Annotated in this window: 52 protein-coding genes (2 of these 52 running past the window's edge); 37 read left to right on the top strand and 15 right to left on the bottom strand. The window is 57.2% G+C overall.

Translation table 11 applies throughout. The features are described 5' to 3' along the window. Nucleotides 1–27, top strand: the 3' portion of a protein-coding gene (acpS, locus tag ABLU80_RS23755; RefSeq protein WP_015370293.1) for a holo-ACP synthase. 354 nt of this gene lie to the left of the window's left edge; only the last 27 of its 381 coding nucleotides appear in the window; its start codon lies off the left edge, out of view; the stop codon is at nt 25–27. 8 nt (nt 28–35) lie between these two features. Here the strand turns inward: acpS and ABLU80_RS23750 are convergent, their stop codons facing one another. Together ABLU80_RS23750 and ABLU80_RS23745 are read right to left on the bottom strand one after the other, a co-directional pair. Continuing rightward, complete coding sequence (locus ABLU80_RS23750; RefSeq protein WP_015370294.1) at nt 36–296, bottom strand: YfhL family 4Fe-4S dicluster ferredoxin; 261 nt, start codon at nt 294–296, stop codon at nt 36–38. Between the two features lie 56 nt (nt 297–352). After that, nucleotides 353–1,201, bottom strand: coding sequence for a MurR/RpiR family transcriptional regulator (locus tag ABLU80_RS23745; RefSeq protein ID WP_015370295.1), 849 nt, complete (start codon nt 1,199–1,201; stop codon nt 353–355). Between the two features lie 214 nt (nt 1,202–1,415). Here ABLU80_RS23745 and yfhb point away from each other — a divergent pair, with 214 nt between their 5' ends. Both yfhb and tadA read left to right on the top strand, forming a co-directional pair. After that, on the top strand, nt 1,416–2,051 hold the full coding sequence (yfhb, locus tag ABLU80_RS23740) for a phosphatidylglycerophosphatase C (RefSeq protein WP_015370297.1): 636 nt from the start codon (nt 1,416–1,418) through the stop codon (nt 2,049–2,051). 79 nt (nt 2,052–2,130) lie between these two features. After that, nucleotides 2,131–2,634 carry a tRNA adenosine(34) deaminase TadA gene (gene tadA / locus ABLU80_RS23735; protein WP_015370298.1) on the top strand — a complete coding sequence of 168 codons (504 nt, stop codon included), beginning with the start codon at nt 2,131–2,133 and terminating at the stop codon, nt 2,632–2,634. On the opposite strand, the gene mltF is transcribed toward tadA, so the two are convergent. After that, nucleotides 2,631–4,250, bottom strand: a complete 1,620-nt coding sequence (gene mltF, locus ABLU80_RS23730) for a membrane-bound lytic murein transglycosylase MltF (RefSeq protein WP_348850541.1) — start codon at nt 4,248–4,250, stop codon at nt 2,631–2,633. The two genes, tadA and mltF, sit on opposite strands and share 4 nt — an antisense overlap. Before the next feature lie 173 nt (nt 4,251–4,423). On the opposite strand from mltF, the gene purL reads away from it, so the two are divergent. The 5 genes from purL (at nt 4,424) to glnB (ending at nt 12,748) form a co-directional block, all read left to right on the top strand. Further along, complete coding sequence (gene purL / locus ABLU80_RS23725; protein WP_042893097.1) at nt 4,424–8,311, top strand: phosphoribosylformylglycinamidine synthase; 3,888 nt, start codon at nt 4,424–4,426, stop codon at nt 8,309–8,311. Between the two features lie 562 nt (nt 8,312–8,873). Next, nucleotides 8,874–10,310 (top strand): HAMP domain-containing sensor histidine kinase, encoded by a 1,437-nt coding sequence (locus ABLU80_RS23720; RefSeq protein ID WP_026612243.1) that lies wholly within the window; start codon nt 8,874–8,876, stop codon nt 10,308–10,310. Nucleotides 10,311–10,327: 17 nt separating this feature from the next. Further along, nucleotides 10,328–11,020 carry a two-component system QseEF-associated lipoprotein QseG gene (gene qseG, locus ABLU80_RS23715; RefSeq protein WP_026612244.1) on the top strand — a complete coding sequence of 231 codons (693 nt, stop codon included), beginning with the start codon at nt 10,328–10,330 and terminating at the stop codon, nt 11,018–11,020. Further along, nucleotides 11,007–12,344, top strand: a complete 1,338-nt coding sequence (glrR, locus tag ABLU80_RS23710) for a two-component system response regulator GlrR (RefSeq protein ID WP_015703177.1) — start codon at nt 11,007–11,009, stop codon at nt 12,342–12,344. Before qseG ends, glrR begins: the two co-directional genes overlap by 14 nt. A gap of 65 nt (nt 12,345–12,409) precedes the next feature. Further along, nucleotides 12,410–12,748, top strand: a complete 339-nt coding sequence (gene glnB / locus ABLU80_RS23705) for a nitrogen regulatory protein P-II (protein WP_002914032.1) — start codon at nt 12,410–12,412, stop codon at nt 12,746–12,748. A 62-nt stretch (nt 12,749–12,810) separates the two neighbouring features. Here glnB and hmpA read toward each other — a convergent pair whose 3' ends face one another. Further along, nucleotides 12,811–14,001 (bottom strand): NO-inducible flavohemoprotein, encoded by a 1,191-nt coding sequence (hmpA, locus tag ABLU80_RS23700; RefSeq protein WP_348850538.1) that lies wholly within the window; start codon nt 13,999–14,001, stop codon nt 12,811–12,813. 324 nt (nt 14,002–14,325) lie between these two features. Here hmpA and glyA point away from each other — a divergent pair, with 324 nt between their 5' ends. Continuing rightward, the gene (gene glyA / locus ABLU80_RS23695; RefSeq protein WP_032708895.1) at nt 14,326–15,579 is read left to right on the top strand and encodes a serine hydroxymethyltransferase; all 1,254 of its coding nucleotides are present in this window, start codon (nt 14,326–14,328) and stop codon (nt 15,577–15,579) included. A 56-nt stretch (nt 15,580–15,635) separates the two neighbouring features. On the opposite strand, the gene ABLU80_RS23690 is transcribed toward glyA, so the two are convergent. Then, nucleotides 15,636–16,058 carry a DoxX family protein gene (locus ABLU80_RS23690; protein WP_015370306.1) on the bottom strand — a complete coding sequence of 141 codons (423 nt, stop codon included), beginning with the start codon at nt 16,056–16,058 and terminating at the stop codon, nt 15,636–15,638. 299 nt (nt 16,059–16,357) lie between these two features. Here ABLU80_RS23690 and ABLU80_RS23685 point away from each other — a divergent pair, with 299 nt between their 5' ends. Then, nucleotides 16,358–17,494: a 3-phenylpropionate MFS transporter gene (locus ABLU80_RS23685; RefSeq protein ID WP_348850537.1), complete on the top strand. Its 1,137-nt coding sequence runs from the start codon at nt 16,358–16,360 to the stop codon at nt 17,492–17,494. Here ABLU80_RS23685 and csiE read toward each other — a convergent pair. Further along, nucleotides 17,491–18,768: a stationary phase inducible protein CsiE gene (gene csiE, locus ABLU80_RS23680; RefSeq protein WP_015703176.1), complete on the bottom strand. Its 1,278-nt coding sequence runs from the start codon at nt 18,766–18,768 to the stop codon at nt 17,491–17,493. The two genes, ABLU80_RS23685 and csiE, sit on opposite strands and share 4 nt — an antisense overlap. A gap of 124 nt (nt 18,769–18,892) precedes the next feature. Between csiE and ABLU80_RS23675 the strand changes: the two genes are divergently transcribed. Together ABLU80_RS23675 and ABLU80_RS23670 are read left to right on the top strand one after the other, a co-directional pair. Beyond that, complete coding sequence (locus ABLU80_RS23675; protein WP_032708890.1) at nt 18,893–19,531, top strand: DUF1007 family protein; 639 nt, start codon at nt 18,893–18,895, stop codon at nt 19,529–19,531. After that, a complete protein-coding gene (locus ABLU80_RS23670) occupies nt 19,522–20,502 on the top strand; it encodes a nickel/cobalt transporter (protein ID WP_047053901.1) in 981 nt (326 codons plus the stop codon). The genes ABLU80_RS23675 and ABLU80_RS23670 overlap by 10 nt, the downstream gene beginning before the upstream one ends. A gap of 48 nt (nt 20,503–20,550) precedes the next feature. On the opposite strand, the gene suhB is transcribed toward ABLU80_RS23670, so the two are convergent. Beyond that, the gene (gene suhB, locus ABLU80_RS23665) at nt 20,551–21,354 is read right to left on the bottom strand and encodes an inositol-1-monophosphatase (protein WP_015370312.1); all 804 of its coding nucleotides are present in this window, start codon (nt 21,352–21,354) and stop codon (nt 20,551–20,553) included. Between the two features lie 120 nt (nt 21,355–21,474). On the opposite strand from suhB, the gene trmJ reads away from it, so the two are divergent. The 11 genes from trmJ to sseB all read left to right on the top strand — a co-directional run bounded on the left by trmJ (nt 21,475) and on the right by sseB (nt 30,307). Beyond that, nucleotides 21,475–22,209 (top strand): tRNA (cytosine(32)/uridine(32)-2'-O)-methyltransferase TrmJ, encoded by a 735-nt coding sequence (gene trmJ, locus ABLU80_RS23660; protein WP_337087418.1) that lies wholly within the window; start codon nt 21,475–21,477, stop codon nt 22,207–22,209. Between the two features lie 244 nt (nt 22,210–22,453). Beyond that, complete coding sequence (gene iscR / locus ABLU80_RS23655) at nt 22,454–22,945, top strand: Fe-S cluster assembly transcriptional regulator IscR (protein ID WP_015370314.1); 492 nt, start codon at nt 22,454–22,456, stop codon at nt 22,943–22,945. A 177-nt stretch (nt 22,946–23,122) separates the two neighbouring features. Continuing rightward, entirely contained in the window at nt 23,123–24,337 is a 1,215-nt protein-coding gene (gene iscS, locus ABLU80_RS23650; RefSeq protein WP_015370315.1) for a cysteine desulfurase, read from the top strand. Nucleotides 24,338–24,363: 26 nt separating this feature from the next. Next, nucleotides 24,364–24,750 (top strand): Fe-S cluster assembly scaffold IscU, encoded by a 387-nt coding sequence (gene iscU, locus ABLU80_RS23645; RefSeq protein WP_004866383.1) that lies wholly within the window; start codon nt 24,364–24,366, stop codon nt 24,748–24,750. Between the two features lie 19 nt (nt 24,751–24,769). Next, nucleotides 24,770–25,093 carry an iron-sulfur cluster assembly protein IscA gene (gene iscA / locus ABLU80_RS23640; protein ID WP_012540868.1) on the top strand — a complete coding sequence of 108 codons (324 nt, stop codon included), beginning with the start codon at nt 24,770–24,772 and terminating at the stop codon, nt 25,091–25,093. 74 nt (nt 25,094–25,167) lie between these two features. Continuing rightward, nucleotides 25,168–25,683 (top strand): co-chaperone HscB, encoded by a 516-nt coding sequence (hscB, locus tag ABLU80_RS23635; protein WP_348850536.1) that lies wholly within the window; start codon nt 25,168–25,170, stop codon nt 25,681–25,683. 15 nt (nt 25,684–25,698) lie between these two features. Beyond that, nucleotides 25,699–27,549 (top strand): Fe-S protein assembly chaperone HscA, encoded by a 1,851-nt coding sequence (hscA, locus tag ABLU80_RS23630; protein WP_275516370.1) that lies wholly within the window; start codon nt 25,699–25,701, stop codon nt 27,547–27,549. A 1-nt stretch (nt 27,550) separates the two neighbouring features. Further along, a complete protein-coding gene (gene fdx, locus ABLU80_RS23625; protein WP_012540871.1) occupies nt 27,551–27,886 on the top strand; it encodes an ISC system 2Fe-2S type ferredoxin in 336 nt (111 codons plus the stop codon). 1 nt (nt 27,887) lies between these two features. After that, nucleotides 27,888–28,088: a Fe-S cluster assembly protein IscX gene (iscX, locus tag ABLU80_RS23620; RefSeq protein WP_002913954.1), complete on the top strand. Its 201-nt coding sequence runs from the start codon at nt 27,888–27,890 to the stop codon at nt 28,086–28,088. A gap of 71 nt (nt 28,089–28,159) precedes the next feature. Then, complete coding sequence (gene pepB / locus ABLU80_RS23615) at nt 28,160–29,446, top strand: aminopeptidase PepB (protein WP_015370317.1); 1,287 nt, start codon at nt 28,160–28,162, stop codon at nt 29,444–29,446. A gap of 84 nt (nt 29,447–29,530) precedes the next feature. Beyond that, complete coding sequence (gene sseB, locus ABLU80_RS23610; RefSeq protein WP_015370318.1) at nt 29,531–30,307, top strand: enhanced serine sensitivity protein SseB; 777 nt, start codon at nt 29,531–29,533, stop codon at nt 30,305–30,307. 43 nt (nt 30,308–30,350) lie between these two features. Here the strand turns inward: sseB and sseA are convergent, their stop codons facing one another. Then, entirely contained in the window at nt 30,351–31,199 is an 849-nt protein-coding gene (sseA, locus tag ABLU80_RS23605) for a 3-mercaptopyruvate sulfurtransferase (RefSeq protein ID WP_015370319.1), read from the bottom strand. Between the two features lie 204 nt (nt 31,200–31,403). Here sseA and ABLU80_RS23600 point away from each other — a divergent pair, with 204 nt between their 5' ends. The 11 genes from ABLU80_RS23600 (at nt 31,404) to ABLU80_RS23550 (ending at nt 48,334) form a co-directional block, all read left to right on the top strand. After that, a complete protein-coding gene (locus ABLU80_RS23600) occupies nt 31,404–36,347 on the top strand; it encodes an alpha-2-macroglobulin (protein ID WP_348850535.1) in 4,944 nt (1,647 codons plus the stop codon). Next, nucleotides 36,348–38,672 carry a peptidoglycan glycosyltransferase PbpC gene (pbpC, locus tag ABLU80_RS23595; RefSeq protein WP_157195220.1) on the top strand — a complete coding sequence of 775 codons (2,325 nt, stop codon included), beginning with the start codon at nt 36,348–36,350 and terminating at the stop codon, nt 38,670–38,672. A gap of 160 nt (nt 38,673–38,832) precedes the next feature. Further along, the gene (ndk, locus tag ABLU80_RS23590) at nt 38,833–39,264 is read left to right on the top strand and encodes a nucleoside-diphosphate kinase (RefSeq protein WP_004866348.1); all 432 of its coding nucleotides are present in this window, start codon (nt 38,833–38,835) and stop codon (nt 39,262–39,264) included. Between the two features lie 350 nt (nt 39,265–39,614). Further along, complete coding sequence (locus ABLU80_RS23585; RefSeq protein ID WP_015370322.1) at nt 39,615–40,781, top strand: bifunctional tRNA (adenosine(37)-C2)-methyltransferase TrmG/ribosomal RNA large subunit methyltransferase RlmN; 1,167 nt, start codon at nt 39,615–39,617, stop codon at nt 40,779–40,781. Nucleotides 40,782–41,055: 274 nt separating this feature from the next. After that, nucleotides 41,056–42,054, top strand: coding sequence for a cytoskeleton protein RodZ (gene rodZ / locus ABLU80_RS23580; RefSeq protein ID WP_032715152.1), 999 nt, complete (start codon nt 41,056–41,058; stop codon nt 42,052–42,054). A gap of 26 nt (nt 42,055–42,080) precedes the next feature. Further along, entirely contained in the window at nt 42,081–43,202 is a 1,122-nt protein-coding gene (ispG, locus tag ABLU80_RS23575) for a flavodoxin-dependent (E)-4-hydroxy-3-methylbut-2-enyl-diphosphate synthase (protein ID WP_015370324.1), read from the top strand. 89 nt (nt 43,203–43,291) lie between these two features. Further along, nucleotides 43,292–44,566 (top strand): histidine--tRNA ligase, encoded by a 1,275-nt coding sequence (gene hisS / locus ABLU80_RS23570; protein ID WP_015703166.1) that lies wholly within the window; start codon nt 43,292–43,294, stop codon nt 44,564–44,566. Nucleotides 44,567–44,600: 34 nt separating this feature from the next. Then, nucleotides 44,601–45,221, top strand: coding sequence for a YfgM family protein (locus ABLU80_RS23565; protein WP_348850534.1), 621 nt, complete (start codon nt 44,601–44,603; stop codon nt 45,219–45,221). 10 nt (nt 45,222–45,231) lie between these two features. Then, on the top strand, nt 45,232–46,410 hold the full coding sequence (gene bamB / locus ABLU80_RS23560) for an outer membrane protein assembly factor BamB (RefSeq protein ID WP_015370327.1): 1,179 nt from the start codon (nt 45,232–45,234) through the stop codon (nt 46,408–46,410). A gap of 113 nt (nt 46,411–46,523) precedes the next feature. Next, nucleotides 46,524–48,002, top strand: a complete 1,479-nt coding sequence (gene der / locus ABLU80_RS23555) for a ribosome biogenesis GTPase Der (protein ID WP_015370328.1) — start codon at nt 46,524–46,526, stop codon at nt 48,000–48,002. Nucleotides 48,003–48,118: 116 nt separating this feature from the next. Next, a complete protein-coding gene (locus tag ABLU80_RS23550; RefSeq protein ID WP_015703165.1) occupies nt 48,119–48,334 on the top strand; it encodes a zinc ribbon domain-containing protein in 216 nt (71 codons plus the stop codon). On the opposite strand, the gene ABLU80_RS23545 is transcribed toward ABLU80_RS23550, so the two are convergent. The 3 genes from ABLU80_RS23545 to xseA all read right to left on the bottom strand — a co-directional run bounded on the left by ABLU80_RS23545 (nt 48,331) and on the right by xseA (nt 51,148). Beyond that, complete coding sequence (locus ABLU80_RS23545; protein ID WP_045386960.1) at nt 48,331–48,669, bottom strand: protealysin inhibitor emfourin; 339 nt, start codon at nt 48,667–48,669, stop codon at nt 48,331–48,333. The genes ABLU80_RS23550 and ABLU80_RS23545 overlap by 4 nt on opposite strands. After that, the gene (locus ABLU80_RS23540) at nt 48,666–49,694 is read right to left on the bottom strand and encodes a M4 family metallopeptidase (protein ID WP_348850533.1); all 1,029 of its coding nucleotides are present in this window, start codon (nt 49,692–49,694) and stop codon (nt 48,666–48,668) included. The genes ABLU80_RS23545 and ABLU80_RS23540 overlap by 4 nt, the downstream gene beginning before the upstream one ends. An 80-nt stretch (nt 49,695–49,774) precedes the next feature. Beyond that, complete coding sequence (gene xseA, locus ABLU80_RS23535) at nt 49,775–51,148, bottom strand: exodeoxyribonuclease VII large subunit (protein WP_260842066.1); 1,374 nt, start codon at nt 51,146–51,148, stop codon at nt 49,775–49,777. A 158-nt stretch (nt 51,149–51,306) separates the two neighbouring features. On the opposite strand from xseA, the gene guaB reads away from it, so the two are divergent. The 3 genes from guaB to ABLU80_RS23520 all read left to right on the top strand — a co-directional run bounded on the left by guaB (nt 51,307) and on the right by ABLU80_RS23520 (nt 55,863). After that, entirely contained in the window at nt 51,307–52,773 is a 1,467-nt protein-coding gene (gene guaB, locus ABLU80_RS23530; protein WP_015370334.1) for an IMP dehydrogenase, read from the top strand. A 69-nt stretch (nt 52,774–52,842) separates the two neighbouring features. Further along, nucleotides 52,843–54,420: a glutamine-hydrolyzing GMP synthase gene (gene guaA / locus ABLU80_RS23525; RefSeq protein ID WP_015703162.1), complete on the top strand. Its 1,578-nt coding sequence runs from the start codon at nt 52,843–52,845 to the stop codon at nt 54,418–54,420. A 192-nt stretch (nt 54,421–54,612) separates the two neighbouring features. Next, nucleotides 54,613–55,863 (top strand): tyrosine-type recombinase/integrase, encoded by a 1,251-nt coding sequence (locus tag ABLU80_RS23520; RefSeq protein WP_348850532.1) that lies wholly within the window; start codon nt 54,613–54,615, stop codon nt 55,861–55,863. Between the two features lie 16 nt (nt 55,864–55,879). On the opposite strand, the gene ABLU80_RS23515 is transcribed toward ABLU80_RS23520, so the two are convergent. The 4 genes in view from ABLU80_RS23515 to ABLU80_RS23500 are tightly spaced (each overlapping or abutting the next) and all read right to left on the bottom strand, a layout consistent with a single transcriptional unit that may run on beyond the window. After that, complete coding sequence (locus ABLU80_RS23515) at nt 55,880–56,188, bottom strand: hypothetical protein (RefSeq protein ID WP_348850531.1); 309 nt, start codon at nt 56,186–56,188, stop codon at nt 55,880–55,882. After that, nucleotides 56,188–56,490: a hypothetical protein gene (locus ABLU80_RS23510; RefSeq protein ID WP_063422380.1), complete on the bottom strand. Its 303-nt coding sequence runs from the start codon at nt 56,488–56,490 to the stop codon at nt 56,188–56,190. The genes ABLU80_RS23515 and ABLU80_RS23510 overlap by 1 nt, the downstream gene beginning before the upstream one ends. Beyond that, complete coding sequence (locus ABLU80_RS23505; RefSeq protein ID WP_015370339.1) at nt 56,487–57,077, bottom strand: MT-A70 family methyltransferase; 591 nt, start codon at nt 57,075–57,077, stop codon at nt 56,487–56,489. The genes ABLU80_RS23510 and ABLU80_RS23505 overlap by 4 nt, the downstream gene beginning before the upstream one ends. After that, on the bottom strand, nt 57,070–57,335 hold the 3' portion of the coding sequence (locus ABLU80_RS23500; protein WP_348850530.1) for a PerC family transcriptional regulator. Its footprint extends 31 nt past the window's final position; only the last 266 of its 297 coding nucleotides appear in the window; its start codon lies beyond the right edge, outside the window; its stop codon occupies nt 57,070–57,072. The genes ABLU80_RS23505 and ABLU80_RS23500 overlap by 8 nt, the downstream gene beginning before the upstream one ends.

Raw genomic sequence — 57,335 nt, 5'->3', positions numbered from 1 at the left:
TGCGCCACGGTGATCGTCGAAAGCTAAACCCGCGGTTAAAGCTTATCCGCGTGGTGCATGAGCACGAATTTATCCCACAACTGTTCTTCATTCTCGACGTGCGCCGGATCTTTGAGAATAGTATTCGGGATCGGGCACACTTTCTGGCAGGTTGGCGTGTCGTAGTGGCCCACGCACTCGGTGCAGCGGTCGCTGTTAATCTCATAAATGCTCTCGCCCATCGAAATGGCCTCATTCGGGCACTCCGGTTCGCACATATCGCAATTGATGCATTTTTTGGTGATTAACAGCGCCATCAGGAAAATCTCAGAAACAACACAAACAGGGCGGGCATTATACGCCCATTTTCTACTCAGACCAGCTTTTTCACCAGTGCTTCGCTATGGCGTATGCGTTCCGGCGCGTGTTCGAGATCTTGCTGCACCAGCGCCATAAAGAGGAGATCGGTGAGCATCATTTGCGCGCTGGTGGAGGAGATCGCTGCGCTGCGCGTCGCCTGCTCTTCAGCAATGGTGTATAGACACTGTGAAGCCTGCTGCTGCAACGCGTTGGGAGTGAAACCGGTGATCGCGAGGATCTTGCTGCCGACGCGGAGCGCTTCAGCGGCCGCCATATTGATCTCGCGGCGTTCTCCGGAATAGGAGATAGCCAACAGCAGATCGTCCGCCGACATCGCCTGCACCGTTGCCAGCAGCGCATGCATATCTTGCTCGGCGACGGCGTTGATGCCAATTTTCATTAACTTCCAGCTAAAATTGCGCGCCACCAGCCCGGAGGCGCCGATGCCGGTAATGATCACCCGGCGAGCATCGCGCAGCAGGGCCACTGCTTCCAGAAGTTTCTCTTCGCTGTTGACGTCCAGCGAGGCGTGCATCGCCGCGATGTTATCTTTGATCAGCTTTTCACCCACCAGACGCAGCGGATCGTCGCCGCGAATTTGGTTATGTACCGGCACAGAGTGCGGATCCGGACTGCTGGCCAGCGCTTCGCTGAGCGCCAGTTTTAATGCCGGAAAGCCTTTGAACCCCATTTTTTGCGCGAACTTCACCACGCTGGACTGGCTGACGCCCGCTTCGCCAGCCAGCTGCTGTGAGCTGAGATGGCGGGTTTGGTCCGGCTGAGCCAGAATAAAGTCGGCAAGTTTTTTGTCGCTCGCCGCCAGCGACGGGTAACGTTGGCGGATGCGGATTAAACAGTTCATGGCTTCTCCGAAGGAGGGCGTTAGCGGCTGAAAGAATTTTGTATTCGATTATAAGTGGAATAGTACGAATTAAAAATTCTGCTGTGAAGAATTATGCGAATGGGTCAGATTCTGAATCTTACCTCAACCGTGGCAGACAATTTCGCGCTCGTCGCGGCAAGCCTGTTAAGCTATCGGCATCGCCAGGAAAATCCGTACCAGAAAGGAGTTCGGTTTGAACAGTAACGCGCGACGAGTCGTGTTTTTCGATCTTGATGGCACATTGCACCAGCAGGATATGTTCGGCAGCTTTATTCGTTACCTCTTACGTCGTCAACCGCTCAACATACTGTCAGTGGCGGCCTTGTCGCCAATAGTACTGCTGGGCCTGTTGGTTAACGGACGCGCGGCGCGCTGGCCGATGAGCCTGCTGCTGTGGGCCGCCACCTGCGGCCGGCGTGAAAGCCATCTTAAGCGTCTGGAGGCGGAGTTCGTTAGCTGGTTTCGCCAGCACGTGACCGCCTTTCCGGTGGTACAGGGCCGGCTAAACGACTATTTAACCAGTACCGATGCCGACGTCTGGCTGATTACCGGCTCACCGCAGTCGCTGGTGGAACAGGTCTATGCCGATACGCTTTGGCTGCCGCGCGTAAAGCTTATCGCCAGTCGCATGAGCCGCCGTCGCGGCGGCTGGGTGCTGACGCTGCGTTGTCTGGGCCATGAGAAAGTAGCGCAGCTGGAACAGCGGATCGGCGCGCCGCTACGCTTATATAGCGGCTATAGCGATAGCGAGCAGGATAACCCGCTACTCTGTTTTTGCCAGCATCGCTGGCGGGTGACGCCGCAGGGCGATCTCCAGCAGCTCGAATAATTCCGCTGCAGGCGAATTATTTGGGCGATATATAGCGCCCATGTATAATGCGCCCCGCTTTTTCTGCAGGAGTGCCGCTGTGTCTGATCACGAATTTAACGATGAATACTGGATGCGCCATGCGCTGACGCTGGCGAAACGCGCCTGGGAAGAGGGCGAGGTGCCGGTGGGCGCCGTGCTGGTGCATAACAATCAGGTCATCGGCGAGGGCTGGAACCGGCCAATTGGTCGTCACGATCCTACCGCCCATGCCGAAATTATGGCGCTGCGTCAGGGAGGGCTGGTCCTGCAGAACTATCGTTTAATTGATGCCACGCTGTACGTCACGCTGGAGCCTTGTGTGATGTGCGCCGGGGCGATGGTGCATAGCCGCATCTCGCGGCTGGTGTTCGGCGCCCGCGATGCTAAAACCGGCGCGGCCGGGTCGTTAATCGATGTGCTGCATCATCCGGGGATGAACCACCGGGTTGAAATTACCGAGGGAATTCTGGCTGAATCTTGCTCCGCGATGCTGAGCGATTTCTTCCGCTGGCGGCGGGAAGAGAAAAAGGCATTGAAGAAAGCGCGTCAGGAAGAGGGCTAACGTCCCATTGTCGGCAACTTCAGCTTAACGTTGTCGACAAGCTTTTCGCCGCGGAATTTAAAGAAGGGCATCGCATACTCTTTATGCTCGCTATCGAGTTCTTCCGGCGCGACGGCCGGATAAGCTTCGGCAATCGCCATTTCTTGCGCCGCTTTCCTTTCCTGTTCAGACAAATATCCAACCAGGCTGATATGGTACTTACGAATATTTTCCACGTAGGCGTAAGCCTCATGGCCGCGGGCGTAGCCATATTTTAAGCGGCTGTAGTAGGGCTTCTGGCTCAGCAATGGCAGACGCTGCTTAACGTCGGACCAGCTGTTCGGGTTGCCTTTTTGTTTTTTAGTCAGCGCCATCGCGTCAAGCATATGCGCGTAGCCCATATTATAGGCCGCCAGCGCAAACCAGATCCGCTCCTCTTTCGGGATCGCCTCCGGCACTTTGGCCATCATATCCTGCAGATAGCGCACGCCGCCGTCGAGGCTCTGTTCGGCATCGGTACGATCCGTCAGACCTAAACTTTGGGCAGTGTTACGGGTTAGCATCATCATACCGCGCACGCCGGTCGGCGAGGTGGCCTGCGGATCCCAGTGCGACTCCTGCCAGGCAATCGCCGCCAGCAGTCGCCAGTCGATCTGTCGGGCGTATTTCTCAAACAGCGGCTTCAGATCCGGCAGCGTATTCTGTACCGCGCGCAGGAAGGTGCGGGTATCAACATAGTCGAAGTCGTTGCCGTGGCCGAGATACTTCTCTTCCAGGCGGGCGAGGGTGCCGTCTTCATTCATACTATTAAAGAAATCGAGCATGGCTGCCGATAGTGAATTGTCTTCGCTTTTTTCGCTAAACCAGGTGACCGGCTGTTCATCGCTGATGTCGAGAGCCACCGCCAGCTCCGGATGTACGCGCTGGAACAGGCTGACGGCGACGGAATCGGCGACGGTATATTCCAGCGTGCCGTCGATGACCGCCTGCATCAGGGCGGTGGTGCCGCGCTTTTCATCAACGCGCCAGTTGAGGTCCGGGTATTTGCTCTCCTTCAGCGCCTGCAAGTCGTTGAGGGCGACGTGGCCTGGGGCGATGGCGAGCTGTTCGGCATTGATCCCGGCCAGCGTACGCGGACGATTACCGCCAACGCGATAGACCAGCTGCTGCGAAACGGAATAATAGGTGGGGCCCGCCTGATAGTTCTTTACCCGCTCGGTGTTATAGACCAGCCCGGCGGCCAGCATATCGGTTTTACCGGCATCGAGATCGTCAAATAGCTGGCTAATATTCTGCCGCACGGTGACTTTCAGCTTCACCCCAAGGTAATCGGCGAAGCGTTTCGCCAGTTCGTAATCGAGACCGTAGTCTTTGTTGTTGATGGCGGCGTAGGTCAGCGGCGAGTTAATTGTACTCACGCGCAGTTCGCCGCGAGCAATGATCCCGGCAACGCGGTTCTCCGGTTTTCCCATCCACGGTAAAGACGGCCACAGCGCCGCCGCCAACAAAAGGGTGACGACGCCGATCAGCAGATAATTAATCTTTAATTTTTTCAAATAGTTAATTTTCTGCAGCGTGGAGTTCCTCAGCTGGGTATATCCGGAAAAAGTAAATGGTTGCCGTAAGTTGAGCGGCATTTTGCTTAAGAATGCGCCAGTTGGCAACATATTCGCGATTCATGTCACATTTATTGATAAAACTGATGAATCATTTTATTTCTACGCAAACGGTTTCGTCGGGGCTCAGGATTCTCTATAATGGCGCCCGTTTCCCCCTGGCTCACCTTGAAAGCTTCGAAGACGAGAGACTTATGATGGATATTTTGCGTGGTTCACCTGCACTGTCGGCATTCCGTATCAACAAACTGCTGGCACGTTTTCAGGCGGCCAACCTGCCGGTTAGCACCTTATACGCGGAGTATGTTCACTTTGCCGACCTGAGCGCCCCGCTAAGCGATGAGGAGCGCGAAAGACTGGTCAGACTGCTTAAATATGGCCCAAGCCTCAGCAGCCATACGCCAACCGGTAAATTACTGCTCGTCACCCCTCGCCCCGGCACTATCTCCCCCTGGTCCTCCAAAGCTACCGACATCGCCCATAACTGCGGTTTATCGCAGGTCGTGCGGCTGGAACGCGGCGTGGCGTACTACGTTGAAGCACAGGGTCTGAGCGATGCGCAGTGGGACGCCGTTGCGGCGGAGCTGCACGATCGCATGATGGAGAGCGTTTTCACTGAGCTGGAAGAGGGAGAGAAGCTGTTTGCTCACCATCAGCCGACACCGGTGGCCAGCGTGGACCTGTTGGGCCAGGGACGTCAGGCGCTGATTGACGCCAACCTCCGTCTGGGGCTGGCGCTGGCCGATGACGAAATCGACTACCTGCAGGACGCATTCGTTAAGCTTGGCCGCAATCCGAACGACATTGAACTGTATATGTTCGCGCAGGCCAACTCGGAACATTGCCGCCACAAAATTTTTAACGCCGACTGGATTATCGACGGCCAACAACAGCCGAAGTCGCTGTTTAAAATGATTAAAAATACCTTCGAGAAAAACCCGGAATATGTGCTGTCTGCCTATAAAGACAACGCCGCGGTAATGGAAGGTTCCGAAGTCGGACGCTATTTCGCCGACTACCAGACCGGGCGCTATGACTTCCATCAGGAGCCGGCGCACATTCTGATGAAAGTTGAAACTCACAACCACCCGACGGCGATTTCGCCGTGGCCGGGCGCCGCAACCGGCTCCGGCGGCGAGATCCGCGACGAAGGCGCCACGGGGCGCGGCGCGAAGCCGAAAGCGGGTCTGGTCGGCTTCTCGGTTTCTAACCTGCGTATCCCGGGTTTTGAACAGCCGTGGGAAGAGGATTTCGGTAAACCTGAGCGTATCGTGACCGCGCTGGATATCATGACCGAAGGCCCGCTGGGCGGCGCGGCGTTTAACAACGAATTTGGTCGTCCGGCGCTGAATGGCTACTTCCGTACCTATGAAGAGAAAGTGACCAGCCACAATGGCGAAGAGCTGCGCGGCTATCACAAACCGATCATGCTGGCGGGCGGTATTGGCAACATCCGCGGCGAGCACGTCCAGAAGGGCGAAATCACCGTTGGCGCCAAGCTTATCGTGCTGGGCGGCCCGGCGATGAACATTGGTCTCGGCGGCGGCGCGGCGTCGTCCATGGCTTCCGGCCAGTCTGATGCCGATCTGGATTTCGCCTCTGTACAGCGCGACAACCCGGAAATGGAGCGCCGCTGTCAGGAAGTGATCGACCGCTGCTGGCAGCTGGGCGATGCGAACCCGATTCTGTTTATCCACGACGTTGGCGCGGGCGGTCTCTCTAACGCCATGCCGGAGCTGGTGAGCGATGGCGGCCGCGGCGGAAAATTCCAGCTGCGCGATATCCTCAGCGATGAGCCGGGCATGAGCCCGCTGGAGATCTGGTGTAACGAATCCCAGGAGCGTTACGTTCTGGCGGTCGCGCCGGAACAGCTGCCGCTGTTTGAAGAGCTGTGCCGCCGCGAGCGCGCGCCTTATGCGGTGATCGGCGAAGCCACGGCGGAGCAACACCTTAGCCTGAGCGACAGCCACTTTAACGATCGGCCGATCGACCTGCCGCTGGACGTCCTGCTCGGCAAAACGCCGAAAATGACGCGTGACGTGCAAACGCTGAAAGCGCAGGGCAGCGAGCTGGATCGTCAACCAATGACGATTGCCGATGCGGTTAACCGCGTGCTGCATCTGCCGACGGTGGCTGAGAAAACCTTCCTTGTGACCATCGGCGATCGCACCGTGACCGGTATGGTGGCGCGTGACCAGATGGTGGGGCCGTGGCAGATCCCGGTCGCCAACTGCGCGGTGACCACCGCCAGCCTCGATAGCTACTACGGCGAAGCGATGGCGATGGGTGAACGCGCGCCGGTTGCGCTGCTCGACTTTGCCGCCTCTGCCCGCCTGGCGGTCGGCGAAGCGTTGACAAACATCGCCGCTACGCAGATTGGCGAACTCAACCGCGTCAAACTGTCGGCAAACTGGATGGCGGCAGCCGGTCACCCGGGTGAAGACGCCGGTCTGTATGAGGCGGTAAAAGCAGTCGGTGAAGAACTGTGTCCGGCGCTGGGCCTGACTATCCCGGTGGGTAAAGACTCAATGTCGATGAAAACCCGCTGGCAGGAAGGAAGCGAGCAGCGCGAAATGACCTCGCCGCTGTCGCTGGTGATCTCCGCGTTTGCCCGCGTTGAAGACGTGCGCGGCACCGTGACCCCGCAACTCTCTACGGAAGATAACGCCCTGCTGCTGATCGATCTCGGCCAAGGGCGTAACGCGCTGGGCGCCACCGCGCTGGCGCAGGTCTATCGCCAGCTAGGCGACCAGCCGGCCGACGTGCGTGATGTCGCGCAGCTGAAAGGCTTCTGGGACGCGATGCAGGCACTGGTGGCGCAGCGTAAACTGCTGGCCTACCACGACCGCTCCGATGGCGGACTGTTAGTGACGCTGGCGGAAATGGCGTTCGCCGGTCACTGCGGCGTAACTGCCGATATCGCCGCGCTGGGCGACGATCGTCTGGCGGCGCTGTTCAACGAAGAATTGGGCGCGGTGATTCAGGTTCGCGCCGCGGATCGCGAAGCGGTGGAAGCGCTGCTGGCGATGAATGGTCTGGCAGATTGCGTGCACTACTTAGGCCAGGCGACGGCAGGCGATCGTTTTGTTATCACCGCCGACGGTCAGCCGCTGTTCAGCGAAAGCCGCACCACGCTGCGTATGTGGTGGGCGGAGACCACCTGGCAGATGCAGCGCCTGCGCGATAACCCGGAATGCGCCGATCAGGAGCACCAGGCGAAGTCTAACGATAGCGACCCGGGTCTTAACGTTAAGCTGTCGTTTGATATCAATGAAGATGTTGCCGCGCCGTATATTGCGACCGGCGCGCGCCCGAAAGTGGCCGTGCTGCGCGAGCAGGGGGTTAACTCTCACGTTGAAATGGCGGCCGCTTTCCATCGCGCCGGCTTCGATGCCATCGACGTGCATATGAGCGATCTGCTGGCGGGTCGTACCGGTCTTGGCGACTTCCATACGCTGGTGGCCTGCGGCGGTTTCTCCTACGGTGACGTACTGGGGGCAGGCGAAGGTTGGGCGAAATCGATTCTGTTCAACGAACGCGTACGCGATGAGTTCGCCACTTTCTTCCATCGCCCGCAGACGCTGGCGCTGGGCGTATGTAACGGTTGTCAGATGATGTCCAACCTGCGTGAGCTGATCCCTGGAAGCGACTTGTGGCCGCGCTTCGTACGCAACCATTCTGACCGCTTTGAAGCGCGTTTCAGCCTGGTTGAAGTCACCCAGAGCCCATCGCTGCTGCTGCAGGGCATGGCCGGTTCGATGATGCCGATTGCCGTTTCTCACGGCGAAGGGCAGGTGGAGGTGCGGGACAGCGCGCACCTGGCCGCGCTTGAAAGCAAAGGCCTGGTGGCGCTACGCTTCGTCGATAACTTCGGCAAAGTGACGCAAACCTATCCGGCGAACCCGAACGGATCGGTGAACGGCATTACCGCGGTGACCAGCGAAAACGGTCGCGCGACGATCATGATGCCGCACCCGGAACGCGTCTTCCGTACCGTCAGCAACTCCTGGCACCCGGAAAACTGGGGTGAAGACAGCCCATGGATGCGCATCTTCCGCAACGCGCGTAAGCAACTGGGTTAATACCGCTAAGTTGATGAAAACGGGCCCCCTGTTAATCCAGGGGGCTTTTTTATTTGTGATCGAGGCCGTATCAGAGTGTCGGGAATTACCGACAGACGCGGTTTAATGGTGTCTCTGAATGACGACACTTAAGCTATTGATTTTAAATATGTGTAATTGAGGGCTGATTTGTTGTTGCCAATTGGCGACACTATGGTCAAAGAATAGACAAATGAATTTTAGTGGGTTATTGCATGTAATTCGTTATATATCATACTGTTAATAATTTGTTTTGAAAGGTGGCATAGTTCGTGCATAATAATCAGCAGTGGCTCATTCACCTTCTTATGTCAGCCCCTTCGGGAAGCGCTACATAAACTTCGAATGACGCACAAACAGGTGCCTGCCGTCCAACTCCTGATAACAGCTCTGCTTTATCAGTCATCGGGCGAAACGTCGAGTAAGGCACCGCCTCATTCCTTAATAAAGGCAGGCTTTAGAGCCTGCCTTTATTGTTTCTGCCGTGGATGTTTCCGCCATCCTCAGTTAGCATCTTCAGGAGCTAATGGTTGAGGCTATATCTTTGAAGCGATTCTCTCTTTTCCCCCGTTCCTTGCGCCAACTGGTGACGCTGTCCTTTGTGCTGATCATGCTGCCGCTGTTGGTGCTGGCATGGCAGGCCTGGCAAAGCCTGAACGCGCTCAGCGCCCAGGCCGCGCATATTAACCGCACCACCTTGACTGATGCGCGGCGTAGCGAAGCGATGGTCAACGCCTCGCTGGAAATGGAGCGTAGCTATCTCCAGTATTGCGTGCTGGACGATCCTACTCTTGAGCGGGTCTATCAAAATCAACGTAAGCGTTATAGCGAAATGCTTGAGGCGCTCTCCGGCGTGTTGCCGGATGCTCACATTTGGCAGACCCTGCGGCAGAACCTCGCCGACCTGGCCCAATTGCGTTGCCATAATAGCGCGCCGGACGCCAAAGCCGCGGCGAGCCTCGAAGCCTTTGCCGATGCTAACAGTGAAATGGTGCAAGCGACCCGCACGGTAATCTTCTCCCGCGGCCAGCAGCTACAGCAGGAGATCGCCGAGCGCGGGCAGTTCTTCGGCTGGCAGGCGCTGGTTCTGTTTCTGCTGAGCCTGACGCTGGTTTTGCTGTTTACCCGCATGATCATCGGCCCGGTGAAGGGCATCGAGAAGATGATTAACCGCCTGGGAGAGGGAAAGTCGCTGGATGATGCGGCGCTGTTCACCGGCCCGCGCGAATTGCGATCGGTCGGTAAACGGATTATCTGGTTGAGTGAACGTCTGGCGTGGCTGGAGTCCCAACGCCACCAGTTTCTTCGTCATCTGTCACATGAACTGAAAACACCGCTCGCCAGCATGCGTGAAGGTACGGAGCTGCTGGCGGACCGGGTAGCGGGGCCGCTGACGACGGAACAGCAAGAAATCGTTGAGATCCTTGATAACAGCAGCCGCAATCTGCAAAAGCTGATCGAACAGTTGCTCGACTATAACCGCAAACTGGCCGATGGCCCGGTCGAGCGGCAGAAAGTGGATATTGCCGAACTGGCGCAGACCGTCGTTTCCGCGCATAGTTTACCGGCAAGAGCCAAGATGATGTCTACCGAGCTGGCGCTGGGTGAACGCTTCTGCCTGGCGGAGCCGACGTTGCTGACCAGCGTGCTTGATAATCTGTACTCCAATGCGGTGCACTATGGCGCTGAATCCGGTAACATTCGGATTCATAGTTACCGCCACGGCGAGCAGGTTCGTATCGATGTCGCCAATAGCGGCGAGCCGATCCCCGTCGCCGAAAGAAATATGATTTTCGAGCCTTTTTATCAGGGAAGCCACCTGCGTAAAGGGGCAGTAAAAGGCAGCGGTCTGGGGTTGAGTATCGCCCGCGACTGCGTACGGCAAATGCAGGGAGAGCTGAGCCTGGTCGATGATAATCCCGGGTTCATCTGTTTTCGCATCTCGCTCCCCGCCGCTGAGCCGGGAAAAACCAACACATGAATCAACATTGGGTGAATATGTCCCTCTTTTTCGCATTGCGCCGTCCTTTACGGGGATGGCTGCTGTCGGGCCTATGCTGCCTGACGCTGGCGGGTTGTTCCGCCGCTATGTCGCCGCGCGCCGCAGACGGCAATGCGCCGCCCGAGCTACCGGAACATCAGGTGGCGGATTTTCTCTCCGTAGATTGCGCCAATATCTGGTCACTGGAAAACGATGCCAGTGATAAGAACCCGCTGTATTGGCTGCGTGGTATTGACTGCGCGGATCGCCTGGCGCCGGTACAAGCCCGCGCCGAAGCCAAATTGCATAACGATGATAACTGGCAGGATGCGTTGAAACGCGGCATTCTGCTGGCTGACGCCAAAATCACCCCCGATGAGCGTCGCGAAATGGTTGCCCGCATCGACAGCTTTAGCCCGCAAATCGCCGCGCAGGTTCGCCCGCTGTACCGGCTGTGGCGCGACGGCCAAGCCCGCCAATTGCAGTTATTTGAGGAGCGATCCCGCTACGGCAAACTCCAGCAATCAAGCGATGCTGAACTGGAAACCTTGCGTCAGCAGGAGCAGCAGTTGCGTAGCCAACTGGAGCTGACCACCCGCAAGCTGGAAAACCTTACCGATATTGAGCGCCAGCTCTCCAGCCGTAAGCCCGGCGGCAATTTTAATAGCGGTAGCGACAAGGTACCGGAGGTGATCCATGACGATCCGTAAACCCGCCCACCTGTTGCTGGTGGACGACGATCCGGGGCTGTTAAAGCTGCTGGGGATGCGACTGGTCAGTGAGGGTTATAGCGTGGTCACGGCGGAAAGCGGGCCCGAGGCGCTACGCGTGCTGACGCGCGAGCGGGTGGACCTGGTGGTGAGCGATTTACGCATGGATGAAATGGACGGCCTGCAGCTGTTTGCTGAAATCCAGAAGGCGCAACCCGGCATGCCGGTCATCATCCTGACCGCCCACGGCTCTATTCCAGACGCCGTTGCCGCTACCCAGAAAGGGGTGTTTAGTTTTCTGACTAAACCGGTCGATAAAGACGCGCTATATAAAGCGATTGACGATGCTCTCGAGCAGAGCTCGCCGGCCACCGACGAGCGCTGGCGACAGGCGATTGTCACCCGTAGTCCACAGATGCTGCGGCTGCTGGAGCAGGCCGGTATGGTGGCGCAGTCTGACGTTAGCGTGTTGATTATCGGCCAGAGCGGTACCGGGAAAGAGATTGTCGCCCAGGCGATCCACAACGCCAGCCCGCGCCACGAAAAACCGTTTATCGCGATTAACTGCGGCGCGTTGCCGGAACAATTGCTGGAGTCCGAACTGTTCGGCCACGCGCGCGGCGCCTTTACCGGCGCGGTCAGCAACCGCGAAGGGCTTTTTCAGGCCGCCGAGGGCGGTACGCTGTTTCTTGATGAAATCGGCGATATGCCCGTCGCGCTGCAGGTAAAGCTGCTGCGCGTCCTGCAGGAGCGTAAGGTGCGCCCGCTGGGCAGCAACCGCGATATCGACATCGACGTGCGCATTGTTTCGGCGACCCACCGCGATCTACCGAAGGCGATGGCGCGCGGCGAATTCCGCGAAGATCTGTTCTATCGGCTCAATGTCGTTAACTTGAAGATCCCGCCGCTTTCCGAGCGCGCGGAGGATATCCCGCTACTGGCCAATCATCTATTGCGCCAGTCCGCCGACCGTCACAAACCTTTCGTGCGCGCCTTCTCCACCGATGCGATGAAGCGGCTAATGGCCGCCAAATGGCCGGGCAACGTGCGTCAGTTGGTTAACGTGATTGAACAATGTGTGGCGCTGACCTCATCGCCGGTGATCAGCGATGCGCTGGTGGAGCAGGCGCTGGAGGGGGAGAATACCGCGCTACCGACCTTCGTCGAGGCGCGTAATCAGTTTGAGCTCAACTACCTGCGTAAGCTTTTGCAGATAACCAAAGGTAACGTGACGCATGCCGCGCGGATGGCCGGGCGCAACCGCACCGAGTTTTACAAACTGCTGTCGCGCCACGAGCTCGACGCCAACGACTTTAAAGAGTAGCCCCGCGGCATAGCGCAAGCTATGATACGGTAAGCAACCGGTTACGCGACAAAGACAGGAAAACCATGAAAAAGATTGATGCGATTATTAAACCGTTCAAATTGGATGACGTGCGTGAAGCGCTGGCGGAAGTCGGTATCACCGGCATGACGGTCACCGAAGTCAAAGGGTTTGGTCGTCAGAAAGGGCATACCGAGCTGTACCGCGGCGCGGAATATATGGTGGATTTTCTGCCGAAGGTGAAAATTGAAATCGTGGTGACGGACGATATCGTCGATACCTGCGTCGATACCATCATTCGTACCGCCCAGACCGGTAAAATCGGCGACGGTAAAATCTTTGTCTTCGACGTGGCGCGGGTGATTCGTATCCGTACCGGTGAAGAAGACGACGCGGCGATTTAATCCTCGCGTATCGCCGGGTGGCGCTGTGCTTACCCGGCCTACAAATCCCCGCGTCGTTGGGCTTACAGAACCTTATGCGGGCCGAAGCATTCGTAATGAATGTTGTCTTTATTGACCCCTAATTCTACCAGCTGCTTCGCCGCAAACTGCATAAACGCTACCGGGCCGCAGAGATAGAATTGCATCTGCGGGTCGCGAATATTTTCCGCCAGCGGCGCTAAATCCATCAAACCTTCGCTATCAAAACGTCCTGCCTGACGGTCGGCCTCGCTCGGGCTGCGGTACCAGACGTGAGAGGTAAACTTCGGCAACGCCGCGCCAAGCGCCTTCACTTCGTCCGCAAAGGCGTGAACGTCACCGTTTTCCGCCGCGTGGAACCAGTTCACCTGGCCCTGATGATGGCTTTGCGCCAGCGTATCCAGCATCGCCAGCATTGGCGTTTGGCCGACGCCGCCGGAGAGCAGGGTCACCGGCGTCTGCGCTTCCACGTTGAGGAAGAAGTCGCCTGCCGGCGCGGCTAAGTAGACTACGTCGCCTTCGCTGGCGTGGTTATGCAGCCAGTTGGACACCTGGCCGCCATTCTCGCGTTTCACCGCGATGCGATAGCCTTTACCGTCCGCTCTGCGGGTCAGAGAGTATTGACGAATTTCCTGATATTCGAAGGCTTCCGGCTTCAGCCAGATAGCCAGATACTGTCCTGGCTGGTAATCGGCGACCGGCTGACCGTCGACAGGCTCCAGTTCAAAGCTGGTAATAAGCTGGCTGCGCTGGGTCTTCTTAACAATGCGGAACGCGCGGGTACCTTCCCAGCCGCCATTTTTACTGGCGTTATCCTGATAGATCTCCGCTTCGCGATTGATGAAGACGTTCGCCAGCACCCCGTAAGCTTTGCCCCAGGCGTCGAGTACTTCCTGGCCTGGGCTAAACATTTCGTCGAGGGTCGCCAGCAGATGGCTGCCGACAATATTGTACTGCTCCGGTTTAATCTGGAAGCTGGTATGTTTCTGGGCGATTTTTTCGACCGCCGGCAGCAGGGCCGGCAGGTTGTCGATATTACTGGCGTAGGCGGCGATAGCGTTGAACAGCGCTTCGCGCTGGTCGCCGTTGCGCTGGTTACTCATATTGAAGATCTCTTTGAGCTCCGGGTTATGAGTAAACATGCGGTCATAAAAATGCGCGGTTAGCTTTGGGCCGGTCTCTACAAGCAGGGGAATGGTGGCTTTGACCGTGGCGATGGTTTGAGCGTCGAGCATAGCAGCTTCCTTAAATGTTATCCTATTGATGCATTTCAAATGCATCTTATATAAATAACCCTGCTATGTAAATGGTTCTTTATCACTTTGCCGCAAAGCAGTTACAACATGAAGAATTTGCATCACAAACCTGAAAAGAAATCCGTTGATAAAGTTTGATGCGTTATTGCTCAAAGCCTTGTGTGCTGTGGAGCCAATCGTTTGCGTAAAATCCTTTGTCAAGACCTGTTATCACAGAATGATTCGGTTATACTGTGGGCCGTTGTCCATCAGGACCGCCTTTTTAGGCCAAAATTTTATCGTTAGCTGAGTCAGGAGATGCGGATGTTAAAGCGTGAAATGAACATTGCCGATTATGATGCCGAACTGTGGCAGGCTATGGAGCAGGAAAAAGTACGTCAGGAAGAGCACATCGAACTGATCGCCTCCGAGAACTACACCAGTCCGCGCGTGATGCAGGCTCAGGGTTCCCAGCTGACTAACAAATATGCCGAAGGTTATCCGGGCAAGCGCTACTACGGTGGCTGCGAGTACGTGGATATCGTTGAGCAACTGGCTATCGACCGCGCGAAAGAACTGTTCGGCGCCGACTACGCTAACGTGCAGCCGCACTCCGGCTCGCAGGCTAACTTTGCCGTCTACACCGCACTGCTGCAGCCAGGCGATACCGTGCTGGGTATGAACCTGGCGCAAGGCGGCCACCTGACCCACGGTTCCCCGGTTAACTTCTCCGGTAAACTGTACAACATCATTCCTTACGGTATCGATGAGTCCGGTAAAATCGACTACGACGACATGGCGAAGCAGGCCCAGGAGCACAAACCGAAGATGATCATCGGTGGCTTCTCCGCTTACTCCGGTATCGTTGACTGGGCGAAAATGCGTGAAATCGCTGACAGCATCGGCGCTTACCTGTTCGTCGATATGGCGCACGTAGCGGGCCTGATTGCCGCCGGCGTTTATCCGAACCCGGTTCCGCACGCCCACGTTGTTACTACTACCACCCACAAAACCCTGGCGGGTCCGCGCGGCGGCCTGATCCTGGCGAAAGGCGGTAGCGAAGAGCTGTACAAGAAACTGAACTCCGCCGTGTTCCCAAGCGCGCAGGGCGGCCCGCTGATGCACGTTATCGCCGCGAAAGCGGTGGCGCTGAAAGAAGCGATGGAGCCAGAGTTCAAAGTTTATCAGCAGCAGGTTGCCAAAAACGCCAAAGCGATGGTGGAAGTGTTCCTGAACCGCGGTTACAAAGTGGTTTCCGGCGGTACTGAAAACCACCTGTTCCTGCTGGATCTGGTAGATAAAAACCTGACCGGTAAAGAAGCTGACGCCGCCCTGGGCCGCGCCAACATCACCGTTAACAAAAACAGCGTACCGAACGATCCGAAGAGCCCGTTCGTGACTTCCGGTATCCGTATCGGTTCTCCGGCTGTGACTCGCCGCGGCTTTAAAGAAGCGGAAGTGAAAGAGCTGGCTGGCTGGATGTGCGACGTTCTCGACAATATCAACGACGAAGCTGTTATTGAGCGCGTCAAAGGTAAAGTGCTGGATATCTGCGCCCGTTTCCCGGTTTACGCGTAATCTTACCGCGTTAAGATAAAAAAGGCCGCGATTGCGGCCTTTTTTGTGTCTGCTGGTTATCGACGGTCCAGCGAAATCGAACCTGGTCCGGTTATCGCCAGCAGCAGGAAGGCCCCGGCGATACTGACGTTCTTATAGAAGTTAATCATATTCGGCAATACCGCATCGCCGGTCATATCCCAGTAATGATGGCCGATAACCGCGGTACCCAGGGTGTAAAAGATAAAGATCACCGCCAGCGGGCGGGTGAAGAAACCTAAAATAATCAGAATAGCGGCGGGTACCTCCATGATGACCGCGATGATCGCCGCCAGCGTCGGCATCGGCGCGCCGGAAGAAGCCATATATTGTACCGTTCCGCTAAACCCCATCAGTTTCGGATAGCCAAAAATAATGAACAGCAGCACGATCGCAATACGTGCGATTAACAGCAGGACAGGGCGGGAAGAGCCAAAGTCAAAATAGCGTAGCGTGTTCATAATCAGTCCTTTATCACAGGCGTGTGATCTAAACGTAATACACATTTTTACTCCCCGCCACGCTGGGAAAATAATATTGTTGCGCCTCGTTGAGCGGCGATTAAGCCGATACGAGGGAAGCGCTCTGATGCCCGGTTATCGGATTTTTTTTCATACTGCCCGCCATGTCGCACACTCATCGCGTGACAATGCTCACGATTTTAAGAGAAATGTACTTAACGACCATGAAGATAGTGAGACATGGGTTTGCTCAGTATGCGCTTTATCGCCAGACTAGAGCTTCCATTCGGGAGGGAATCATGGTCTTGCACTCCACGCGCTGGCTGGCGCTAAGTTACTTCACCTACTTTTTTAGCTACGGTATTTTTTTACCATTCTGGAGCGTCTGGCTGGCAGGCGTTGGCCTGACGCCCGAAACCATTGGCGTGCTGCTCGGCGCCGGGCTGGTGGCGCGTTTTCTGGGCAGCCTGCTAATTGCGCCGCGGGTCAGCGATCCTTCTCGTTTGATTAGCGCCTTGCGTATCCTGGCGTTGCTGACGCTGCTGTTTGCTCTCGCCTTCTGGGTCGGCGGGCTGGTGGCCTGGCTGATGGTGGTCATCGTCGGATTCAACCTCTTTTTCTCGCCGCTGGTACCCTTAACTGATGCGCTGGCCAACACCTGGCAAAAGCAGATCACCATGGATTACGGCCGGGTGCGGTTGTGGGGATCGATTGCTTTTGTCATCGGTTCTGCGCTGACCGGCAAGCTGGTGAGTCTGTTTGATTACCGGGCGATCCTGTTGTTGTTAAGCCTGGGCACCGCTTCGATGCTGTTGGGCATGCTGCTGAAACCTTCAGTGATGCCGCAGGGGGAGAGCCGCCATCAGGAGGCGGCCGGACTACCGGCGTGGCTTAGCCTGGTGCGGCAAAGCTGGCGTTTTCTAGCCTGCGTCTGTCTGTTGCAGGGAGCGCATGCCGCCTACTATGGCTTCAGCGCGCTATACTGGCAGCAGGCCGGTTATTCTGCCTCCGCCGTCGGTTATTTATGGTCGCTCGGCGTCGTCGCCGAAGTGGTGATTTTCGCCTTGAGTAAAAAAGTGTTCCGTCGGTTTAGCGCCCGCGACCTGCTGCTGCTCTCGGCGGTGTGCGGGGTGGCGCGCTGGACGATTATGGGCTGGACGACCGCGCTGCCATGGCTACTGGTCGCGCAGATCCTCCACTGCGGAACGTTTACCGTCTGTCATCTGGCGGCCATGCGCTATATCGCCGCGCGGCAGGGAAGTGAGGTTATCCGCCTGCAGGCCGTTTACTCGGCGGTGGCGATGGGCGGCAGCATCGCGGTGATGACGGTGTTTGCTGGTTTCCTCTACCAGCACCTGCATCAGGGCGTCTTCTGGGTGATGGCGCTGGTGGCGCTACCGGCGCTGATCGTGCGACCGAAGGCGGTGAGCGCCTAATCCTCAAGCATTTTGCAAATCTGCTGCCGCTGGTGATCGCTAAAATTCTCTTCAGCATGAAACAGCGGCGGCGAAAACAGCGGTAGCGCGGTGGTGTAAGGCGTGACCACTAAGGTCACATCCTTGGGCGCGCCTTGTTGCTGAAACTGAGTCACGCTTAAGTATTTAATATTCAGCGGCAGCAGAGTTAATTCCCGCAATTGCATTTCCAGCGCCTGTTCCAGTTCGCTATTTTCCCGCGTCAGCAGCACTACCTGCTTTTCATGCAGGTCGGCTTTTTGCATCAACCACGCGCCGAAAATCACCGCGATTAAGCTGACCTCTTCCTGATTAAATTGAATATGATAGGCCGTTTCGAAATCGCGTAATGCCTCCTGGGTGGTACGCATCAGGCGCGGATACAGGCGTCCGATCTCCTCCGGTAAAGCGTTATCAATACCGATGGCGAATACGCTGCGGTTCAACGCCTGCGAAAGATGGATATAGAGCTGGTCGCTCAACCCTTGTTCATCGCTGAATGGCCGTCCCGCCAGATCCTGGAAACGATGGATCAAGCGGGAGATCGCCAGATGCAGGCGTCTGTCCTGTTGATGACCGTCGTGAATGGGATCCGGGGTTTTCAGTAACATAAACAGCAGGGTCAGGAAAAGTTGTTCGCCGGCATGGGGCGTGGCGCTGACCCGGCGCTGCCAGTGGCGGACGATTTCGGCGGCGAGGTTAAATTCCGCCGCGGCCTGCGCCCAGTTGCGCTGCTCACGGGTGAAATCCGGCGACTGGCCCAGATGATGTTGTAGCAGGCAGTACTGAAGATACAGGCGCAGGAACTGACCGTCCCGGCAGTCGAACTGCCGATTGAGCGCGCGAGCGCAGCGATTCACCAGCGCCTGAAGATTGGTATCATCATATAAGGTTCGCGCGATACCCTGCTGTTTAAGCTGCGTTTTTAACGCCGGGGTAAAATGGTGATGAACGAAATGCGGGCACAGGCGTAGCCCACGCCGGAGAGCGTGCAGCAGGCACAGGCGTTGATCGAGCGCGGCGCCTTCAATCCGATAGCTGCCGTCCATCTGCGACGCGAGAGTCAGTCGATGATAACGCTGAATTTCGCGCCCCGTCTCCGCGATATCCTGTTGGGCCGTCGCCTCATCCACCTGGTTGAGCCTGACCAGCTGTTGCGGCGTGACGGATTGTCCCGGAAGATAGAACATCAGGAGCACCTGGCTACGGCGCTGTGGACTGGAAAGCGCAGATGGTGGTTCAATCACTGTCATCATCTGGTAAGTTCCAGTTAGGGTTTCAGCTAAGAATAGCCAAAGGATGCAGGGTGAGCAGGGCGGGCCGCGGCCTTTAGATCAGGATTGCTGGCGAAGTTCACAGAATTTTTCACGCGAGGAACAGATGAAGAAAGTGAAACACTGCGTCGGTGCGGCATTTTTCATGGTTTTATCATTGTCAGCCGTTGCGCATCCGCACAGCTTCATTAATTTGCAGAGTGAAGCCGTGGTGAAAGACGGTCTGTTGACCGGTTTTAAGATGCGCTGGACGATGGACGAAATAACTTCAGCGGATCTGCTCTATGATGCCGGCAATGCAAAGGCGGGCAGCGAAGTATGGAAAAAACTGGCGGCGGAGGTCATGGCCAACGTACTCGGCCAGCACTACTTCAGCGAACTGTGGCACAACGGCCAGCGGGTTAAGTTTGCTAACCGCCCGGATGGCTACGGCCTTGCGCGTAGCGGGCTGCAGGCGGTACTCACCTTCACCTTGCCGTTGGCGACACCGCAACCTGTTGCCGGACAAACCTTTACTTTATCCACCTTCGATCCGACCTACTACGTCGATATGTTTTATGAGCAGGATAGCGATTTTTCGTTGCCTGCCGCGCTGCGGGCCTCCTGCAAGGCCACGGTAATGACGCCGAAACCCAACGACAAAATGTTGTCTTATGCGCAGTCGCTCGATAAAGAGGACGCGCCGCCGGAAGATATGGAACTGGGTAACTACTTCGCCCAGAAGGTGACCTTGACATGTCAGTAGTCTTTACGCCGCGAGCGCGGGCGCCGCGCTGGAAATCACTCTGGCCGCTGGCGCTGTTTCTGACGCTGACCGTCGTGGGCGGTATCTGGTTGTGGCTCGCCTGGCCGCAGGTACTGTTGCAAAGCGCGGTCTGGCAGCGTTCACTGAATCTTGAGCTCAGCCAACTGCTGCAGGCGGTGGCGGATAATCCGTCAGCGGCGGGGCTGTCACTGCTCGGGTTCAGTTTTGTCTACGGCGTACTGCACGCGCTTGGCCCCGGTCACGGAAAAATCGTGATAACCACCTGGCTTGCCACCCATCCCTCAAAGTTGAAATCGAGTATTGCGCTGACGCTGGCGGCATCGCTGTTGCAGGGAATGGTGGCGATAGTGCTGGTGGTGGTGGTATTGACGCTGCTGCAGCTTCCGGCGCGTCAACTGCATCTCAGCAGCTTCTGGCTGGAGAAAGGGAGCTATCTGCTGGTCGGCGCATTGGGGCTTTTACTGTGCTGGCGGGCATTGAAAAAACTGCGAGTCTTGCTGCGGCGGCCAACGTTTACCGCTTTTACCCCGCATCATGTCCATGATGAACATTGCGGCTGCGGCCATCAGCACCTTCCGGCGCCGGATCAACTACAGAGTGGCGACGACTGGCGCGCCAGGCTGGCGATTGTACTGTCGATGGGCATGCGTCCCTGCTCGGGAGCGATTATGGTGCTGCTGTTCAGCAAGGTAATCGGCGTCTTTGGCTGGGGCATGGCTGCCGCGCTGGTGATGGCGGCGGGAACGTCGCTGACCATAAGCGGGCTGGCGCTGTTGGTGCATGGATTCCGCCAGTTGGCTATCCGCCTGAGTCGCCATCAGGCGCCGGCGATGTGGAAACAGGTTGGCTGGGCGACGCTGGCGCTGGCCGGCGGCGTGGCACTATTGACGGCGGCTGTCGTGATGTGGAGTAGCGCGATCCCGCCGGGCGGCGGCTTGCGGCCGTTTTAGGGTATAAAAAAAGGAAGCCGCGGCTTCCTTTTTACATTCAGTGAGAAATTAACGCTTCAGCGCTTCGCTCAGCTGCTCGCGCATGTTCGCCAGCATCGCTTTTACGACGCGCGGGTTACCGGCTACGATGTTGCCGGTCAGCATATAGTTATGACCACCGGTGAAGTCGCAAACGATGGCGCCTGCTTCACGAGCGATCAGTTCACCAGCGGCGAAATCCCACGGTTTGAGGGCGATTTCAAAGTAACCGTCAACGCGGCCAGCGGCAACGTAGGCCAGATCCAGCGCGGCGGAACCAGTGCGACGGAAGTCAGCGCACTCGGTGAACATGTTGCCGAGGATGTTCATGTAAGCGGTAGCGTGCTGCTTCGCTTTGAACGGGAAACCGGTGGCGATGATAGTACCGTCGAGATCGCGAGCGTTGCTGCCGCGCAGACGGTAGCCGTTCAGCTGCGCGCCCTGGCCGCGGGTGGCGGTGAACAGTTCATTACGCATTGGATCGTAAACCACGGCGACTTCAGTACGGCCTTTAATGCGTACGGCGATGGAAACAGAGAAGTGTGGCAGACGTTTAACGAAGTTGGTGGTGCCATCCAGTGGATCGATAACCCATTGAATATCCTGATCTTCACCAGCGTGCTCGCCGCTTTCTTCGGTGATGATGGTGTGCTGTGGGTAAGACTTGCGAATGGTTTCGATAATAATCGCTTCTGCGGCTTTATCGACGTTAGTCACAAAGTCATTGCTGCCTTTCTGGCTGGTTTCTACGGAATCTGGCGTTTCGTAGTGCTTGGCAATTAAATTACCCGCCTTGCGCGCTGCGCGCACGGCAATGTTCAGCATCGGATGCATCGGTATCTCTCACTGGATGTTAAAGAACGGGAAAAAACGGCGCATATAGTAACAGCGAATTCTGCTTATGTCTCCGTTTTATGTTAGCATGCACGAATAATCTTTAGCCGAAGAACCATAATGCTGCAAAATATTCGAATCGTACTGGTAGAAACCTCACACACCGGCAATATGGGCTCCGTTGCCCGCGCGATGAAAACCATGGGCTTAACTAACCTGTGGCTGGTCAACCCGCTGGTGAAACCTGATTCCCAGGCCATCGCGCTGGCCGCTGGCGCCAGCGATGTGATTGGTAACGCGCAGATCGTCGATACCCTTGATGAAGCGCTGGCGGGCTGTAGCCTGGTGGTTGGCACCAGCGCGCGCTCCCGCACGCTGCCGTGGCCGATGCTGGATCCGCGCGAATGCGGTCTGAAAAGTGTCGCCGAAGGTCAGCATGCGCCGGTCGCGCTGGTCTTTGGCCGCGAGCGCGTTGGCCTGACTAACGACGAACTGCAGAAGTGCCACTACCACGTGGCGATCGCCGCCAACCCCGAGTACAGCTCGCTGAACCTGGCAATGGCGGTGCAGGTTATCGCCTATGAAGTGCGAATGGCCTGGCTGGCGACTCAGGAGCAGGCGCAGCCGGCGGTTGAACATGAAGAAACGACATATCCGCTGGTCGATGATTTAGAACGTTTCTACGGCCACCTTGAGCAGACGCTGCTGGCGACCGGTTTTATCCGCCCGAATCATCCGGGGCAGGTGATGAACAAGTTGCGTCGTCTGTTCACCCGCGCGCGTCCGGAAAGCCAGGAGCTGAACATCCTGCGCGGGATGCTGGCGTCTATTGAGCAGCAGAATAAAGGTAAGTAAGCGCGTTAACGCCGGATGGCGCCTCGCTTATCCGGCCTACGAATCTGTTGTAGCCCGGGCGAGGCCTTTGGCCGACCCCGGGAGCGGCTCGAAATCAATAACGGCACGGAAAGCCAAATACCTGACTAAAACAGTCAAGTAAATAGTTGACCAATTTACTCGGGAATGTCAGACTTGGCCCTGCTATGCAATACCCATATTAATAAAAAGCCCGGGCAGGGGCGAGTTTGAGGTTAAGTAAGACATGAGACTGACATCTAAAGGGCGTTATGCCGTGACCGCAATGCTTGACGTTGCGCTCAACTCTGAAACGGGTCCGGTTCCGTTGGCAGATATTTCAGAGCGTCAGGGAATTTCGCTTTCCTATCTGGAACAGCTGTTCTCTCGCCTGCGTAAAAATGGTCTGGTATCCAGCGTTCGTGGACCAGGCGGCGGTTACCTGTTAGGTAAAGAAGCTGGCAGCATCGCCGTAGGCGAAGTGATCAGCGCCGTAGACGAATCCGTTGACGCCACCCGTTGTCAGGGTAAAGGCGGCTGCCAGGGTGGCGATAAGTGTCTGACCCACGCGCTGTGGCGCGATCTGAGCGAACGTTTGACCGGTTTCCTCAACAACATCACCCTGGGCGAACTGGTGAATAACCAGGAAATCCTCGATGTTTCTGGTCGTCAGCACAATCATGAATCTCAGCGTACTACGCGTTCTCAGGACGCCATTGACGTAAAACTGCGCGCCTAGCACGAGGCTTAGTTTCAGCTTGCGGCTTACGGGCTGCAAGGTGAAACGGCAGGGTAGATAGCAATAATAAAGATTTTCAGAATCAGGCCGGGATGTTGAGACATCTCGTGTACTCGGTCGTACATCAAGCCGGTTGCCTGGTTCCTTGCATTGAGTGATGTACGGAGTTTAAGAGCAATGAAATTACCGATTTACCTCGATTACTCCGCAACAACGCCGGTGGACCCGCGTGTTGCCGAGAAAATGATGCAGTTCCTGACCCTGGACGGGACCTTTGGTAACCCGGCCTCACGTTCTCACCGTTTCGGTTGGCAGGCTGAAGAGGCGGTAGATATCGCCCGTAATCAGATTGCCGAACTGGTCGGCGCCGATCCGCGCGAAATCGTCTTTACCTCCGGCGCAACGGAATCCGATAACCTGGCGATTAAAGGTGCAGCCAACTTTTATCAGAAAAAAGGCAAGCACATCATCACCAGCAAAACCGAGCATAAAGCGGTGCTGGATACCTGCCGTCAGCTCGAGCGCGAAGGTTTTGAAGTGACCTACCTTGCTCCGCAGAGCAACGGTATTATCGATCTGAAAGAACTGGAAGCGGCGATGCGTGACGACACCATCCTGGTTTCCATCATGCACGTGAACAACGAAATCGGCGTGGTGCAGGATATCGCTACCATCGGCGAAATGTGCCGCGCCCGCGGTATCATTTACCACGTTGACGCCACCCAGAGCGTGGGCAAACTGCCTATCGATCTGAGCCAGCTGAAAGTTGACCTGATGTCCTTCTCTGGTCACAAAATTTATGGCCCGAAAGGTATCGGCGCGCTGTACGTACGCCGTAAGCCGCGTATCCGCATCGAAGCGCAGATGCACGGCGGCGGTCACGAGCGCGGCATGCGTTCTGGCACCCTGCCTGTCCACCAGATCGTCGGTATGGGCGAAGCTTACCGTATCGCCAAAGAAGAGATGGAAAGCGAAATGGCGCGCCTGCGCGGCCTGCGTGACCGTCTGTGGAACGGCGTGAAAGATATGGAAGAAGTCTATCTGAATGGCGACCTTGAGCAGGGCGCGCCGAACATTCTTAACGTCAGCTTCAACTATGTTGAAGGCGAGTCGCTGATTATGGCGCTGAAAGACCTGGCGGTTTCCTCCGGTTCAGCCTGTACTTCTGCGAGCCTTGAGCCATCCTACGTGCTGCGCGCGTTAGGCATGACTGATGAACTGGCGCACAGTTCTATTCGTTTCTCTTTAGGTCGTTTCACTACCGAAGAAGAGATTGACTACACCATCAATCTGGTTCGTAACTCCATCGGCCGTCTGCGCGACCTTTCTCCACTGTGGGAAATGTTCAAACAGGGCGTGGATCTGAACAGCATTGAATGGTCACATCACTAATTCGGCACCGATAAGGAGAATTCAACATGGCATACAGCGAAAAAGTCATCGATCATTACGAAAACCCGCGCAACGTCGGCTCCTTCGACAACAGCGACGACAGCGTCGGTAGCGGTATGGTTGGCGCGCCGGCGTGCGGCGACGTCATGAAGTTGCAGATTAAAGTCAACAATGAAGGTATCATTGAAGACGCGCGCTTCAAGACCTATGGCTGCGGTTCCGCTATCGCTTCCAGCTCCCTGGTCACCGAGTGGGTGAAAGGTAAATCTCTGGACGAAGCGCAGGCTATCAAGAACACCGATATCGCCGATGAACTGGAACTGCCGCCGGTGAAAATTCACTGCTCTATCCTGGCGGAAGACGCGATTAAAGCCGCGATTGCGGATTACAAAAGCAAACGTGAAGCAAAATAATTAAGAGTTGAGGTTTGTTATGTCGATTACCTTAAGCGACAGTGCAGCAGCGCGAGTCAATTCCTTCCTGGCGAACCGCGGTAAAGGCTTTGGCCTGCGTCTGGGGGTAAGAACCTCCGGTTGTTCAGGTATGGCTTATGTACTGGAATTTGTTGACGAGCCGGCGGCAGAAGACACCGTGTTTGAAGACAAAGGCGTGAAAGTCGTGATCGACGGTAAGAGCCTGCAATTCCTCGACGGCACTCAACTGGACTTCGTCAAAGAAGGCCTTAACGAAGGGTTCAAATTTACCAACCCGAACGTGAAAGATGAGTGCGGTTGCGGCGAAAGCTTTAACGTATAATCGGTAATCCCCAACCCCACCGCGGTCACGCCGCGCGTGGGGTTTTCGTTTAGATGCATGACCCTGAGGTTACTATGGACTATTTCACCCTCTTCGGGTTACCAGCCAGCTATACCCTCTCGCTCGAACAACTGGCTGTCCGGTATCAGGATCTGCAGCGCCAGTACCATCCGGATAAATTCGCCAGCGCGCCCGCTGCGGAACAGCTGGCTGCGGTTCAGCACTCCGCCACCATTAACCAGGCCTGGCAGACTCTGCGTCATCCGCTGACCCGTGCGGAATATCTCCTTTCGCTGCACGGCTTTGACCTCGCCAGCGAGCAGCACACCGTCCGCGACACCGCGTTCCTGATGGAGCAGCTGGAACTGCGCGAAGAGCTCGATGAAATCGGCCAGGCGAAAGACGAAGCGCGGCTGGAAGCTTTTATCAAACGGGTAAAAGTGCTGTTTGATACCCGCCATCAACTGATGGTTGAACAATTGCAAAACGAGACCTGGGATGCGGCGGCTGATACTGTACGCAAGCTCCGTTTTCTCGATAAACTGCGCAGCAGTGCTGAAGAACTCGAAGAAAAACTGCTCGATTTTTAATTTTCGGAAGCAATTATGGCCCTATTACAAATTAGTGAGCCTGGTCTGAGCGCCGCGCCGCATCAGCGTCGATTGGCGGCAGGTATCGACCTTGGCACCACCAATTCTCTGGTTGCTACCGTGCGTAGCGGCCAAGCCGAAACTCTGCCCGATCATCAAGGCCGCTACCTGCTGCCGTCGGTCGTGAACTACCACGCCTCGGGGCTGACCGTCGGCTATGAAGCCCGGCTGAATGCCGCTCAGGATCCGGTGAACACCATCAGCTCGGTGAAGCGAATGATGGGGCGTTCCCTCGCCGATATTCAAACCCGCTATCCGCATCTGCCGTATCAGCTGCAGGCCAGCGAAAATGGACTGCCGATGCTCCAGACCGCCGGCGGCTTGCTGAACCCGGTGCGGGTCTCCGCCGATATCCTCAAAGCGCTGGCTGCCCGGGCGACCGAAGCGTTGGCGGGCGATCTCGACGGCGTGGTCATTACCGTTCCGGCCTATTTCGATGATGCTCAGCGTCAGGGAACCAAAGACGCGGCGCGTCTGGCGGGCCTGCACGTGCTGCGTCTGCTCAATGAGCCGACCGCGGCGGCTATCGCCTACGGCCTCGATTCCGGCCAGGAAGGGGTGATTGCGGTTTACGATCTCGGCGGCGGTACCTTTGATATCTCCATTCTGCGCTTAAGCCGCGGGGTGTTTGAAGTGCTGGCGACCGGCGGCGATTCCGCTCTCGGCGGCGATGATTTCGACCATCTGCTGGCCGACTATCTGCGCGAGCAGGCAGGTCTCCGCGACCGTAGCGATAACCGCCTGCAGCGTGAGCTGCTGGATGCCGTCATTGCGGCGAAAATCGCCTTGAGCGATGCCGACGTGGCGCACGTTGAGGTCGGCGGCTGGCAGGGCGATATCACCCGTAGCCAGTTTAACGATCTGATTGCCCCACTGGTAAAACGTACTCTGATGGCCTGCCGTCGCGCGCTGAAAGACGCCGGCGTTGAAGCGCAAGAAGTGCTGGAAGTGGTGATGGTTGGCGGCTCCACCCGCGTGCCGTTGGTGCGTGAGCGCGTTGGCGAATTCTTTGGCCGTACCCCGCTGACCTCTATCGACCCGGACAAAGTCGTCGCCATTGGCGCGGCGATTCAGGCGGATATTCTGGTCGGCAACAAACCGGACAGCGAACTGCTGCTGCTTGATGTTATCCCGCTGTCGCTTGGGCTGGAAACCATGGGCGGCCTGGTAGAGAAAGTGATCCCGCGTAATACCACCATTCCGGTGGCCCGGGCGCAGGAGTTTACCACTTTCAAAGATGGCCAAACGGCGATGTCTATTCACGTGATGCAGGGCGAGCGTGAGCTGGTGCAGGATTGCCGCTCGCTGGCGCGTTTTGCGCTGCGCGGTATCCCGGCGCTGCCGGCGGGCGGGGCGCATATTCGCGTGACCTTCCAGGTTGATGCCGACGGTCTGCTGAGCGTCACGGCGATGGAGAAATCGACCGGCGTGGAAGCCTCAATCCAGGTGAAACCGTCTTACGGCCTGACCGACGGCGAAATCGCCAACATGATTAAAGATTCGATGAGCTACGCCGAACAGGATATTCAGGCGCGTATGCTGGCTGAACAGAAAGTCGAAGCCGCTCGCGTACTGGAGAGCCTGGAAAGCGCGCTGGCCGCCGACGCCGCGCTGTTAAGCGCCGCAGAGCGTCAGGTTATCGATGCCGCCGCGGAGCAAGTTCGCACCGCCGCGGCAGGCGAAGATGCTGACGCGATTAAAGAAGCCATTAAAAATATCGACACACAAACCCAGGAATTCGCCGCACGCCGCATGGACCAGTCGGTCCGCGCTGCGCTGAAAGGCCAATCCGTGGACGAGGTTTAAAATGCCAAAAATTGTTTTTCTGCCCCACCAGGACCTGTGCCCGGATGGCGTAGTTGTGGAAGCTGAGAGCGGTGAAACCATTCTGGATGCGGCGCTGCGTAGCGGTATCGAGATTGAACACGCCTGTGAGAAATCCTGTGCCTGCACCACCTGCCACTGCATCGTGCGTGAAGGTTTTGACTCGCTGGCGGAAAGTAGCGAAGATGAAGACGACATGCTGGATAAAGCCTGGGGGCTGGAACCTGACAGCCGTCTGAGCTGCCAGGCGCGCGTCACCGACGAAGATCTGGTCGTTGAGATCCCGCGTTACACCATCAACCACGCACGCGAGCACTAATATGGCACTGAAATGGACCGACAGTCGCGAAATCGGCGAAGCCTTGTATGACGCTTACCCGGATCTCGACCCGAAAACCGTTCGCTTCACCGATATGCATCAGTGGATTTGCGACCTGGAAGAGTTCGATGACGACCCAAACGCATCCAATGAAAAAATTCTGGAGGCGATTCTGCTAGTCTGGTTAGACGAAGCCGAATAATTTTCGCCTCAAGCGGAAAAATTTTAACGGGCTGCCATAGGGTGGCCCGTTTGCTAATAAGGATAAAGATAATGACCGAAGCCATGAAGATTACGCTTTCTACTCTGCCTGCCGATGCGCGCTGGGGAGAAAAAGCGACCTGGAGTATCAATAACGACGGTATCGCCTTACATCTCAACGGTAAAGACGACCTGGGGTTAATCCAGCGCGCGGCGCGCAAAATTGACGGCATGGGGATCAAGCACGTCGCCCTGAGCGGCGAAGGCTGGAACACCGATCGCGCCTGGGCCTTTTGGGCCGGCTATAAAGGGCCGAAAGGTCAGCGCCAGGTCGAATGGCCAACCCTGGACGACGCGCAGCGCAGCGAGCTGGATAACCGCCTGACGATCATCGATTGGGTTCGCGACACCATCAACGCGCCGGCAGAAGAGCTGGGGCCAGAACAGCTGGCGCAGCGCGCCGTCGATCTGCTGTGCGGCGTGGCGGGCGAAAAGGTCAGCTATCGCATCACCAAAGGCGAAGATCTGCGCGAGCAGAACTATCTTGGCCTGCATACCGTTGGCCGCGGCTCCGAGCGCCCGCCGGTCCTGCTGGCGCTGGACTACAACCCGACCGGCGATAAAGACGCGCCGGTATACGCCTGTCTGGTCGGCAAAGGCATCACCTTCGACTCCGGCGGCTACAGCATCAAGCAAAGCGCCTTTATGGATTCGATGAAATCCGACATGGGCGGTGCGGCCACCGTGACGGGCGCGCTGGCTTTCGCCATTACCCGCGGTCTGAACAAACGTGTGAAGCTGTTCCTGTGCTGCGCGGATAACCTGATTAGCGGCAACGCTTTCAAGCTTGGCGATATCATTCATTACCGCAACGGTAAAACCGTTGAAATCATGAACACCGACGCCGAAGGTCGCCTGGTGCTGGCGGATGGCCTGATCGACGCCTCGGCGCAGAAGCCGCAGCTGATCATCGATGCCGCCACCCTGACCGGTGCGGCGAAAACGGCGTTGGGTAACGACTACCACGCGCTGTTTAGCTTTGACGACGCGCTGGCGAATCGTCTGCTGGCGAGCGCGCAGGCGGAAAATGAAGCCTTCTGGCGTCTGCCGCTGGCCGAATTCCACCGCAACCAGCTGCCGTCTAACTTCGCTGAACTGAACAACACCGGTAGCGCGGCGTATCCGGCCGGCGCCAGCACCGCGGCGGGCTTCCTGTCCCACTTCGTGGAAAACTACCATCAGGGCTGGCTGCATATCGACTGCTCCGCGACTTACCGTAAAGCTGCGGTTGAACAGTGGTCGGCGGGTGCGACTGGCCTTGGCGTGCGCACTATCGCTAATCTGCTGACGGCTGAGTAATGGCCTTGCCGGGTGGCGCTACGCTTACCCGGCCAGGAAAACCGTAGGCCCGCGCGGACGGGCGATTTTTGAAGTAGCGAATCTATGTCTGATACTAAAAATGAATTAGAAACTCTGCTGGAGAAGGCGGCGACCGAGCCTGCCCATCGTCCGGCATTTTTCACCGCACTGCTTGAGGCCACCGTGTGGGTGCCGGGTAGCGCGGCGGACGGCGAGCAGATTGTCGAAGATAGCGCCCTCGATCTACAGCATTGGGAAAAAGAAGACGGCACGTCGGTTATTCCGTTCTTTACCTCGCTGGAGGCGCTGCAGCAGGCGGTAGAAGACGAACAGGCTTTCGTGATGATGCCCGCCCGCACGCTGATGGCGATGACGCTGGGCGAATCGCTGTTCCTCAACCCGAAGCTGCCGAGCGGCAAAGAATTCACCCCGCGGGAAATCAGCCATCTGCTGGGTGAAGAGGGCAGTCCGCTCAGTACCCAGACGGTACTGGAAGGCGGTGAAGCGCTGCTGCTGTCTGAAGTCGCCGAACCGCCGGCGCAGATGGTGGATTCGCTGACCACGCTGTTCAAAACGCTGAAGACCGTCAAGCGGGCGTTTCTGTGCTCGATTAAAGAGAGCGCCGACGCGCCGGCTAACTTGTTGATCGGGATTGAAGCGGAAGGAGATATTGAATCCATTATCCAAACCACCGGCAGCGTGGCCACCGATACCTTGCCAGGCGATGAACCTATCGATATTTGCCAGGTGGTAGAAGGCGAGAAGGGCATCAGCCACTTTATGATTGCCCATATTACGCCGTTCTATGAAAAACGTTGGGGCAGCTTCCTGCGCGATTTCAAACAGAACCGGATTATTTAAAGCCTGCCGGGTAGGGCGCAGCCACTACCCGGATATTTTACCTTTACTGCGCCGGCTCGATCGGCAAATCCGTTCTCGCGCCCCATTCACTCCACGAGCCATCGTACAGGCACACGCCGTTGACGCCGAGGGTGGTCAACGCCAGTACCACTACTGCCGCCGTTACCCCGGAACCGCAGCTGGCGATAATCGGTCGGGCAAAATCAACGCCCTGACGCTTAAAGATATCGTTCATCTCATCAACGGTTTTCAGTTCGCCATTAATCACCAGCTCGGTCCACGGGACGTTAAGCGCGCCGGGGATATGCCCGCGGCGTAAGCCTGGACGCGGCTCATCCGCCAGCCCGTTAAAACGCGCCGCCGGACGGGCATCAACGATCTGCGCCGATCCTTCGTGGCTGACCAGCAGCACATCGGTTAAGCGTTTGATCACCTCCGGATCGAAGTTCACCTCAAATTCGCCTTCCGGCAGGTCGGGTTCGCCTTTCTCCAGCGGCAATTCATCACGGCGCCAGCCTTCGAGGCCGCCGGCGACAATCGACACCTTTTCGACGCCGAAGGTACGTAGCATCCACCAGGCGCGCGGCGCTGAGAACAGATTGCCTTCATCATAAACCACCAGGTGCTTATCGCTGTTGACGCCAAGCTCGCGCATCGCCACGGCGAAGGTTTCCGCACGCGGCATCATATGCGGCAACGGGCTGGTGTGGTCAGACAGCGCTTCGATATCAAAAAAAACCGCGCCGGGGATATGCCCGTCGCGGTATTCCGCCGCCATATCGCGCAGCGCTTCCTGACCTGCCGGCGCCATCCGCGCATCAAGAATTTGAATCTGCGGGTCATCAATATGTTCCGCCAGCCAGTCGGCCGCAACAAAGAATGAGGTGGACATGAGTGCCTCCGTTTTATTATCGATCAATGAATTGTCGGCGTTTTATAAAGGGCTGACAAGTTAAGGTCGCGGGAGTGGGGAGGCGGTCACGCACTTTTCTGATTCATCGGTGGTTTCTATGCTGGTAGCTGTTGAGAATCGCCGCGATGACGCATAATAGAACGTTATTGATTGCATCAGGCTCTGGGCCGAGGGGTTAGAAGGATGAAACCATTTCGTTTAGCGGCGCTATCGTTAGCGCTCCTTACCGCGCTCTCATTAAGCGGCTGCGATAACAGCGGTGAACCACAGGCCGTATCGGCGGCCGATAAAGGCGCCGCCGATAGCGCGAAAAAGCCGGATAGCGCGCAGTTGGTGACGTTAAAAGAAAAAAGCCAGGGCAAGGCGCTGACGTTGCTCGACGCTTCTGAAGTGCAGCTAGATGGCGCGGCGACGCTGGTGCTGACCTTCTCCATTCCGCTCAAACCGGATCAAGATTTCTCCCACAGCGTCCATCTGGTCGATAAGAAAAGCGGCAAGGTTGACGGCGCATGGGAGCTGGCGCCGAATCTCAAAGAGCTGCGTCTGCGCCACCTCGAGCCAAAGCGTGAATTGATCGTCACCGTTGACCCAACGCTCATTGCCCTCAATGACGCCACCCTCGGCAGCCTTTTTGAAAAAACCATCGCTACTCGCGATATCGCGCCGAGCGTCGGTTTCGCCAGCCGCGGTTCGCTGCTGCCGGGGAAAGTGGTCGCCGGGCTGCCGGTGATGGCGCTGAACGTCGACAATGTCGATGTTAATTTTTTCCGTATCAAGCCGGAATCACTCTCGGCCTTCGTCAGTCAGTGGGAATACCGTAACTCGTTAAGCAATTGGGAATCAGACGAACTGTTGAAGATGGCCGACCTGGTTTATAGCGGACGCTTTGATCTCAACCCGGCGCGTAATACCCGTGAAAAGCTGCTGCTGCCGCTTAACGACATCAAGCCTCTCCAGCAGCCGGGCGTCTATGTGGCGGTGATGAATCCGGCCGGTCATTACAGCTACAGTAATGCGGCAACGCTGTTCACCCTCAGCGATATCGGCGTCTCGGCGCATCGCTACCACAACCGGCTCGATGTCTTCACCCAGAGCCTCGAAAATGGCGCCGCGCAGTCGGATATTGAAGTACAACTGCTAAACGCCAAAGGGCAGACGCTGGCGCAGGCGAAAAGCGATAGCCAGGGCCATGTTACTCTGCAAACCGATAAAGAAGCGGCGCTGCTGCTGGCGCGTAAAGACGGGCAGACGACGCTGCTTGACCTTAAACTGCCGGCGCTGGATCTGGCGGAATTCTCCATCGCTGGCGCCCCTGGCTTCAGTAAACAGTTCTTTATGTTTGGCCCGCGCGATCTCTATCGCCCGGGGGAAACGGTTATCCTTAACGCGCTGTTGCGCGACGGCGATGGTAAACCGCTGGCGGAGCAGCCGGTGAAGCTGGAAGTGGTGCAGCCGGATGGCCAGGTGATTCGCTCAGTGATGAGCAAACCGGTGAATGGCCTGTATCAGTTTACTTATCCGCTCGACAGCGGCGCCGCCACCGGCATGTGGCACATTCGCGCCAGCACCGGCGATAATCAACCCCGCGAGTGGGATTTCCACGTCGAAGACTTTATGCCCGAACGCATGGCGCTGAATCTGACGCCGCAGGCCGCGCCTATCGCCCCGGATGCCGACGTCGCCTTTAGCGTCAGCGGCGCTTATCTCTACGGCGCGCCGGCCAGCGGCAATCAGCTGCAGGGCAAACTGTTCCTGCGTCCGCTACGCGATGCCGTCGCCGCGCTGCCGGGCTTCCAGTTCGGCGATATCGCGGAAGAAAACCTCTCCCGTAGCCTCGATGAAGTCCAGCTGACGCTGGATGAAAAAGGCCATGGCGAAGTGACCACCGCGAGCCAGTGGCAGGATAGCCATTCGCCGCTGCAGGTCGTGTTGCAGGCTAGCCTGCTGGAATCCGGCGGCCGTCCGGTGACCCGTACCGTACAGCAGCCGATCTGGCCTGCCGAGGCGCTGCCGGGGATCCGTCCGCAATTTACGCTGAAGGACGTTTACGACTACCGCACCGATACCACGGTGAAACAGCCGGTGGTTGATGAAAACAGTAACGCCGCGTTTGACATCGTCTATGCCGATGCCAAAGGCGAGAAAAAAGCGGTCTCCGGTCTGCAGGTGCGGCTGATCCGCGAGCGTCGCGACTACTACTGGAACTGGTCCGATAGCGAAGGCTGGCAGTCGCAGTTCGATCAAAAAGATCTGCAGGAGGGCGAGGAGTCGCTGGATTTGCAGGCCGGGCAGATAGGTAAAGTGAGTTTCCCGGTAGAGTGGGGCTCGTATCGTCTGGAGGTGAAAGGGCCGGATGACGTTGTCAGCAGCGTGCGCTTCTGGGCGGGCTATAGCTGGCAGGATAACAGCGAAGGCACCGGCGCGGCGCGTCCTGATCGCGTAACGATGAAGCTCGACAAACCTGGCTATAAACCGGGCGACACCATCAAGCTGCATATTGCCGCCCCGGCGGCGGGTAAAGGCTACGCGATGGTCGAATCCAGCGAAGGGCCGCTGTGGTGGCAGGAAATTGACGTCCCGGCGGAGGGCATGGATCTGTCTATTCCGGTGGATAAAGCCTGGAATCGCCACGATCTCTACCTCAGCACGCTGGTGGTTCGCCCCGGCGATAAATCGCGATCGGCGACGCCGAAACGCGCGGTCGGCCTGCTGCATCTGCCGCTGGGCGATGAAAACCGCCGTCTGTCTTTGGCGCTGGAAGCGCCGGAGAAAATGCGCCCGAATCAGCCGTTGACGGTGAAAGTGAAGGCCAGCGTTAAAGAGGGCGAGGTGCCGAAACAGGTTAACGTTTTGCTCTCGGCGGTAGATAGCGGGGTGCTGAATATTACCGATTACGCCACGCCGGATCCATGGAACGCCTTCTTTGGCCAGAAACGTTACGGCGCGGATATTTATGACATCTACGGCCAGGTGATCGAAGGGCAGGGGCGCTTAGCCAGCCTGCGCTTCGGCGGCGATGGCGACGAGTTAAAACGCGGCGGCAAACCGCCGGTTAATCACGTGACGATCGTCGCCCAGCAGGCGCAGCCGGTGGTGTTGAATGACCAGGGCGAAGGCACGGTGACGTTGCCCATCGGCGATTTTAACGGCGAGCTGCGGGTGATGGCCCAGGCGTGGACGGCAGATGACTTCGGCAGCAGCGAAGATAAAGTGGTGGTAGCCGCCCCGGTTATCGCGGAACTGAATACCCCGCGTTTCCTCGCCAGCGGCGACGCCACGCGTCTGGCGCTGGATCTCAGCAATCTGACCGACAAACCGCAAACCCTGCAGGTACATCTTACCGCCAGCGGGTTGGTCACGTTGACCGAGGGCCAACTGCCGCCGGTACAGCTGGCGCCGGGCGCGCGCAGCACGCTATTTGTGCCGGTGACCGCGTTAGCGGGGTTCGGCGATGGTCAGGTCAACGCCACTATCAGCGGCCTGAACCTGCCGGGCGAAACCTTCGCGCCGCTGCAAAAACAGTGGAAAATCGGCGTACGTCCGGCATTCCCGGCACAGACCGTCAATAGCGGCGCGGTGCTACAACCTGGCGAAAGCTGGCAGGCGCCGGCGGCGCAGAGTCAGGGTTTCGCCCCGCAAACGCTGCAGGGCCAACTGCTGCTCAGCGGTAAACCGCCATTGAATCTCGCCCGCTATATCCGCGAGCTGAAAGCCTATCCTTACGGCTGCCTTGAGCAGACCGCCAGCGGCCTGTTCCCTTCTCTGTACACCAGCGCGGCGCAGCTAAAAGCGCTGGGCATCAGCGGCGATAGCGATGAGAAACGCCGCGCGGCGGTCGATGTTGGTATCTCGCGCCTGCTGCAGATGCAGCTGGAAAATGGCGGCTTTGCGCTATGGGATAAAGCCGGCCCGGAAGAGTACTGGTTGACCGCCTACGCCATGGACTTCCTCGTCCGCGCGGGTGAGCAGGGCTATAGCGTGCCGGTCAACGCGATTAATAAGGGCAACGAGCGCCTGCTGCGCTATCTGCAGGAACCGGGTTTGATGACCGTGCGCTACAGCGACGATGCCCAGGCCAGCCGCTTTGCCGCTCAGGCATATGCCGCGCTGGTGCTGGCGCGCCAGCAAAAAGCGCCGCTCGGCGCCTTGCGTGAAATCTGGAGCCGTCACGAACAGGCGCGTTCTGGATTGCCGCTGCTGCAACTCGGTATTGCGCTGAAAACCATGGGCGATGCGCCGCGCGGCGCAGAGGCCATGAAGCTGGCGGTTACCACGCCGCGCCAGGATGAGAATCGCTGGCTGGGCGATTACGGCAGCCAACTTCGCGATGATGCGCTGAAGCTGGCGCTGCTGGAAGAGAATAAGCTGCTGCCGGAGGTACAAAACCAGCTGTTGAGCAGCTTGTCGGAAGAGGCCTTCGGTCAGCGCTGGCTGTCGACCCAGGAAACCAACGCGCTGTTCCTTGCCGGGCGTACGCTTGCCGACCTGCCGGGCAACTGGCAGGCGCAAACGTCGCTGCAGGCGGAGCCGCTTGCCAGCGACAAAGCGCAAACCCGCAATCTCGACGGCGATCGGCTGGCGGCGCTGCAGGTGACGAATACCGGCAATCAGCCGCTGTGGCTGCGCCTCGATAGCAGCGGTTATCCGCAAAGCGCGCCACAGCCGGGCGGCAACGTGTTGGGGATTGAACGCGCTATTTTCGATACCCACGGCCAGCAGAAATCGCTGACTTCGCTGCGCAGCGGCGAACTGGTGCTGGTCAAGCTGGAGGTGACCGCCAAACGTAACGTTCCTGACGCGCTGGTGGTCGATCTGCTGCCGGCGGGACTTGAGCTGGAAAACCAGAACCTGGCTAATAGCAGCGCCAGCCTGCAGGAGAATGGCGAAGCGGTACAAAACCTGCTTAACCAGATGCAGCAGGCGGATATTCAGCATATCGAGTTCCGCGATGACCGCTTTGTCGCCGCCGTCGCCATCAATGAAGGTCAGCCGGTGACGCTGGTCTATCTGGCGCGGGCGGTGACGCCGGGCACCTATCAGGTTCCGCAACCGCAGGTGGAGTCGATGTATGTACCGCAGTGGCGGGCGACCGGAACGGCCAGCGGCCCGCTTACCGTTACGCCGTAAATGCGCGCATTACCTCGCATAAAACGCCGCTGGCGCTGGCTGGCGGCGTTTATTTTTCTGCTGTGGTTAGCGGTGCTGCTGGCCGATCGTCTGTGGCCGCTGCCGCTGCATGAAGTCACCCCCGCCCGCGTGGTGGTAGCGGAAGACGGCACGCCGCTCTGGCGCTTTGCCGATGCGCAGGGCGTCTGGCGTTATCCGGTCACCATCGCCGACGTTTCGCCGCGCTATCTGCAGGCGCTCATTCAGTATGAAGACCGCTGGTTCTGGAAACATCCGGGGGTCAATCCCTTCGCGGTGCTGCGTGCCGCCTGGCAGGATCTCACTTCCGGGCGGGTGATTTCTGGCGGCAGCACGCTCACCATGCAGGTCGCGCGTCTGCTCGACCCTCATCCGCGCACTTTCGGCGGCAAGCTACGCCAGCTATGGCGGGCGCTGCAGCTGGAGTGGCATCTGTCAAAAAGCGAAATTCTTACCCTTTATCTGAACCGCGCGCCGTTTGGCGGCACCCTGCAGGGGATCGGCGCGGCTAGCTGGGCTTATCTTGGTAAACCGCCCGCTCAGCTTAGCTACGGCGAGGCGGCGCTACTGGCCGTGCTGCCGCAGGCGCCGAGCCGTTTACGCCCGGACCGCTGGCCGCAGCGGGCGCAGGCGGCTCGCGATAAGGTGCTGGAGAGGATGCTCAGCCAGGGCGTCTGGCCGCAACGGGCGGTACAGGAAGCGATGGAAGAGCCGGTGTGGCTTTTCCCGCGGCAGATGCCGCAGCTGGCGCCGCTGTTTGCGCGCCGGGCGCTGGCGACAAGCGGTAATGAAAAGGTGACGACAACGCTCGATGCCGGGCTCCAGCGGCAGCTTGAAGATTTGGCGATGAACTGGAAATCACGTCTGCCGCCGCGCAGCTCACTGGCGATTGTCGTCGTCGATCACACTGATATGAAAGTCCGCGGCTGGGTGGGTTCGGCGGATATCCGCGATGATAGCCGCTTCGGCCACATTGATATGGTCTCGGCGGTGCGCTCGCCGGGGTCGGTGCTGAAACCCTTTATCTACGCGATGGCGATGGATGACGGGCTGATTCACCCGGCATCGCTATTACAGGATGTGCCACGGCGCTTTAGCGATTATCGTCCAGGTAATTTCGACAGCGGGTTTCATGGCCCGGTGAGCGCCAGCGAGGCTCTGGTGCGTTCGTTGAATCTCCCGGCGGTGCAGGTGCTCGAAGCCTATGGACCAAAACGCTTTGCGGCTAATTTACGCAATGCCGGGCTCCCTCTGATGCTACCCGCCGGCGCCGAACCGAATCTGTCGCTGATCCTCGGCGGCGCAGGGGCGCGGCTGGAAGATATTGTCGCGGCGTACAGCGCTTTCGCCCGTCATGGCAAAGCGGCGCGGCTGCGCATGAAACCCGACGACCCGCTGGTGGAAAGGGCGCTAATGTCGCCAGGCGCGGCGTGGATCACCCGGCGGATATTGGCAGGCGAAGCCCAGCCATTACCCGATGCGTCGCTGCCGCAGGCGGTGCCGCTGGCGTGGAAAACCGGTACCAGCTACGGTTATCGCGATGCGTGGGCGGTAGGCCTCAACGCGCGTTATTTGATTGGCATCTGGACCGGACGGCCAGACGGTACGCCGGTGGTGGGGCAGTTTGGTTTTGCCAGCGCCGTGCCGCTGTTAAACCAGGTCAATAATATGCTGCTGGCGCGTCCGTTAATGAGCCGCGGCGGGCTGCCGGTCGACCCGCGTCCGCAGTCGGTGAGCCGCGGCACTGTCTGCTGGCCCGGCGGGCAGGATCTGCCGGTTGGCGATAGCAACTGCCGCCGGCGCTTAGCCAGCTGGCTTCTGGACGCCAGCCAGCCGCCGACGCTGCTGCTACCGGGTCAGGAGGGCGTGCGCGGTATCCGCTTCCCGGTCTGGCGTAACGCAGCAGGAGAAAGGGTCGCCGCGGATTGTCCGGGCGCGACAGAAACTTCTGTTGATGTCTGGCCGCTGCCGCTGGAACCCTGGCTACCGGTTAGCGAGCGCCGCCGGGCGCGGCTGGGTACGGCATCGAAGGCGTGTCCGCCGCTGCAGACTCAGGATGCCGCGCCGCTGGTGCTTTCCGGCATCCGCGAAGGCGCTGTGATAAAACGACTGCCGGGCGAGGCGCGGGTGATGTTACCCGTGCAAACGAGCGGTGGGGAAGGGCGACGCTGGTGGTTTATTAACGGCGAACCATTAGAGGCAACAGGCGCAAGAACGACAATTACGCTTGATAAGCCCGGCGAGTGGCAACTGGTGGTAATGGATGAGGCAGGGCAAACGGCGGCCGCCAATTTCACCCTACAATAAACAGGGTAAATCTGTTGTTGGCGGTTTGTGTTGCTAATACTCATCTTATTTTAACAAAATGTTACCTTCGTCCGTAGGCATCGCCGACGTTGCTCATTATAATGCGCGCCAGGCCATACGATCGTATGTGCAACAACAGAACATTTAATTAGAGGTAATCATGGCTATTGAACGTACTTTTTCCATCATCAAACCAAACGCGGTGGCAAAAAACGTTATTGGCAGCATCTTTTCTCGCTTTGAAGCTGCAGGGTTCAAAATCGTCGGCACCAAAATGCTGCATCTGACCGTTGAGCAGGCTCGCGGTTTCTATGCTGAGCACGAAGGTCGTCCGTTCTTCGACGGTCTGGTTGAATTCATGACCTCCGGCCCGATCGTGGTTTCCGTACTGGAAGGCGAAAACGCGGTTCAGCGTCACCGTGACCTGCTGGGCGCCACCAACCCGGACAACGCTCTGGCAGGTACCCTGCGCGCTGACTACGCTGACAGCTTCACCGAGAACGGCACCCACGGTTCCGACTCTGTAGAATCCGCTGCTCGCGAAATCGCGTTCTTCTTTGCTGAAGGCGAGGTTTGCCCGCGCACTCGCTAATCTCCTGCGTCTTTCACGCCACCGCTTTGTTGGCTTCATTCGCGCACCCCGGTCACATAGTTATCTATGCTCCCGGGGATTTGCGAACTCGCCGCCTCGCGGTGACCTGAAATACTTTGGAGATACGACCCTCGTCTTTTCGACCGTCGCGGCGTTGGCCTGACAATCGAAAAGCCTTAGAGGATTAAGTACGCAGTTACAGATTTTTTTATCATTGCTTTGTGCAAACGTGGCAATGATGCGCCAGAATTTGTAGAATATAGCGCCCCCGGACGAGCAGTCGCTCTCCGGGGCGTTTCTTTTTCAACCCACCTGGGGCCATAACGTGTAATAACGAGGCCGGAAAAATTATGTCTGAACAAATTGTCACACCTGATACCGCCGCTCTGACGGTGCCGAATAAAGATGCCAAAATCAACCTGCTGGATTTAAACCGTCAGCAGATGCGCGAGTTTTTCAAAAACATGGGCGAGAAGCCTTTCCGCGCCGATCAGGTGATGAAATGGATGTATCACTACTGCTGCGATGACTTTGATGAAATGACCGACATCAACAAAGTCCTGCGCGGCAAACTGAAGGAAGTCGCCGAGATCCGCGCGCCGGAAGTCGTTGAAGAGCAGCGCTCCAGCGACGGCACCATCAAATGGGCGATTGCCGTTGGCGATCAGCGCGTTGAAACGGTCTACATCCCGGAAGAAGACCGCGCCACGCTGTGCGTCTCTTCACAGGTTGGCTGTGCGCTGGAATGTAAATTCTGCTCCACCGCTCAGCAAGGCTTCAACCGTAACCTGCGCGTTTCCGAAATTATCGGCCAGGTCTGGCGCGCGGCGAAAATCGTCGGCGCGGTGAAGACTACCGGCGTGCGTCCAATTACCAACGTGGTAATGATGGGCATGGGCGAGCCGCTGCTGAACCTCAACAACGTCGTTCCGGCGATGGAAATCATGTTGGATGATTTCGGTTTTGGTCTCTCCAAACGTCGTGTGACCTTGTCTACCTCCGGCGTGGTGCCGGCGCTGGATAAACTCGGCGACATGATCGACGTTGCGCTGGCGATTTCTCTGCACGCGCCGAACGACACCATCCGCGACGAAATTGTACCGATTAACAAAAAGTACAATATTGAGACCTTCCTGAACTCGGTGCGCGGCTATATTTCGAAATCCAACGCCAACCAGGGTCGTGTGACTATCGAGTACGTCATGCTGGATCACGTCAACGACGGTACCGAGCACGCCCATGAACTGGCGGCGCTGCTGAAAGATACGCCGTGCAAGATCAACCTGATCCCATGGAACCCGTTCCCGGGCGCGCCGTATGGCCGTAGTTCTAACAGCCGTATCGATCGTTTCTCCAAAGTGCTGATGGAATATGGTTTCACCACCATCGTGCGTAAAACCCGCGGCGACGATATCGATGCTGCCTGCGGCCAGCTGGCGGGCGACGTAATCGACCGTACCAAACGTACGCTGCGTAAGCGTATGCAGGGCGAAGCGATCGACGTGAAAGCCGTCTGATAAGTTATGCAGCGCACAGCTTTCGCTGCGCGCTGCATAAATATGTCGAATTGCCAGGCGAAATACGCTGATTCGGTTAATAATTACGGTGCGTTTTTGTCGACTTTGAGGCAGTATGTAGCGGTACAACAACCGCTTAGCATTCAATATTGATAAGTCTCTGTGATAGTCGCCCGGACAGCCTTATACTGTCGGTTGACGTTGAGCAGTGTCTCGCGGCGCAGGCTCTTTCCCGCGCTGAACTTTAAATTTCACGTACCAGTAGTTGTAGCGAATGAATACTGAAGCCACTCAAGACCATCAAGAAGCAAACTCTACGGGCGCGCGCCTGCGTAACGCCCGCGAACAACTCGGACTCAGCCAGCAAGCGGTGGCTGAACGCTTATGCCTGAAGGTTTCCACGGTTCGTGATATTGAAGAAGATAAGGCGCCAGCCGATCTCGCTTCGACCTTCCTGCGTGGCTATATCCGTTCCTACGCTCGCCTCGTACATATTCCGGAAGAAGAACTGCTGCCGATGATGGCGAAGCAAGCGCCGATTCGCGCCGCCAAAGTGGCGCCGATGCAGAGCTTCTCGCTGGGTAAACGTCGCAAAAAACGCGACGGTTGGCTGATGAGCTTTACCTGGCTGATTTTGTTTGTGGTTATTGGCCTGAGCGGCGCATGGTGGTGGCAAGACCACAAAGCGCAGCAGGAAGAGATCACCAGCATGGCCGATCAATCCACCAGCGATCTGAACAGTAGCGATAGCGGCAGCCAGTCAATTCCGCTGGATACCAGCTCGGCGAATAATGCGCCGGATACGACGGCAGCCAATACCAATAGCGCGCCGGTCGATACCTCCACCGCACCTGCGCCAAGCGCGCCAGCGGCTACCCCCGCGCCGGTGGATAACAACGCCGTGGTCGCTCCTTCGCAGGCTAACGTCGATACCGCCGCCACCGCGCCGGCTGCGCCAGCCCCGACCTCCGCATTGCCGACCGATCAGGCGAATGCCGCGACGACGGCTTCCGCTCAGGATCTGGTGATGAACTTTAGCGCCGATTGCTGGCTGGAAGTGAGCGATGCGACCGGTAAGAAACTGTTCAGCGGCCTGCAGCGTAAAGGCGGGAACCTGAACCTGAGCGGTCAGGCGCCGTATAAGCTGAAAATCGGCGCCCCGGCTGCGGTACAAATCCAGTATCTGGGCAAACCAGTCGATTTGAGCCGTTTTATCAGAACTAACCAGGTTGCGCGTCTGACCCTTAATGCCGAACAATCACCGGCGCAGTAACAGACGGGTAACGCGGGAGATTTTTCATGCATAACCAGGCTCCAATTCAACGTAGAAAGTCCAAACGCATTTACGTTGGTAATGTGCCGATTGGCGATGGGGCTCCCATCGCCGTACAGTCGATGACCAATACTCGCACCACCGATGTGGCCGCGACGGTAAATCAAATCAAAGCGCTGGAGCGCGTAGGCGCGGACATCGTCCGCGTTTCCGTCCCGACGATGGACGCAGCGGAAGCTTTCAAGCTCATCAAACAGCAGGTCAATGTCCCGCTGGTCGCCGATATCCACTTTGACTACCGTATCGCGCTGAAAGTCGCGGAATATGGCGTTGATTGCCTGCGCATCAACCCAGGCAACATTGGTAACGAAGAGCGTATCCGCATGGTTGTGGACTGCGCGCGCGACAAAAACATTCCTATCCGCATCGGCGTTAACGCCGGTTCGCTGGAAAAAGATCTGCAGGAAAAATACGGCGAGCCGACGCCGCAGGCGCTGTTAGAGTCCGCCATGCGTCACGTCGATCATCTCGATCGTTTGAACTTCGATCAGTTCAAAGTTAGCGTAAAAGCCTCAGATGTCTTCCTCGCTGTTGAATCCTATCGTCTGTTGGCGAAGCAGATCGATCAACCGCTGCATCTCGGGATCACCGAAGCGGGCGGCGCACGTAGCGGCGCGGTAAAATCCGCGATCGGTTTAGGTCTGCTGCTGTCTGAAGGGATCGGCGATACCCTGCGCGTGTCGCTGGCCGCCGACCCGGTGGAAGAGATCAAAGTTGGCTTCGATATCCTGAAGTCGCTGCGCATCCGTTCTCGCGGTATTAACTTTATCGCTTGCCCGACCTGCTCGCGTCAGGAGTTTGACGTCATCGGTACGGTGAACGCGCTGGAGCAGCGTCTGGAAGATATCATCACTCCGATGGATGTTTCGATCATCGGCTGTGTGGTTAACGGCCCTGGCGAAGCGCTGGTTTCCACTCTCGGCGTCACCGGCGGCAACAAGAAAAGCGGCCTGTACGAAGACGGCGTTCGCAAAGACCGACTGGACAACAACGACATGATCGACCAGCTGGAAGCGCGTATCCGTGCGAAAGCCACCATGCTGGATGAAGCGCGTCGTATTGAAGTTCAGCAGGTTGAAGCAAAATAACGTGTTGGGAAGCAATACGCTTCCCGTGTATGATTGAACCTGCGGGCGCAAGGCGCCGGGGTTCATTTTTATATATAAAGAGAATAAACGTGGCAAAGAACATTCAAGCCATCCGTGGCATGAACGATTATCTGCCGGGCGAAACCGCTCTCTGGCAGCGCATTGAAGGCTCACTGAAGCAGGTGCTCGGTAGCTACGGTTACAGCGAAATTCGTTTGCCGATTGTAGAGCAGACCCCGTTATTCAAACGCGCGATCGGCGAAGTGACCGACGTGGTTGAAAAAGAGATGTATACCTTCGAAGACCGCAATGGCGATAGCCTGACGCTGCGTCCGGAAGGAACGGCGGGCTGCGTACGTGCCGGCATCGAACATGGTCTGCTGTACAATCAAGAACAGCGTCTGTGGTACGTGGGGCCGATGTTCCGCCACGAGCGTCCGCAGAAAGGGCGCTACCGTCAGTTCCATCAGATTGGCGCGGAAGTCTTTGGTCTGCAGGGCCCGGATATCGACGCTGAGCTTATCATGTTGACCGCGCGCTGGTGGCGCGAGCTGGGCATTTCCGATCACGTCAGCCTTGAGCTGAACTCCATCGGTTCGCTGGAGGCGCGTGCCGCCTATCGCGACGCGCTGGTTGCCTATCTGGAACAATTTAAAGATAAGCTTGATGAAGACTGCAAACGCCGCATGTATACCAATCCGCTGCGCGTGCTGGACTCTAAAAATCCGGAAGTGCAGGCGCTGCTGAACGATGCGCCGGCGCTGGGCGATTATCTGGACGACGAGTCCAAAGAACACTTCGCCGGTCTGTGCGCGCTGCTCGACGCTGCTGGAATTCGCTATACCGTCAACCAGCGCCTGGTGCGCGGGCTCGACTATTACAATCGCACCGTATTTGAGTGGGTCACGACCAGCCTCGGTTCGCAGGGTACCGTCTGCGCCGGCGGCCGTTATGACGGTCTGGTAGAGCAGCTTGGCGGACGCGCAACGCCGGGCGTTGGCTTTGCGATGGGCCTGGAACGTCTTGTTTTACTGGTTCAGGCAGTCAATCCGGAATTTAAAGCCGATCCTGTTGTCGATATATACCTGGTAGCCTCCGGTACCGATACTCAGTCCGCAGCAATGCGTCTGGCTGAGCAGGTTCGCGATGCGCTGCCCGGCGTTAAGCTGATGACTAACCACGGCGGCGGTAACTTTAAGAAGCAGTTCGCCCGCGCTGACAAGTGGGGCGCGCGGGTCGCGCTGGTGGTCGGTGAGTCAGAAATTGCTGACGGAAACGTGGTAGTGAAGGATTTACGCTCAGGTGAGCAAACTACCGTAACGCAGGATAGCGTTGCCGCGCATTTGCGCACACTTCTGGGTTAATTTCCCGGAAACTATTAGTCAGGAGAAGGACTGCGTGGAAACTTTCAACAACGAAAACGAGCAGGTCGACGCCCTCAAGCGTTTCTTTGCCGAGAACGGTAAAGCGCTGGCCGTCGGGGTGATTTTAGGGATCGGCGCGCTGGTTGGCTGGCGCTACTGGACTTCCCATCAGCTGGATTCGGCCCGGGATTCCTCTCTGGCCTATGAGAATGCCATTTCCGCGCTGAAGTCAGGTTCGCCTGAAACCCTGACCGCAGCGGAGAAATTCGCCGGCGACAGCAAAAACACCTATGGCGCGTTCGCATCGCTGGAGCTCGCGCAGCGTCTGGTCGATAAAAACGATCTGCAGGGCGCGGAGAAGCAGCTGCAACAAGGGCTGGCGGCCGCCTCTGACGATAACCTGAAATCGGTTATCAATATGCGTCTGGCCCGCGTACAGCTGCAGCTTAAGCAGCCGGATGCGGCGCTGAAAACCCTGGAAGGCATTAAAGGCGAAGGCTGGACCGCTATCGTTGCCGATTTGCGCGGTGAAATTCTGCTGAGCAAAGGCGACAAGCAGGGTGCCCGCGCGGCCTGGGAAGCAGGCGTGAAAAGCGATGCATCGCCAGCGCTCAGCGAAATGATGCGTATGAAAATAAATAATTTGTCCATCTGAGAGGGACTCGATGCAATTGCGTAAATTACTTTTGCCAGGGCTGCTTTCCGTCACCTTACTGAGCGGTTGCTCGCTGTTTAACAGCGAAGAAGATGTGGTGAAAATGTCACCGCTGCCGACGGTGGAAAACCAGTTTACGCCGTCCACGTCCTGGAGCACTTCTGTTGGCGATGGTATCGGTGATTTCTATTCCAACCTGCACCCGGCCTTTGCCGACGGCGTTGTGTATGCGGCTGACCGTAAAGGCACCGTGAAAGCGCTGCACGCTGAAGACGGTAAAGAAGTCTGGTCGGTGAACCTGGCGGAAAAAGACGGCTGGTTCTCGCGCGCCCCGGCGCTGCTCTCCGGCGGGCTGACCGTTTCCGGCGGCCACGTTTATGTTGGTACTGAAAAGGCGCAGCTGTTCGCGCTGAATACCAGCGACGGTACCGTCGCGTGGCAGAGCCGTGTGGCGGGTGAAGCGATTTCTCGTCCGGTCGTTAGCGATGGCATGGTACTGGTGCATACCAGCAACGGTCAGCTGCAGGCGCTGAACGAAACCGACGGCGCGGTAAAATGGACCGTGAACCTGGACATGCCTGCGCTCTCCCTGCGCGGTGAGTCCGCTCCGGCCACCGCTTATGGCGCGGCGATTGTCGGCGGTGACAACGGTCGCGTCAGCGCCGTGCTGATGCAGCAGGGGCAGATGATTTGGCAGCAACGTATTTCTACGGCCACCGGCCCGACTGAAATCGACCGTCTGAACGACGTTGACACCACGCCGGTTATCGTTAATGGCGTTGTTTATACGTTGGCTTATAATGGCAACCTGACCGCGCTGGATCTGCGCAGCGGCCAGATTATCTGGAAACGCGAACTGGGTTCTGTGAACGATTTCATCGTTGACGGCGACCGTATCTATCTGGTCGATCAGAATGACCGTCTGCTGGCGCTGACCACCGATGGCGGCGTAACACTGTGGACCCAGAGCGATCTGCTGCACCGTCTGCTGACTTCTCCGGCGCTGTATAACGGCAGCCTGGTGGTAGGCGACAGCGAAGGTTACATGCACTGGATTAATCCGGAAGACGGCCACTTTGTGGCGCAGCAGAAAGTCGATAGCTCCGGTTTCCTGACCGACCCGGTTATCGCCGACGGTCGCCTGCTTATCCAGGCCAAAGACGGTACGCTGTATTCGATCACGCGTTAACTCGCGCGGTAGTATCGCTTTAATAAACGGCTCCTGACAGACAGGGGCCGTTTTGACTTTTTAAAAAACCTCGTAAAATGAGGTTGTATTGCAATTTGTATGAGGCATTTAACATGATACCTGTGGTCGCGCTTGTCGGGCGCCCTAACGTTGGAAAATCCACGCTCTTCAACCGCTTAACGCGCACTCGTGACGCGTTGGTCGCGGATTTCCCGGGGCTGACTCGCGACCGTAAGTACGGTCGTGCTGAAGTGGAAGGCCGCGAATTCATCTGTATCGATACCGGCGGTATCGACGGTACGGAAGAAGGCGTGGAAACCCGGATGGCGGAACAGTCTCTGCTGGCGATTGAAGAGGCCGACGTGGTGCTGTTTATGGTTGATGCGCGCGCGGGCCTGATGCCGGCGGATTCCGCGATCGCCAAACATCTGCGTTCTCGCGAAAAACCGACCTTCCTGGTGGCGAACAAAACCGACGGCATCGACGTCGATCAGGCGATGGCCGACTTCTGGTCGCTGGGGTTGGGCGATATTTATCCGATCGCCGCTTCGCATGGTCGCGGCGTTACCAGCCTGCTGGAACACGTGCTGCTACCGTGGGTAGATGAGGTTAATCCGCAGGAAGAAGTGGATGAAGACGCCGCCTACTGGGCGCAGTTTGAAGCCGAGCAAAACGGCGAAGAAGTTGAAGAGCCGGAAGACGACTTCAACCCGCAAGATCTGCCGATTAAGCTGGCGATCGTCGGCCGCCCGAACGTCGGTAAGTCAACGCTGACTAACCGTATTCTCGGCGAAGATCGCGTGGTGGTTTACGATATGCCGGGCACAACCCGCGACAGTATCTACATTCCGATGCAGCGCGATGAACGCGAATATGTGCTGATCGATACCGCCGGCGTGCGTAAGCGCGGCAAAATTACCGACGTCGTGGAGAAATTCTCGGTCATCAAGACGCTGCAGGCGATTGAAGACGCCAACGTGGTGATGCTGGTCATTGATGCCCGTGAAGGCATCTCCGATCAGGATCTGTCGCTGCTGGGCTTTATTCTTAACAGCGGTCGTTCCCTGGTTATCGTGGTCAACAAATGGGATGGCCTGAGCCAGGAAGTGAGAGAGCAGGTGAAAGAAACCCTCGACTTCCGTCTGGGCTTCATCGACTTCGCCCGCGTGCACTTTATCTCCGCTCTGCACGGCAGCGGCGTCGGCAACCTGTTCGAATCGGTGCGTGAAGCATACGACAGCGCCACCCGTCGCGTGGGTACCGCCATGCTGACGCGTATTATGACCATGGCGGCAGAAGACCATCAGCCGCCGCTGGTACGCGGTCGCCGCGTGAAGCTGAAATATGCGCACGCCGGCGGTTATAACCCGCCGATCGTGGTGATTCACGGCAACCAGGTGAAAGACCTGCCTGATTCCTATAAGCGTTACCTGATGAACTACTTCCGTAAATCCCTGGATGTCATGGGTACGCCGATCCGTATTCAGTTCAAGGAAGGGGAAAACCCGTTTGCCAATAAACGCAACACCCTGACGCCGAACCAGATGCGTAAGCGTAAGCGCTTGATTAAGCATATCAAGAAAAGCAAATAATGCAGAAACCCGCCGCTGGCGGGTTTTTTTATCTACCCTATTCAACGCTTCGCGGGTCAGCAACGCTGACGTATGACGTGATAAACTCATGCTATTCATTATGAGAAGGAGGCACCATGGAACTCAATTGCCCGATTTGCCATGCCCGGTTGGAAACGCAAGGCAACGGCGCGCATTGCGCGCACTGTGAGAAAGAGTTTGCTGTAGAGGCGCGCTGCCCGGACTGCCATCAGCCGCTGGAAGTACTGAAGGCCTGCGGCGCGGTGGATTATTTCTGCCAGCACGGCCACGGACTGATTTCGAAAAAACGCGTCGAATTTGTGCTCGGTTAATCGCTAACGCAGCCTTCACCATTTCGCCAGAGTTCAACCAGCGCCTGCGGCGCGCGCTCTTCCGGGATGAGAATGATCAGGCTGTGATAGTGTTGGGCGCTGATTATCTGGATGCGAAAAAAACGCTGGTCGCCGCTACCCGGAGAATCCGGCTGGCCCGGCGGCTTGCCCAACGGCAACGACTGTTGCAGTATTGCGGCGATGCGCTGTTTTTGTTGCTCGTTAAGCTGCGCCACGACAATCTTACGCATGCCGCTCAGCGTCGGGATCCAGGCGACGCCACCTTCGCGGGCCAGCTCAATAATCGCGTCATCGCTGAGGTCTGCCTCGTTCATGATGTGACTCCAACATCCTCCCAGGCCTTTCGAATCGCCTCGGCGGTCTCTTTACCAAAACGTTTTTCGCCATGATGAATCGTCAGCTTGGCAAAGGCCGGGAAACCGGCGTCTTTTGCCAGCGATTTATCACAAACCGCGTCGTACCAGGCATATCCCGCTTTTTCCCATGCAAAACCACCCAGCGCGATGGCGGCGAGATAGAAAGCATGATTAGGAATGCCGGAGTTAATATGCACGCCGCCGTTATCCTGCTGGGTATGCACAAAATCTTTCATGTGGGCGGGTTGTGGGTCTTTGCCAAGAATAGGGTCATCATAGGCGGTTCCCGGGTGCGACATCGAACGCAGACCTTGGCCGTGAATACCTTTCGCAAGTAGCCCCTCGCCAATTATCCAGTCTGCTTTATCTGCCGTTTGCTGGCGCTGATATTGTTTGACCAGCGAGCCAAAAACATCGGAAAGCGATTCATTGAGCGCCCCGGATTGTTCGAAATAGATAAGCCCGGCCTCGCTCTCCGTAACGCCATGGCTTAACTCGTGCGCCACCACATCAATAGCAATAGTAAAACGATTAAAGATCTCGCCATCACCGTCGCCAAACACCATTTGTTGCCCGTTCCAGAAGGCATTTTGATATTCGTGACCATAGTGGACGCTGCCGGTCAGCTTCAATCCGCGGTTGTCCAGCGAATCACGATGATAGCTCTTCCAGAAAAAATCATGGGTGATGCCGAGATAATCATAGGCCTCATCGACGGCGACATCGCCGTTGGAAGGCTGTCCTTCAAAACGCACCTGGATCCCTGGAAGTTCCTGAGTCTGCCTGGCATCGTAAATGTCGCGCTCAAGCTGGCCTGGCATGGCGACATGAGCGGCAGCGGGGCGGCCCGGCACGTGCGCCATCAGGGTTTGTACATGGCTCAGCGTTTGCTGCGCGCAGCGCTGTTGCTGAGCGGAGCCATGATCGACAATGCGGCGTAAAATGTAGGGGGGAATCACGAAACGAGGACGAGTATCTGGCATATCACGCTCCCTGGCCGGATGAACGGTTTTAAAAGGGCATGACAGCAGTATAGTTATCCCCGCATGAAACGGGAGGATAATCAGACTTTTTTGCGGGCGCGCGTTTTCTTCACCGGAGTGATGGCTGTCACTTCGCTTTCGACCCAACCATCTTCCAGCCGGGTAGTCACGACATCGCCAGCCTGCACCTGTTTGATTTTTTTCAATACTTTGCCATCGCCGGCTGAGGTGACGCTGTAGCCGCGAGCCAGCGTCGCCAGCGGGCTGACGGCTTCCAGATGCGTCACGGTATTGCCGAAACGCTCGCGCTGCTCGCTCAGGCGGGCGCGAATATTTTCCGCCAGACGATACTCCAGTTGCTGAATACGCGACTGCGCGCGATGGATGCGCGGCTGCGGGTTTTGCTGATTCAACCGCTGCACGGCGCGCTGCTGACGCTGGTCGGCACGTTTGAGCTGGCTTTCCAGCGCAAAGCGCATCCGCTGACGCAGGCGCTCCAGTTCGGTTTGCTGACGCGCTAAGCGCAGCTGAGGATGTTGCTGCTGTAAACGGTGAAAAAGCTGAGTAAAGCGGCGATGGCGGTTGGCGAGGAAGTAATCCATCGCCATCTCCAGGCGCTGCTGGCCTGACTGTAGCTGACGCAACAGTTCCTGCTGATTGCGGCTGACGATCTCTGCCGCCGCAGAAGGCGTCGGCGCACGCAGGTCGGCGACGAAATCGGCGATGGTGACGTCAGTTTCATGGCCGACGGCGCTCACTACCGGAATGCGGCTGGCGAAAATCGCCCGCGCCACCCGTTCGTCGTTAAAGCTCCATAAATCTTCCAGCGAACCGCCGCCGCGCCCGACAATCAGCACATCGCACTCCTGGCGCTGGTTGGCTAATGCTATCGCGTGCACGATTTGCCCCGGCGCATCATCGCCTTGCACCGCCGTCGGGTAGATAATCACCGGCAGCGAGGGATCGCGGCGTTTCAACACATGTAAGATATCATGCAGCGCGGCGCCGGTTTTGGAGGTGATGACGCCGACGCAGTGCGCGGGAGAGGGGAGCGCCTGCTTGTGGCTTTGATCGAATAACCCTTCTGCCGTCAGGAGCGCCTTGAGCTGCTCATATTTTTGCTGCAACAGGCCCTCACCGGCGGGCTGCATGCTTTCGACGATGATCTGGTAGTCGCCGCGAGGCTCGTAAAGCGTAATGTTGGCGCGAACCAGCACCTGCTGGCCATGCTGCGGGCGAAACGTGACGCGACGGTTGCTGTTGCGAAACATCGCGCAGCGCACCTGAGCGTTATCGTCTTTTAAGGTGAAGTACCAGTGGCCGGAAGAGGGCTGGCTGAAGTTAGAGATCTCGCCGCTTATCCATACCTGGCCCATTTCGCGTTCCAGCAGTAAGCGAACCGTCTGATTCAGGCGGCTGACCGTAAATATTGCAGGGGATTGAGATGGCAACATGTGAGCAAGATCAAATTCTAAATCAGCAGGTTATTCAGTCGATAGTAACGCGCTGAGAGGGGATCGCAAGTATTATTTGCAAAAAAGGGTGGATGCAATCGGTTACGCTCTGTATAATGCCACGGCAATATTTATCCACCCTGGTCGAGATATTGCCCATGCTACGTATCGCTAAAGAAGCCCTGACGTTTGACGACGTCCTCCTTGTTCCCGCTCATTCTACCGTTCTGCCGAATACCGCCGATCTCAGCACGCAGCTGACGAAAACTATTCGCCTGAATATTCCTATGCTCTCCGCGGCGATGGATACCGTAACTGAAGCGCGCCTGGCAATTGCCCTGGCCCAGGAAGGCGGCATCGGCTTTATTCATAAAAACATGTCAATCGAGCGCCAGGCTGAAGAAGTCCGTCGCGTGAAGAAACATGAATCCGGCGTGGTAAGCGATCCACAGACCGTTCTGCCGACTACCACCCTGCGCGAAGTGAAAGAACTGACCGAACGTAACGGTTTCGCCGGTTATCCGGTAGTGACCGAAGACAACGAACTGGTCGGCATTATCACCGGCCGCGACGTGCGTTTTGTTACCGACCTGAATCAGCCGGTCAGCGTTTATATGACGCCGAAAGAGCGCCTGGTCACCGTGCGTGAAGGTGAAAGCCGTGAAGTGGTCTTCGCGAAAATGCACGAAAAACGCGTAGAAAAAGCGCTGGTAGTGGATGATAGCTTCCACCTGCGCGGCATGATCACCGTAAAAGATTTCCAGAAAGCGGAACGTAAACCGAATGCGTGTAAAGACGAGCACGGTCGTCTGCGCGTTGGCGCTGCCGTTGGCGCTGGCGCCGGTAACGAAGAGCGCGTTGACGCGCTGGTTGCCGCAGGCGTTGACGTTCTGCTGATCGACTCTTCTCACGGTCACTCCGAAGGCGTTCTGCAGCGTATTCGCGAAACGCGCGCTAAATATCCTGACCTGCAAATCATCGGCGGTAACGTGGCGACCGGCGCGGGTGCTCGTGCCCTGGCGGAAGCTGGCGTCAGCGCGGTGAAAGTGGGTATCGGCCCAGGCTCCATCTGTACTACCCGTATCGTTACCGGCGTAGGCGTTCCGCAGATCACCGCCGTTTCCGACGCGGTTGAAGCGCTGGAAGGCACCGGTATTCCGGTTATCGCCGATGGCGGTATCCGCTTCTCCGGCGATATCGCCAAAGCGATTGCCGCAGGCGCCGCCGCGGTGATGGTTGGCTCCATGCTGGCCGGTACCGAAGAATCCCCGGGTGAAATCGAGCTCTATCAGGGCCGTTCTTACAAATCCTACCGCGGTATGGGTTCCTTGGGCGCGATGTCCAAAGGTTCCTCCGACCGTTACTTCCAGAGCGATAACGCCGCTGACAAACTGGTACCGGAAGGTATCGAAGGCCGCGTTGCCTATAAAGGCCGCCTGAAAGAGATCATTCACCAGCAGATGGGCGGCCTGCGCTCCTGTATGGGTCTGACCGGTTGTGGTACTATTGACGCACTGCGTACCAAAGCAGAGTTCGTGCGCATCAGCGGCGCGGGCATCCAGGAGAGCCACGTTCACGACGTGACGATCACCAAGGAATCCCCGAACTACCGCATGGGCTCCTGATTTTCATCGCCCGGCTACGCGCCGGGCGATTTTTATTCAATCATCGCTACTTCTCTGGAATTAACGTCAATGACGGATAACATTCATAAACATCGCATTCTTATCCTGGACTTCGGTTCTCAGTACACCCAGCTGGTTGCACGTCGCGTACGTGAATTAGGGGTTTATTGCGAGCTCTGGGCTTGGGACGTGACCGAAGCTCAAATCCGCGAGTTCAACCCGAACGGCATTATTCTTTCCGGCGGCCCGGAAAGCACCACCGAAGACAACAGCCCGCGTGCGCCGCAGTACGTCTTCGAAGCCGGCGTACCGGTATTCGGCGTATGCTATGGCATGCAGACCATGGCCATGCAGCTGGGCGGCCACGTTGAAGCTTCCAACGAGCGCGAGTTCGGTTACGCGCAGGTGGAAGTGCAGACCGACAGCGCGCTGATCAAGGGCATCGAAGATGCGCTGAGCGCTGACGGTAAGCCGCTACTGGACGTGTGGATGAGCCATGGTGATAAAGTCACCGCTATCCCTTCCGACTTTGTGACCGTTGCCAGCACTGAAAGCTGCCCGTTCGCCATCATGGCGAATGAAGAAAAACGCTTCTACGGCGTACAGTTCCACCCGGAAGTCACCCACACCCGTCAGGGGCTGCGTATGCTGGAGCGCTTTGTGCGCGATATCTGCCAGTGTGAAGCGCTGTGGACGCCGGCGAAGATCATCGACGACGCAGTTGAGCGTATTCGTCAGCAGGTAGGTGAAGATAAAGTCATCCTCGGCCTGTCCGGCGGCGTTGACTCTTCCGTTACCGCGATGCTGCTGCACCGCGCCATCGGCAAAAACCTGACCTGCGTATTCGTGGATAACGGCCTGCTGCGCCTGAACGAAGCCGAGCAGGTTATGGATATGTTCGGCGACCGTTTCGGCCTGAACATCGTGCACGTTGCGGCGGAAGATCGCTTCCTGACCGCGCTGAAGGGCGAAAACGATCCGGAAGCGAAGCGTAAAATCATTGGCCGCGTCTTCGTTGAAGTGTTTGACGAAGAAGCGCTGAAGCTGGAAGACGTGAAATGGCTGGCGCAGGGCACTATCTACCCTGATGTGATCGAATCCGCCGCTTCCGCGACCGGTAAAGCGCACGTCATCAAGTCTCACCACAACGTGGGCGGTCTGCCGAAAGAGATGAAGATGGGCCTCGTTGAACCGCTGAAAGAGCTGTTCAAAGACGAAGTGCGTAAGATTGGCCTGGAGCTGGGCCTGCCGTACGACATGCTGTTCCGCCACCCGTTCCCGGGGCCGGGCCTTGGCGTTCGCGTACTCGGCGAAGTGAAGAAAGAGTACTGCGACCTGCTGCGTCGCGCGGACGCTATCTTCATTGAAGAACTGCGCAAAGCCGACCTGTATGACAAAGTAAGCCAGGCATTTACCGTGTTCCTGCCGGTTCGCTCCGTCGGCGTGATGGGCGATGGCCGTAAATACGACTGGGTCGTCTCCCTGCGTGCGGTAGAAACCATCGACTTTATGACCGCGCACTGGGCGCACCTGCCGTATGATTTCCTCGGCCGTGTTTCCAACCGCATCATCAACGAAGTTAACGGTATTTCCCGTGTGGTGTATGACATCAGCGGTAAGCCGCCAGCGACTATTGAGTGGGAATGATTTACAGCTAGTTCATAGCTAATCATTTCTATTCATTTTCTAAATCAACCCTCTGTTTTTACAGAGGGTTTTTATTTATATCTACTCATAACTATTCACTCTACACCACATTTTTTGACGGTACGCGTGACGGTATTACCCTAAAGGTATACTCTCATACCGTCAAAGCATGGATGAAAAAATGGGTGAACAGTGCTTACCGATACCAAATTAAAAAACCTCAAGCCGAAAGAGAAACTCTATAAAGTTACAGATCGTGATGGCCTGTATGTAGCCGTACTCACGTCAGGCAGCATCTCGTTCCGCTACGACTATCGAATCAATGGGCGCCGGGAAACGCTTGTCATTGGTCAGTATGGCCGTGACGGTATATCGCTTGCCGAAGCCAGGCAGGAACTAGTCGATGCAAAAATCCTCCTGAAGTCAGGAATGTCGCCCGCTGCAGCAAAGCGTGACGGTATTAAGCAGCTACGTGGTCAGGAAACCTTTGCGGTACATACCGACAGTTATATGAAGCATGTCGTTCTCGCCGACAGTACGCGCGATATGAAGCAGGCCGTTATCGACAGGGATATTCTTCCTGCTCTGGGTAACAAGCTGATGGGTGAGATCAGCACCAGGATGGTGAGGGATCTGTGCGACAGGATAGTTGAACGTGGCGGGCGGGCGACAGCAGTACAGGCAAGAGAGATTATCAGCAGCGTTTATCGCTATGCGAACGACCGCGGGCATGGTTTTTTCAACCCGGCGGCGGATATAAAGCCAAGCGCTATTGCCACATTCAAGCCGCGTGATCGTTGCCTGAAGCCTGAAGAGATTGGCGTGCTTTTCCGCGCACTTGATACCGTCAGCACATTGCCAACGCTCAAGCTAGCGGTAAAGCTCATTCTTATCACCATGGTTAGGAAAGGTGAATTCACTCTGGCCACCTGGGGTGAGGTTAATTTCGCAAAATCAACGTGGACTATTCCAGCCGGCAGAATGAAGGCGAGCCGTGAGCATGTTATCTATTTGCCGTCACAGGCTCAGGATCTGATGGTTGGCCTGCAGATGTGTGCTGGTGGAAGTGATTACCTGTTGCCTGGAAGATACAGCACCAGTAAGCCGCTTTCTAATGCGGCGCTGAATTCAGTTATCGATCGGGCGGTGGTGGCAGCTATAGATGCTGGTGAAAGCATACAGCCTCTCACCGTTCACGACCTTCGCCGCACGGCCAGCACCCTGCTGCATGAGGCCGGATTCCCGTCTGACTGGATAGAAAAGGCATTAGCGCATGAGCAGAAGGGAGTCCGCGCAGTATACAACCGTGCTGAGTATTCGCGGCAGCGCGCGTACATGCTGCAGCAGTGGGCTGATATGATTGATGCATGGATAAACGGGGAGCATTACGACCTGGTGCCGTTCTCCCCGTCTGCGTTTGAAAAATGGATGGGTGGGAAGTAAAGCCACTGCCTGGCGGCTATACGAATACGTCAATCGGATCGCCGTGAGATAATGCCGCCTCGTTTGCTTCGCGCCGCATACTCAGAAATGCACCAACCGGATCCCAGCTATTTAGTATGGTGTCCAGTGCATTCCTGCTGTGACATGTCACAAGGCGCTGTTTCAGCATGACAGCACAGCCGCGAATGTTTGCGTGAGTCGGGCCAGCCATTTTCATGCACAGGCATAATGTGATCAGCATGTCCGAGTATTCATCGGCGGCCGCATTGAGCACCGCCGGATCTATTCGTTTCTTTAATTCATTGATTTGGTGCTTGGTGCTCATCAGTTAACCTCATTAAATGCGGTGCACGTTAGTCTGTCATCGTGAAGTTTGTGGCAGTACGGACATTCCCTTAGATGCTCGTATGCATGGTTCAATACAATGACGGACTGGTGAGGTAGCAGCGCTGTACCTTTCGCCAGCAACTCACGAAGAAAAGTAACCATTGCGTTTGCTGAATCACGCTGCTCTCGGTAGCGCTCTGCTTCTCTCTGCAGGCGAAGGATTTCACCATTTCGCTGATTGATAACTGCGCGGGCCTCTTCAAGCTGGCGGATCATGGATGGCTCATCGTAGATATTCATGCGGCCTCCGTATTCACTACCGGTATTGCGCAGCCGGGCAGCAGTTCAATCGCCGGCGCCGCGCACTGATTCCCCCACACATCGAAACCGTGCGATGACTGGCGGGCGAAGAGTTCAATGCGTGAGACATCGCCAAGCAGTTGCACCAGTTTCTCGCGGATAACGTCTGGTTTGCGCGAGTTCTCCAGGCGCGGCGCCGTGACGTGCTGACAGATAGAGGCATCCATGCGCGCCGGCAGTTTCCCACGTACCGCAAACAGGCAATCTTCACTATTCGCCCTGGTCATATGGCCCATGCCGATCGCACTGTTACCTTTGTGCTTGTTCGTCTTGTGCCAGGTGAATCCCTTCATGGTCATAAGCTTGAATCCCCACGCTTCAACAACTTTCAGCGCCTCAACCGGCTGAGTTGGCACCCACCACATCGCCAGCAGACAATCGTCGGCGGCGAGCTCCCACACCGGCAACCTGCAGATATCCAGTACATTCATCACCGGGTATTTGAACCCGGCGCCGCGGTTACCGTCTGCGGCTTTATCGCGGTATACCCAAGGCGGATCCGCATAAATCAGGGTGTACTTAGTCATAAACCACCCCGCGACATCCGATACCGTTGTATTCTCCACGGCGCAACTTCATGCTTTTGGTAATGCACTGCTCGCGGCGGATGGCGATCCTTGCTCTTTCCACTTCAGTTTGTGCGGCATCGAGGCATTCAAGCCAAAGTCGTGATGCGAGTCGAAACTGTCCGCGTTCTTCGCGTGAGATGGCGCGCCGTTCGATTTCAAGAGCTGCCGGTGATTCTGCGACTACCTTCAATGATCTGCGCGGCGCGTAGCCGAGAT

It is taken from the genome of Klebsiella sp. CN_Kp104 (genome assembly GCF_040064515.1).
GTDB lineage: Bacteria > Pseudomonadota > Gammaproteobacteria > Enterobacterales > Enterobacteriaceae > Klebsiella > Klebsiella aerogenes.
Note: the sequence above shows the minus strand (reverse complement) of the source record. Positions and strands in the feature narration are given on the sequence as shown.

What these genes read in the sequence shown, in the direction of transcription:
- der (WP_015370328.1), top strand. Translation starts at nt 46,524, where the DNA reads ATGATACCTGTGGTCGCGCTTGTCGGGCGCCCTAACGTTGGAAAATCC.
- ABLU80_RS23505 (WP_015370339.1), bottom strand. Translation starts at nt 57,077, where the DNA reads ATGACTAAGTACACCCTGATTTATGCGGATCCGCCTTGGGTATACCGC.
- xseA (WP_260842066.1), bottom strand. Translation starts at nt 51,148, where the DNA reads ATGTTGCCATCTCAATCCCCTGCAATATTTACGGTCAGCCGCCTGAAT.
- hscA (WP_275516370.1), top strand. Translation starts at nt 25,699, where the DNA reads ATGGCCCTATTACAAATTAGTGAGCCTGGTCTGAGCGCCGCGCCGCAT.
- iscU (WP_004866383.1), top strand. Translation starts at nt 24,364, where the DNA reads ATGGCATACAGCGAAAAAGTCATCGATCATTACGAAAACCCGCGCAAC.
- ndk (WP_004866348.1), top strand. Translation starts at nt 38,833, where the DNA reads ATGGCTATTGAACGTACTTTTTCCATCATCAAACCAAACGCGGTGGCA.
- ABLU80_RS23600 (WP_348850535.1), top strand. Translation starts at nt 31,404, where the DNA reads ATGAAACCATTTCGTTTAGCGGCGCTATCGTTAGCGCTCCTTACCGCG.
- bamB (WP_015370327.1), top strand. Translation starts at nt 45,232, where the DNA reads ATGCAATTGCGTAAATTACTTTTGCCAGGGCTGCTTTCCGTCACCTTA.
- sseB (WP_015370318.1), top strand. Translation starts at nt 29,531, where the DNA reads ATGTCTGATACTAAAAATGAATTAGAAACTCTGCTGGAGAAGGCGGCG.
- ABLU80_RS23685 (WP_348850537.1), top strand. Translation starts at nt 16,358, where the DNA reads ATGGTCTTGCACTCCACGCGCTGGCTGGCGCTAAGTTACTTCACCTAC.
- pepB (WP_015370317.1), top strand. Translation starts at nt 28,160, where the DNA reads ATGACCGAAGCCATGAAGATTACGCTTTCTACTCTGCCTGCCGATGCG.
- guaA (WP_015703162.1), top strand. Translation starts at nt 52,843, where the DNA reads ATGACGGATAACATTCATAAACATCGCATTCTTATCCTGGACTTCGGT.
- iscS (WP_015370315.1), top strand. Translation starts at nt 23,123, where the DNA reads ATGAAATTACCGATTTACCTCGATTACTCCGCAACAACGCCGGTGGAC.
- ABLU80_RS23540 (WP_348850533.1), bottom strand. Translation starts at nt 49,694, where the DNA reads ATGCCAGATACTCGTCCTCGTTTCGTGATTCCCCCCTACATTTTACGC.
- glyA (WP_032708895.1), top strand. Translation starts at nt 14,326, where the DNA reads ATGTTAAAGCGTGAAATGAACATTGCCGATTATGATGCCGAACTGTGG.
- ABLU80_RS23690 (WP_015370306.1), bottom strand. Translation starts at nt 16,058, where the DNA reads ATGAACACGCTACGCTATTTTGACTTTGGCTCTTCCCGCCCTGTCCTG.
- rodZ (WP_032715152.1), top strand. Translation starts at nt 41,056, where the DNA reads ATGAATACTGAAGCCACTCAAGACCATCAAGAAGCAAACTCTACGGGC.
- ABLU80_RS23545 (WP_045386960.1), bottom strand. Translation starts at nt 48,669, where the DNA reads ATGAACGAGGCAGACCTCAGCGATGACGCGATTATTGAGCTGGCCCGC.
- iscR (WP_015370314.1), top strand. Translation starts at nt 22,454, where the DNA reads ATGAGACTGACATCTAAAGGGCGTTATGCCGTGACCGCAATGCTTGAC.
- glrR (WP_015703177.1), top strand. Translation starts at nt 11,007, where the DNA reads ATGACGATCCGTAAACCCGCCCACCTGTTGCTGGTGGACGACGATCCG.
- iscA (WP_012540868.1), top strand. Translation starts at nt 24,770, where the DNA reads ATGTCGATTACCTTAAGCGACAGTGCAGCAGCGCGAGTCAATTCCTTC.
- qseG (WP_026612244.1), top strand. Translation starts at nt 10,328, where the DNA reads ATGTCCCTCTTTTTCGCATTGCGCCGTCCTTTACGGGGATGGCTGCTG.
- hmpA (WP_348850538.1), bottom strand. Translation starts at nt 14,001, where the DNA reads ATGCTCGACGCTCAAACCATCGCCACGGTCAAAGCCACCATTCCCCTG.
- ABLU80_RS23745 (WP_015370295.1), bottom strand. Translation starts at nt 1,201, where the DNA reads ATGAACTGTTTAATCCGCATCCGCCAACGTTACCCGTCGCTGGCGGCG.
- ABLU80_RS23670 (WP_047053901.1), top strand. Translation starts at nt 19,522, where the DNA reads ATGTCAGTAGTCTTTACGCCGCGAGCGCGGGCGCCGCGCTGGAAATCA.
- hscB (WP_348850536.1), top strand. Translation starts at nt 25,168, where the DNA reads ATGGACTATTTCACCCTCTTCGGGTTACCAGCCAGCTATACCCTCTCG.
- trmJ (WP_337087418.1), top strand. Translation starts at nt 21,475, where the DNA reads ATGCTGCAAAATATTCGAATCGTACTGGTAGAAACCTCACACACCGGC.
- ABLU80_RS23510 (WP_063422380.1), bottom strand. Translation starts at nt 56,490, where the DNA reads ATGAATATCTACGATGAGCCATCCATGATCCGCCAGCTTGAAGAGGCC.
- mltF (WP_348850541.1), bottom strand. Translation starts at nt 4,250, where the DNA reads ATGCCGCTCAACTTACGGCAACCATTTACTTTTTCCGGATATACCCAG.
- ABLU80_RS23675 (WP_032708890.1), top strand. Translation starts at nt 18,893, where the DNA reads ATGAAGAAAGTGAAACACTGCGTCGGTGCGGCATTTTTCATGGTTTTA.
- iscX (WP_002913954.1), top strand. Translation starts at nt 27,888, where the DNA reads ATGGCACTGAAATGGACCGACAGTCGCGAAATCGGCGAAGCCTTGTAT.
- ABLU80_RS23585 (WP_015370322.1), top strand. Translation starts at nt 39,615, where the DNA reads ATGTCTGAACAAATTGTCACACCTGATACCGCCGCTCTGACGGTGCCG.
- fdx (WP_012540871.1), top strand. Translation starts at nt 27,551, where the DNA reads ATGCCAAAAATTGTTTTTCTGCCCCACCAGGACCTGTGCCCGGATGGC.
- ABLU80_RS23550 (WP_015703165.1), top strand. Translation starts at nt 48,119, where the DNA reads ATGGAACTCAATTGCCCGATTTGCCATGCCCGGTTGGAAACGCAAGGC.
- csiE (WP_015703176.1), bottom strand. Translation starts at nt 18,768, where the DNA reads ATGATGACAGTGATTGAACCACCATCTGCGCTTTCCAGTCCACAGCGC.
- ispG (WP_015370324.1), top strand. Translation starts at nt 42,081, where the DNA reads ATGCATAACCAGGCTCCAATTCAACGTAGAAAGTCCAAACGCATTTAC.
- sseA (WP_015370319.1), bottom strand. Translation starts at nt 31,199, where the DNA reads ATGTCCACCTCATTCTTTGTTGCGGCCGACTGGCTGGCGGAACATATT.
- ABLU80_RS23515 (WP_348850531.1), bottom strand. Translation starts at nt 56,188, where the DNA reads ATGAGCACCAAGCACCAAATCAATGAATTAAAGAAACGAATAGATCCG.
- suhB (WP_015370312.1), bottom strand. Translation starts at nt 21,354, where the DNA reads ATGCATCCGATGCTGAACATTGCCGTGCGCGCAGCGCGCAAGGCGGGT.
- glnB (WP_002914032.1), top strand. Translation starts at nt 12,410, where the DNA reads ATGAAAAAGATTGATGCGATTATTAAACCGTTCAAATTGGATGACGTG.
- guaB (WP_015370334.1), top strand. Translation starts at nt 51,307, where the DNA reads ATGCTACGTATCGCTAAAGAAGCCCTGACGTTTGACGACGTCCTCCTT.
- ABLU80_RS23750 (WP_015370294.1), bottom strand. Translation starts at nt 296, where the DNA reads ATGGCGCTGTTAATCACCAAAAAATGCATCAATTGCGATATGTGCGAA.
- pbpC (WP_157195220.1), top strand. Translation starts at nt 36,348, where the DNA reads ATGCGCGCATTACCTCGCATAAAACGCCGCTGGCGCTGGCTGGCGGCG.
- purL (WP_042893097.1), top strand. Translation starts at nt 4,424, where the DNA reads ATGATGGATATTTTGCGTGGTTCACCTGCACTGTCGGCATTCCGTATC.